Genomic DNA, 57671 nt, shown 5'->3' with positions numbered 1-57671 from the left:
GTCTCGGTTCTATCGCTATTTGGGGATGGGTAATCTCCATTATTGGTGCGATGTCGCTGGCTTATGTTTATGCGCGTCTGGCCACCAAAAACCCACAGCAGGGCGGCCCTATTGCTTACGCCGGTGAAATCTCCCCGGCATTCGGTTTCCAGACCGGCGTGCTTTATTACCATGCGAACTGGATCGGTAATTTGGCCATCGGCATTACCGCAGTTTCTTATCTCTCTACCTTTTTCCCAGAGCTGAACAATCCGGTGCCGGCAGGTATCGCCTGTATCGCCATCTTGTGGGTGTTCACCTTTATTAACCTGCTCGGCGGGACCTGGGTCAGCCGTTTGACCACCCTCGGCCTGGTGTTGGTGCTGATCCCGGTGATTGTGACCGCGACTGCCGGCTGGCATTGGTTCGACGCTGCAACTTATCACGCTAACTGGAACACTTCCGGTACCACCGACAGCCATGCGGTAATCAAAAGTATTCTGCTGTGTCTGTGGGCGTTCATCGGCGTAGAGTCTGCCGCCGTGAGCACTGGCATGGTGAAAAACCCGAAACGCACCGTACCGCTGGCAACCATGCTGGGTACCGCGCTGGCCGGGATTATCTACATTGCGGCCACTCAGGTGATGAGCGGTATGTTCCCGGCTAGCCAAATGGCTGCCAGCGGTGCACCGTTTGCCGTCAGTGCCTCTGCCATTATGGGTAACTGGGCCGCGCCTCTGGTCTCTGCCTTCACCGCCTTTGCCTGCCTGACTTCACTCGGTTCTTGGATGATGCTGGTTGGCCAGGCTGGGGTCCGTGCCGCCAACGACGGTAACTTCCCGAAAGTGTACGGCGAACTGGATAAGAACGGCATTCCTAGAAAAGGCCTGCTGTTGGCCAGCTGCAAAATGACCGCGCTGATGGTGCTGATTACTGCCATGAGCTCCGGTGGTGGTAAAGCTTCCGATCTATTCGGGATGTTGACCGGTATTGCGGTGCTGCTGACCATGTTGCCTTACTTCTACTCTTGCGTAGACCTGATCCGCTTTGAAGGCGTCAATATCCGTAACCTGCTGAGCCTGGTGGCATCGGTTCTGGGTTGTGGCTTCTGCTTCATCGCACTGATGGGGGCCGAATCGTTCGAACTGGCCGGCACCTTCATCATCAGCCTGATCATCCTGATGTTCTACGCCCGCAAAATGAATACCCGTCAGACAGCTAAAGCCAATGCTGTAGCCATCGACAACAGCTCGACGGCCAAAGCGCACTAAGCACGCACTGACCCACTTCTTAATTCAGCCCCTTGCAACAACTGTTGTCATCCGTGATGGCAAGGGGCTCGCATTACCTGGAGAAATGATTATGAACGTTATTGCTATCATGAACCACATGGGTGTCTACTTCAAAGAAGAGCCCATCCGCGAACTGCACAACGCGTTGGAAAAACTGAACTTCCGCATTGTCTACCCTAACGATCGCGAAGACCTGCTCAAACTGATCGAGAATAATGCCCGTCTGTGCGGGGTGATCTTTGACTGGGATAAATACAACCTTGAGCTGTGCCAAGAAATCAGCGAATTGAATGAGTACATGCCGCTGTATGCCTTTGCCAACACCTATTCAACGCTGGACGTCAGCCTGAACGATCTGCGTATGCAGGTGCGTTTCTTTGAATATGCGCTCGGTGCGGCCAACGACATTGCCGACAAGATCAAACAAAACACCGATGAGTACGTTGACACCATCCTGCCACCGCTGACCAAAGCGCTGTTCAAATACGTGCGTGAAGGTAAATACACCTTCTGTACTCCGGGTCATATGGGCGGTACCGCCTTCCAGAAAAGCCCGGTCGGCAGCCTGTTCTATGATTTCTTTGGCCCGAACGCGATGAAATCCGACGTTTCCATTTCGGTTTCCGAATTGGGTTCACTGCTGGATCACTCCGGCCCGCACAAAGAAGCTGAAGAGTATATTGCTCGCGTCTTCAACGCTGAACGCAGCTATATGGTGACGAACGGGACTTCTACCGCCAACAAAATTGTCGGTATGTACTCTGCACCTGCCGGCAGCACCGTGCTGATTGACCGTAACTGCCATAAATCGCTGACCCATCTGATGATGATGAGCGACATTACGCCGATCTATTTCCGCCCGACCCGTAATGCTTACGGCATCCTCGGTGGTATTCCACAGAGCGAGTTTGCTCGCGCCACTATCGCTAAACGCGTGAAAGAGACGCCTAACGCGACCTGGCCGGTACATGCGGTAATCACCAACTCGACCTACGACGGTCTGCTGTATAACACCGATTTTATCAAGAGCACGCTGGATGTGAAATCCATCCACTTTGACTCTGCCTGGGTGCCTTACACCAATTTCCACCCGATTTATAAAGGCAAATGCGGTATGAGCGGTGGCCGCGTGGAAGGGAAGGTGATTTATGAAACCCAATCCACCCATAAACTGCTGGCGGCATTCTCTCAGGCTTCGATGATCCACGTGAAAGGCGACATCAACGAAGAAACCTTCAATGAAGCCTACATGATGCACACCACCACTTCACCGCACTACGGCATCGTGGCTTCTACCGAAACCGCAGCGGCAATGATGAAAGGCAATGCCGGTAAGCGTCTGATTAACGGTTCGATTGAACGTGCTATTAAGTTCCGTAAAGAAATCAAACGTCTGAACGTCGAGTCTGAAGGCTGGTTCTTTGACGTTTGGCAGCCAGAGCACATTGATGAAGCGGAATGTTGGCCGCTGCGTTCCGACAGCGCCTGGCATGGTTTCAAAGGTATTGATAACGAGCATATGTACCTTGACCCAATCAAGGTCACCATGCTGACTCCTGGGATGAGCAAAGACGGCGAAATGGAGTCGTTTGGTATCCCGGCCAGTCTGGTTGCTAAATACCTTGATGAGCACGGCATCATTGTTGAAAAAACCGGCCCGTATAACCTGTTGTTCCTGTTCAGCATCGGCATCGACAAAACCAAAGCTCTCAGCCTGCTGCGCGGTCTGACTGACTTTAAACGCTCGTTCGATCTGAACCTGCGGGTGAAAAACATGCTGCCTTCGCTGTACAAAGAGGCACCAGAGTTTTATGAAAACATGCGCATCCAGGAACTGGCCCAGAACATTCACAATCTGGTGAAACACCATAACCTGCCAGACCTGATGTACCGTGCTTTTGAAGTGCTGCCGGCGATGGTGATGAACCCGTTCAAAGCCTTCCAGAAAGAGCTGCACGGCGAAGTGGAAGAGGTTTATTTGGAAGACATGGTGGGCAAAGTGAATGCCAACATGATCCTGCCATATCCTCCGGGTGTTCCTTTGGTGATGCCGGGTGAAATGCTCACCGAGGAAAGCCGTCCGGTGCTGGAATTCCTGCAAATGCTGTGCGAAATCGGCGCGCATTATCCAGGCTTCGAAACGGATATCCATGGTGCTTATCGCCAGGCGGATGGACGTTACACCGTGAAGGTGTTGAAAAACGATAAATAAGTGAAATCACAGGGGGAGGCGCTTGCGCCTCCCCTTTTGTCGTTCACCGACTGATGGGAGAAAACCATGAAAACACCCTCACAGCCGCGCGCAATCTACTATGTCGTAGCAATACAAATTTGGGAATATTTCAGCTTTTACGGCATGCGTGCGTTACTTATTCTCTATCTTACCCACCAACTTGGTTATTCCGATAGCCGCGCCATTAGCCTCTATAGCGCCTACGCTTCCCTGGTCTACGTCACACCGATCCTCGGCGGCCTGCTTGCCGATCGCCTGCTGGGTAATCGCGTCGCGGTCATTGCCGGAGCGGTACTGATGACGTTGGGCCATATCGTGCTCGGTCTGAGCGCCGTCTCGACGCATTCACTCTACCTGGCACTGTCGATCATCATCTGTGGCTACGGCCTGTTTAAATCCAATATCAGTTGCCTGCTGGGCGAGTTGTATCAACCGCAGGACACGCGCCGTGAAGGTGGCTTTTCACTGCTGTATGCCGCCGGTAATGTCGGCTCGATCCTGGCACCCATTGCCTGTGGGCTGGCGGCCGAACGCTACGGCTGGCACGTCGGCTTTGCGCTGGCGGGGATCGGCATGCTGGCCGGGTTGACGATCTTCTTGTTCGGCAGCCGTCATTTCAGCCATACGCGCGGCGTAGATCGGGCGCAGATGTGCGTTACCACGCTGCGGGTACCGAACTGGGTATGGCTAAGTGCCCTGCTGTTATTGGCACCGCTGTTCTTCACTGCGCTGTTCATTTACGATCTGGCCGGCCAATTGCTGATGCTGGTGTGTGCTGCTGCGGTAGTGATGGTGATACGTATTATGGCCCGGGCCACAACGGTGCAGCGCCGTGGGTTGTGGCAGATAGTGATGTTGATGCTGTTGGGCACCTTGTTTTGGGCCTTTGCCCAGCAGGGGGGCAGTTCGATCAGTCTGTTTATCGATCGCTTTGTCGACCGCCAATGGTTTTCCTGGACGGTGCCGACTGCATTGTTCCAGTCGGTTAACGCTTTTGCCGTGATGTTTGGCGGTGTGATGCTGGCCTGGTTGGTACGGGGTAACGGCAATGGCAGTCGCACCCTGCGTATTTGGGGAAAGTTTGCCTTTGGTTTGCTGCTGATTGGCGTCGGTTTTACCCTGATGGCGCTTAACGCCCGTTACGGCCAAGGGTCAATGAGCCTGATGATCGCCGGGCTGTCGGTGATGGGGCTTGCCGAACTGTTTATCGATCCGGTCGCCATGGCACAAATCACCCGGCTGAATATCCCCGGCGCTACCGGGGTGCTGACCGGTATTTATATGCTGACCACCGGCTCGATAGCCAATTACCTGGCCGGCATTATCGCTGGTCAAACCGCTGAAGACCCGGCTACGGGAGCGACGGCGCAGGCCTATGTCCACCTGTTTGCACAAATTGGTTGGTGGGCATTGGGATGCACGGCGGCAGTGGTCGCAGTGTTGGCCATGTGGTGGTTGCTGGCCGGTCGTCATATCCGTGCGGTTAATGCTTGATTGATGGTAGGACGGGGGTTAACGTGCAGCTATCTGGACGTCATTAAGCCTAATCAATGAATAGCAATCAATTATCTGCACAGCTTGCCCGCCAATTGGGCGCACACCGGCACTTGCTGGTGGCATTCAGTGGCGGGCTGGATTCCAGCGTGCTGTTGCACCTGCTGGTGGGGTTACGCCAGCAATTGCCAGACTTGCAGCTTCGTGCAGTACACGTGCATCACGGTCTGAGTGCTTTTGCCGACCAGTGGGTGGCGTACTGCCAGCAACAATGCGCCGCCTGGCAGCTACCCTTGGTGGTTCAGCACGTGCAGGTTGATAGCCAGCACGGGGGGATAGAAGCCGCAGCCCGGGCGGCACGCTATTCTGCTTTCGCCTCTACGCTGGCGGCCGATGAAGTCTTGCTTACCGCACAACACCTTGACGACCAATGTGAAACCTTCCTGCTGGCACTAAAACGTGGCAGCGGGCCGGCGGGCCTGTCGGCAATGGCTGTACAGACGGCGCTGGGGGAGAATAGCTTGCTGCGCCCACTGCTGGGTCACTCTCGCCAGCAGTTGGAAGCCTACGCGCAGCAGCATCAGCTCAGCTGGATTGACGACGACAGTAATCAGGACTCGCGCTTCGACCGCAATTTTCTGCGCCTGCAGATATTGCCGTTACTCAACCAGCGCTGGCCGCACTTTGCCGCTGCGACGGCGCGTAGCGCCAGCCTGTGTGCCGAGCAGGAGCAATTACTGGATGAGCTGCTGGCAGAGCAACTGCACTTGTTGCTCGACGAAGACCGTACGCTGGCGATTGATGGGTTACTGACGTGTTCGCCAGCCCGGCGTTTTGCTTTGTTGCGCCGTTGGATCGCGTTATTTGGCGTTACCATGCCCTCACGCGAGCAGTTGCAACGGCTATGGGACGAAGTGGCGCTTAGTCGCGCTGATGCCGAACCGCAATTACAACTGGGGCAATATCAGATCCGCCGTTTCCGCCGACGCCTGTCTCTGCTGCCACTGATGGCGGATCTGCATGATATCTGGCTAAGCTGGTCATTGAACGGCCCGCTGACACTGCCGGATGGATTGGGTGAATTGGTCAGTGGAGAGGGCGATATTTGCCTGTGCGCGCCGCAACCCCAGCAAAAAGTCAGCATTCGTTTTACCGCTCATGGCAAACACCGCATTCTTGGGCGCACGCATTCGCGACCGATCAAAAAACTGTGGCAGGAGTTGGGTATTCCTCCGTGGCAGCGTGAGCGTATCCCGTTGATCTATTATGATGACCAGCTTATCGCTGCGTTGGGGGTTTTTGTCAGCGAGGCCGGACAAGTGCCCGAAGGGCAGCAACCCTGGCGGCTGCATTGGCGTAAAAAATAATAATAGACTGAGGAACCATGATGAAATTTGTGAGCGCAATGGTAGTGATGTTGGGGTTGTGCAGTTTGCCGGCGATGGCGGCGGGCGATGCGGCTGCTGGCAAGGATAAATCCGCCAGTTGTATGGCCTGTCACGGGGCGGAAGGGAAGGTTTCAATGCCCATGTACCCAAATCTGGCAGGGCAAAATGCCATGTATCTGGAGCATGCGTTGCAGGCGTACAAGAAAGGCGAGCGTAACGGGGGGCAGGCGGAAGTGATGAAAGCCTACGTTTCCGCGCTGTCTGATGAGGATATTGCCGATCTGGCGGCCTACTATGCCAGTCTTAAACCCTAGGCCAGCCTCAAACCCTAGGCCAGCCTGAAGCTACAAATGACGAGGGCAGCCGTTGGGCTGCCCTGTTGGGATGGCGTTACCGCTAAATCAATCAGACAGGCTGACGACCACGGTACCGATTTCCGGATGACTGAAACTGAGGATGTGATCCAGACGCAAGCTGAGAGCGTCGCCGGCCCGATCGATAATCAGGTACTCAACGCCCTTGGTAAACTTCAGCTCGGTGGCTTTGCCTTCGAATTTTTCTCCGTCGCGTAACTCCAGCTTCAGAATGTAGTTATGCTGACAGGCGAGTTCCAGGCTTTCATAGTCATCGCAATTGATGGATTGGTACTCATCATTCATCAACATAGTCGCTCACCAATAAGTTAGCGGCGGCAAAGGCCGCCTGTTCCCTAACGGAGGACGGTAGCGTGCTATTCGCAGCAACTTCGTCCAATGCCTTTAATACACATGCTAACGCATCAGGCACGTAGCCGAGATCACCACTGCCGATCTCGGCGTAAAAACGGCGTACTAACTCACAGTATTGTTGCACAGTTTCCTCCCTTAAGAACCTCTGCGTCATCGAAGCCCTATAGCGATGAGGCGCAGGCACTCGGAGCTTGACTCTATCCTAGACGACTATAGCACAGCTATTGTGGAGTTATTAGCACCTCAGCGCGGCTTTCGCACCGGGCTTTGCCCGGCCGTGCTGGCCGCGGTTGGGCCAAATCTAGTACACTGTCGCCTGATAATAATGAGGTCACCCATGGCGCTGAAAGCTACTATTTATAAAGCCACGGTCAATATCGCTGATATGGACCGTCACTTCTACCACGACGCCACGCTCACTCTGGCCCAACATCCTTCTGAAACTGAACAGCGCATGATGCTGCGTCTGCTGGCCTGGATCTGCCATGCCGATGAGCGTCTGGTGTTTACCAAAGGCCTGAGCGCCGATGATGAGCCGGAAATCTGGCGACGTAACGATCATAACGGGCTGGAAATGTGGATCGAAATGGGCCTGCCGGATGAGAAACGCATCAAGAAAGCCTGCAACCAGTCACCGCGCGTGGTGCTGTACGCTTACGGCGAACGCGCGGGCCACGTGTGGTGGCAATCGATGCAGAGCAAAGTGGCAAACCACAAAAACCTAAGCATCCGTTTTCTGGATGATGAACAATTAGGCAAGCTGGCGGCGCTGGTCAGCCGCAATATGACGCTGCAGGCCACGCTGCAAGAGGGAACTATCTGGCTTTCTGACGCTCAGAATAGTCTGGAAATCCAGTTTGCCGAATGGCAACAGGCACAGGTGTGACCGGTGCTTGAACTGTCAAGAAACGTAGCCATACCGGATAACGAAGTGGAATTGACGGCGATCCGCGCGCAGGGCGCGGGTGGCCAGCACGTGAACAAAACCTCAACGGCTATCCATTTGCGCTTTGACATCCGGGCATCCAGCCTGCCAGAGTATTATAAGGAAAGGCTGCTGGCCCTGAATAATCATTTAATTACCGCCGATGGTGTAGTGATTATCAAAGCGCAGGAATATCGCAGCCAGGAATTAAACCGCGAGGCGGCGCTGGCCAGACTGGTTACGTTGATCCAGCAGGCGATGGTGGTGGAAAAAACACGCAAGGCGACCAAGCCCACTAAAGGGGCAAAATTACGTCGTCTGGAAGGCAAGGTACGCAAAGGCGCGACTAAAGCGCTGCGCGGCAAGATCCGTAGTTAAGGACACATGAACACAGTAGGAGAATAACTGTGAAAAAAATTACACTGGCCCTGTTTTTAGCGGCAGGGGCACTTTCGTTACTGGGATGTAATAACCACTACCAGCCGAAAGAACAACCTCTTCAGGCGATGCAGCAAAGTTATCAGGGCGTGCTGCCTTGTGCTGACTGCGGTGGTCTGGATACCAATCTGTTCCTGGATAAAGACGGCACTTTCGTGCTGCAGGAAACCTATCGCGGCACCAAAGACGGCGATCAAACCTTTGCTGACTACGGCAAATGGGCGCGTACCGCCGATAAGCTGGTGCTGACCGACAGCCGTGGTGATAAGCGCTATTTCCGTCCGGTAGGTAAAAGTTTGGAAATGCTTGATCAAACCGGCATGCCGATTGAGTCGCAGCTAAATTACCGCCTTGATCCGGTAGAAAAAGCCTTGCCCAAAACGCCGATGTCGCTGAAAGGCAGCTACACCTACATGGCGGATGCGGCGGTGTTTAAAGACTGCGCCACCGGTAAGACTTTCCCGGTCGACAATACTATTGCGCTGGAGCAGGGTTATGCCAAGGCGTACAAAACGCCGGGTGAACCGGTGTTCCTGACCCTGAATGGCCACTTTAGCGTTCAGCCGTCAATGGAAGAGGGGCTTACCGAGAAGGCACTGGTGCCGGACGGAAAAATCGCCTTCGACCGCAGTAAAAATTGCGATAGCAAATAATCACCATAAAAAAACCCGCCTAGGCGGGTTTTTAGTTTCTGCAATAGCGGATTAGCGCTTGATCTGTCCCAGCAGGAAATCAATGACTTCGCCGGTTTTAATCATTCGCTTCTCGCCGACACGGCGGTTCTTGTACTCAATCTCTTCGCTGTCGAGGTTACGATCGCCGATCACGATAGAATGCGGTACGCCAATCAGTTCCATATCCGCGAACATCACGCCTGGGCGCTCTTTACGGTCATCGAGGATCACGTCGATACCGTGGGAACGCAGCGTGTTGTACAACTCTTCTGCCAGCGCTTGCACGCGGAAGGATTTGTGCATGTTCATTGGCAGAATCGCCACCTGGAACGGCGCAATAGCGTCCGGCCAGATGATGCCACGTTCGTCATGGTTCTGCTCGATGGCGGCAGCGACTACGCGGGTGACCCCGATACCGTAGCAGCCCATGGTCAGCACCTGATTACGGCCGTCTTCGCCCTGTACGGTAGCTTTCATCGCTTCGGAGTATTTGGTGCCGAGCTGGAAGATATGACCCACTTCGATACCGCGCTTGATCAGCAGCGTGCCTTTACCATCCGGGCTGGCGTCGCCTTCTACGACGTTACGGATATCGGCAATCTGTGGCAGCGGCAGATCGCGCTCCCAGTTAATGCCGAAGTAGTGTTTACCGTCGATGTTGGCACCAGCACCAAAATCACTCATCGCCGCTACGCTGCGATCGGCAACCACGGGAACCTGCAAATTGACCGGGCCGAGTGAGCCAGGGCCTGCACCCACGATGGCGCGGATCTCTTCTTCGGTGGCAAAGACTATCGGAGCAGCAACCTGCGGCAGCTTCTCGGCCTTGATTTCATTCAGTTCGTGATCGCCACGCACCAGCAGAGCAACCAGCTTGTGGCCGCTGTCTTCTTTGGCCCGTACCAGCAATGTCTTGACGGTTTTTGTCACCGGCAGTTGGAATTGCTCTACCAGCTCGGCGATGGTTTTGGCATTCGGCGTATCCACAATGCGCAGTTCTTCACTGGCTGCAGCGCGAGGTTCGGCCGGGGCAACCGCTTCTGCCAGTTCGATATTGGCGGCAAAGTCGGAGCCGGTGGAAAACACGATATCGTCTTCACCGCTGTCGGCCAGCACCTGGAACTCGTGTGATGCGCTACCGCCGATCGAACCGGTATCGGCATGCACCGGACGGAAGTCCAGACCCATACGGCTGAAGATTTTGCTGTAGGCTTCGTACATTGCTTCGTAGGTTGCCTGCAGAGATTCCTGTGAGGTATGGAACGAGTAGGCGTCCTTCATCAGGAATTCACGCGAGCGCATAACGCCGAAACGTGGGCGCACTTCATCACGGAACTTGGTCTGAATCTGGAAGAAGTTCAGCGGCAGCTGCTTGTAAGAGCTGATCTCGTTACGGATCAGGTCGGTGATCACTTCTTCGTGGGTTGGACCCAGCACGAAGGGACGATCGCCGCGATCAACAAAACGCAGCAACTCAGGGCCGTACTGTTCCCAACGGCCGCTTTCCTGCCACAAATCGGCAGGCTGTACCACCGGCATGCAAACTTCGATCGCGTTAGCATTGTTCATTTCTTCGCGAACGATATTTTCAACCTTTTTCAGAACTCGCAGGCCGGTTGGCAGCCAGGTATAAAGACCGGAGGCCAGCTTGCGAATCATCCCGGCGCGCAGCATCAGTTGGTGGCTGATCACTTCGGCATCGGCAGGTGTCTCCTTCAGAGTGGAGAGCAGATATTGGCTAGTACGCATGGTGTTTTGGTTCCGTTAGAACTGCAAATTGCAACCGGCTGCCAGTAGTAGGGCAGCCAAAATTTTCGAAAGTAATTTAGTTTACCAGTGCGAGCGGGTTGTCAAAAGAGAGACGGTGGAATTTTAACGCAGGTCGAGAGACAGCACCTCGGTTTGTTGATCCACCACTCGCCAACGCACGTTGAAATCCAGTAGCCAGACGGCATAATCCCGTTCCGCTGATTGCCCCTTGCGGTAGGCGGGACGCGGATCCTGAGCCAGCACCTGGCTGATAAACCGCCGCAGGTGCGGATAACGCTGTTGATGTTGCTGCAGCTGTTGTTCCGCCTCTGGGGCAAAGCATACCGGCATATCCCCGGCGGGCGCTGCCTGAGCAAACCCGGCTCGGGCCTGCGGCTGGCTTTCGGCAAACGGCAGATAGGGTTTGATATCCACCACCGGCGTGCCGTCAACCAGATCGAGACTGCCCAACTCCAGCACTACTTCGCTGCCCTGCACACGTACGCCTTTTAATTCGATCAGCGACATGCCGAGCGGATTGGGGCGGAAGGTCGAGCGGGTAGCAAATACTCCCATCCGGGCATTACCGCCGAGGCGGGGTGGCCGGACGGTAGGCCGCCAGCCGCCCTCCATGGTTTGATGGAAAATAAACATCACCCACAGATGGCTGAATTCGCTGAGGCCGCGTACCGCTTCCGCCTGATTATAGGGCGGCAGCAGCACTAACTCACCGCCACCGTCTTCGACTAATCCCGGTTGGCGGGGAACGGCGAACTTTTCTTTATACGGTGAACGGATGGTACCGATCTGATTGAAAACAAATTCGGTCATTTGGACGAAACGTTAAGCGCTGAACCCTGGCAAATAGCCTGTTGGTAACAGCCGGCAACACCGCTGACAATCTGGCAGTCATGCAACAGCACGGCATTAGCCTTCATATAAGAGGCGCGGATTTGCATACGCTTACGGGCGGTCGCCAGATTCGGCGGTGAATCCTGTACCGTTGTCTGGCAGGATTCGCCAGAGACTTCACCCAGATCGCGGAATGGTTTACCCACTAATTCTTCTGCACTTTTGTACAGTTTAACCGGGGCCGGACGTGCTGCTGGCGTGGTTTTCGTTGGAGTGGTTGTTACCGGTTTGCTGGTGCTGTTTGTTGACGGGGGCGCAAAACGCTGCGACGAACACCCTGCCAGCGCAAGCGCTAACAAACAGAGAGGTAAAGCACGCATTGAGATTCCTCTGCCTTGATGGAATAGGTAAGTGGCGCTATTGAAGCAATCTATGGTGGAAATAACAAGACGGGCCGTAGCCCGTCCTGCAATTATAGGAATAAATTCGGTAATTAATGATTACCAGCCTTTAACTGCACCACCGTTAAAGATCTTGTTGGCTGCTTCGTTCACTTCGTCAGACTGGTAAGCCTGAACGAATTTCTTCACGTTTTCCGCGTCTTTGTTGTCTTCGCGGGCAACCAGCAGGTTAACGTACGGTGAGTCTTTATCTTCAACAAACAGACCGTCTTTCGCTGGCGTCAGGCCAATCTGGCTGGCGTAAGTGGTGTTGATTACTGCCAGGGCGATTTGTTGATCGTCCAGTGAGCGTGGCAGTTGTGGGGCTTCCAGCTCGACCAGCTTCAGGTTTTTCGGGTTTTCAGTCACGTCCAGCACGGTTGGCAGCAGGCCAACACCGTCTTTCAGCTTGATCAGGTTAACCTTCTGCAGCAGCAGCAGGGAACGGCCCAGGTTGGTTGGGTCGTTAGGCAGGGCAACCTGAGAACCGTCTTTCAGCTCGTCCAGCGATTTGATTTTCTTGGAGTAACCGGCAATCGGGTAAACGAAGCTGTTACCGACCGACACCAGCTTGTAACCGCGATCCTTGATCTGCTGATCCAGGTAGGGTTTGTGCTGGAAGGCGTTCAGATCGATATCCCCTTTGCTCAGCGCTTCGTTTGGCAGCACGTAGTCATTGAAGGTCACCAGTTCGACGTCCAGGCCGTATTTCTCTTTCGCCACTTTTTGCGCGATTTCAGCGACCTGCTGTTCAGCACCGACAATCACGCCGATTTTGATATGGTTCGGATCTTTTTCTTCCTGACCGCAGCCTGCCAGAGCCAGAGTACCGATCAGTGCGCCGATTGCCGCGATGGATTTAAATTTTAACGACATATCCCTTCCTCATTAGACTCGCATTTGAAATACGCTGTGTAAGCGCAGTTGCTGTAAAAGTTATTTATGGGTGACGGCCTTGACGATCCGGTCACCGAAGAACTGAATCAAATAGACCAGCACCACCAGTAATACTAATACGGTATTCATTACTGTGGCGTTATAACCGATATAACCGTACTGATAGCCAATCTGTCCCAGACCGCCTGCGCCTACTGCGCCCCCCATGGCGGAATAACCCACCAAAGTGATCAAGGTAATGGTAGCGGCGTTAACCAGGCCCGGCAGGGCTTCCGGCAGCAGCACCTTCTTGATGATTTGCATTGGCGTCGCTCCCATCGCACGGGCAGCTTCTACCAGACCGGATGGGATCTCCAGCAAGGCGTTCTCGACCATACGGGCAATAAAGGGTGCCGCGCCCACGGTCAGCGGAACGATAGCTGCCTGCAGACCGATCGAGGTACCGACGATCAAACGAGTAAATGGAATCATCCACACCAGCAGAATAATGAACGGAATGGAACGGAAAACGTTCACCAGGCCGGACAGCGTTCTATATAGCGTGTTGTTGGCGGCGATTTGCCCGGGACGGGTCACATACAACAGCACGCCAACCGGCAGGCCAAGCACGAAACCGAAGAAGCCGGAGACAAAGGTCATCATGACGGTTTCCCACACGCCACGTGCCATTAACCACATCATTGCCTCAGACATAACCCAGAACCTCTACTTTTACCTGATTTTCCTGCAGGAATTTAATCGTTGCCAGCGCGTCTTCATCACTGCCGTGCAGCTCTGCCAGCATCACGCCGAATTTAACACCGCCGGCATAATCCATCTGCGCACTGATAATGTTGTTGTTAACGTTGAAGCGACGGGCGGCTTCTGACAACAGCGGTGCATCAACGGATTGGCCGGTGAACTCCAGACGCAGCAGAGGCTGACGGCCGCCACTGCGTTCCGGTGCCAGGCGCTTGGCGTAGTCATCCGGGATATCCAAATGCAGCGTGGCCTGAATAAACTGTTGGGCCAGCGGGGTTTTCGGATGCGAGAACACCTCGCTGACGCTGTCTTTCTCAATTAATTGACCCTGACTGATAACCGCAACCTGATCACAGATTCGTTTAACCACGTCCATTTCATGGGTGATCAACAGGATGGTCAGGCCGAGACGACGGTTAATGTCTTTCAGCAGTTCCAGAATTGAACGGGTGGTGGCCGGGTCCAGCGCGCTGGTGGCTTCATCACACAACAAAACTTTGGGTTGGCTTGCCAGAGCACGGGCAATTGCCACGCGCTGCTTCTGGCCGCCCGACAGGTTGGCCGGGTAGGCGTCATGTTTATCTGACAGCCCGACCAACTCCAGCAATTCGGTTACGCGTTTTTTGATTTCAGCGCGTGGAGTGCTGTCCAGCTCCAGCGGCAATGAAACGTTGCCAAACACCGTGCGGGAGGATAACAGGTTAAAGTGCTGGAAAATCATGCCGATCTGACGGCGAGCGCGCGTCAGTTCGCCTTCAGACAGCGAAGTCAGATCCTGTCCATCAACCAGCACCTGGCCGGAGGTTGGGCGCTCAAGCATATTGGCGCAGCGGATCAGCGTACTCTTACCGGCACCTGATGCACCGATAACGCCATAAATTTGCCCGGCAGGGACGTGAAGAGTCACGTCAGAGAGCGCGGTAATGGTGCGCGAACCCTGCTGGAACACTTTGGTGATGTTAGAAAGTTTAATCATATTCTTCTTATTTTAGCGTGGTTGCCCGTGGCTAGATAAAAGTAAACCTTGGCGTGGACCAAGGTATGGATCAGATGTTAAGGCGTCTAGACGTCTAAGTCAACGATCAACGCGGTTCTCTGCCGTTCTCAGCACTGGGTAAAACATGCGATACTGTCCGCGTTTTCAGGCCCTCAGGAGCAAACCGGTGACACAAAGCGTTCCAGCAATTTTCCTCGATCGTGATGGCACGATTAATGTTGACCATGGCTACGTCCATGAAATCGATAATTTCCACTTTATTGATGGCGTGATTGACGCCTGTCGTGAACTTAAAAAGATGGGCTTTGCTCTGGTCTTGGTGACCAACCAGTCCGGCATCGCACGCGGCAAGTTCAGCGAAGACCAATTTATGTACCTGACCGAGTGGATGGACTGGTCGCTGGCCGATCGTGATGTTGACCTGGATGGCATCTATTTCTGTCCGCATCACCCAGAAGCAGTAATAGAAGAGTTCCGTCAGGTATGTGACTGCCGTAAACCTCAACCGGGCATGTTATTGCAGGCGCAGCAGGAATTGAACATTGATATGGCTGCTTCTTATATGGTTGGCGACAAACCGGAAGATATGCAGGCAGCAATCGCAGCAGGCGTCGGGACCAAAGTGCTGGTGCGTACCGGCAAACCGGTCACTGAACAAGGTGAGAAACTGGCGGATTGGGTGTTAAACAGCCTGGCAGACCTGCCGGAAGCCATCAAAAAGCGGGTTTAGTAGACGTTATGCATGAATAGTGAGCTGTCAGATAAAAAGTGAATATAAACCCTTGTCATTCTGAACCAGCTCCCTATAATGCGCCTCCATCGACACGGAACATGTGAACAACTTCACAAAGTCTCCGGGGTTCGAAGAGAAAAAATCCTGAAATTTAGGGGTTGACTCTGAAAGAGGAAAGCGTAATATACGCCACCTCGAGATAGCAAGCTACGGCGGCTAACTCACTGCTCTTTAACAATTTATCAGACAATCTGTGTGGGCACTCCACAAGACGATATCCAGAACCTTCGGGTTCGAAAAAATATCAAGTCTTGAAGAGTGACCAAGCAATACGTTGTTTCGTTGGCTTGTCCAACAGAACGACTATTACGAAAGTTATTTTCGAGCATCGCTTCACGAGTTGAAGCAAATCAAGCTTTTAATTGAAGAGTTTGATCATGGCTCAGATTGAACGCTGGCGGCAGGCCTAACACATGCAAGTCGAGCGGTAGCACAGGAGAGCTTGCTCTCTGGGTGACGAGCGGCGGACGGGTGAGTAATGTCTGGGAAACTGCCTGATGGAGGGGGATAACTACTGGAAACGGTAGCTAATACCGCATAACGTCTTCGGACCAAAGTGGGGGACCTTCGGGCCTCACGCCATCAGATGTGCCCAGATGGGATTAGCTAGTAGGTGGGGTAATGGCTCACCTAGGCGACGATCCCTAGCTGGTCTGAGAGGATGACCAGCCACACTGGAACTGAGACACGGTCCAGACTCCTACGGGAGGCAGCAGTGGGGAATATTGCACAATGGGCGCAAGCCTGATGCAGCCATGCCGCGTGTGTGAAGAAGGCCTTCGGGTTGTAAAGCACTTTCAGCGAGGAGGAAGGGTAGTGTGTTAATAGCACATTGCATTGACGTTACTCGCAGAAGAAGCACCGGCTAACTCCGTGCCAGCAGCCGCGGTAATACGGAGGGTGCAAGCGTTAATCGGAATTACTGGGCGTAAAGCGCACGCAGGCGGTTTGTTAAGTCAGATGTGAAATCCCCGCGCTTAACGTGGGAACTGCATTTGAAACTGGCAAGCTAGAGTCTTGTAGAGGGGGGTAGAATTCCAGGTGTAGCGGTGAAATGCGTAGAGATCTGGAGGAATACCGGTGGCGAAGGCGGCCCCCTGGACAAAGACTGACGCTCAGGTGCGAAAGCGTGGGGAGCAAACAGGATTAGATACCCTGGTAGTCCACGCTGTAAACGATGTCGACTTGGAGGTTGTGCCCTTGAGGCGTGGCTTCCGGAGCTAACGCGTTAAGTCGACCGCCTGGGGAGTACGGCCGCAAGGTTAAAACTCAAATGAATTGACGGGGGCCCGCACAAGCGGTGGAGCATGTGGTTTAATTCGATGCAACGCGAAGAACCTTACCTACTCTTGACATCCACAGAATTCGGCAGAGATGCCTTAGTGCCTTCGGGAACTGTGAGACAGGTGCTGCATGGCTGTCGTCAGCTCGTGTTGTGAAATGTTGGGTTAAGTCCCGCAACGAGCGCAACCCTTATCCTTTGTTGCCAGCACGTCATGGTGGGAACTCAAAGGAGACTGCCGGTGATAAACCGGAGGAAGGTGGGGATGACGTCAAGTCATCATGGCCCTTACGAGTAGGGCTACACACGTGCTACAATGGCGTATACAAAGAGAAGCGAACTCGCGAGAGCCAGCGGACCTCATAAAGTACGTCGTAGTCCGGATCGGAGTCTGCAACTCGACTCCGTGAAGTCGGAATCGCTAGTAATCGTAGATCAGAATGCTACGGTGAATACGTTCCCGGGCCTTGTACACACCGCCCGTCACACCATGGGAGTGGGTTGCAAAAGAAGTAGGTAGCTTAACCTTCGGGAGGGCGCTTACCACTTTGTGATTCATGACTGGGGTGAAGTCGTAACAAGGTAACCGTAGGGGAACCTGCGGTTGGATCACCTCCTTACCTAATGATATTGATTGCGTGTAGTGCTCACACAGATTGTCTGATGAAATGAAAGAGAGCATAAGGTTTAATCTTCCCGGTTAAGCCTTAAAGCACCTTGTCGGGTCTGTAGCTCAGGTGGTTAGAGCGCACCCCTGATAAGGGTGAGGTCGGTGGTTCAAGTCCACTCAGACCCACCAATTCCCTCCTATCCTGCGTTGTCGCCCTGGTTGTTTACGTGAGTAAACGTCGCAGGACTTCGCTTTGACTAGAAGCGAATTGGCGAAGGTAGTAGACAGGGTGTAGAAAAATGCTTTTCTGATATGGGGCTATAGCTCAGCTGGGAGAGCGCCTGCCTTGCACGCAGGAGGTCAGCGGTTCGATCCCGCTTAGCTCCACCATATCAAAAAAATCTTAAAACTGATTCGCAAGAATCACGTTTAAGATTTTGCTCTTTAACAATCTGGAACAAGCTGAAAATTGAAACATGACAGCTGAAACTTACTCCTCCGTAGAAGTACTGGAGTAAGGACTAACCTGTCATAGAGTCTCTCAAATGTAGCAGCACGAAGGTGGAAACACTTTTGGGTTGTGAGGTTAAGTGACTAAGCGTACACGGTGGATGCCTAGGCAGTCAGAGGCGATGAAGGGCGTGTTAATCTGCGATAAGCGTCGGTAAGGTGATATAAACCGTTACAACCGGCGATACCCGAATGGGGAAACCCAGTGCAATTCGTTGCACTATCATACGATGAATACATAGTCGTATGAGGCGAACCGGGGGAACTGAAACATCTAAGTACCCCGAGGAAAAGAAATCAACCGAGATTCCCCCAGTAGCGGCGAGCGAACGGGGAGGAGCCCAGAACCTGAATCAGTTCTTGTGTTAGTGGAAGCGTCTGGAAAGTCGCACAGTAAAGGGTGATAGTCCCGTACACTAAAATGCATTAATTGTGAGTTCGATGAGTAGGGCGGGACACGTGACATCCTGTCTGAATATGGGGGGACCATCCTCCAAGGCTAAATACTCCTGACTGACCGATAGTGAACCAGTACCGTGAGGGAAAGGCGAAAAGAACCCCGGCGAGGGGAGTGAAATAGAACCTGAAACCGTGTACGTACAAGCAGTGGGAGCCTACTAGTTGGGTGACTGCGTACCTTTTGTATAATGGGTCAGCGACTTATATTTTGTAGCAAGGTTAACCGTATAGGGGAGCCGTAGGGAAACCGAGTCTTAACTGGGCGAATAGTTGCAAGGTATAGACCCGAAACCCGGTGATCTAGCCATGGGCAGGTTGAAGGTTGGGTAACACTAACTGGAGGACCGAACCGACTAATGTTGAAAAATTAGCGGATGACTTGTGGCTGGGGGTGAAAGGCCAATCAAACCGGGAGATAGCTGGTTCTCCCCGAAAGCTATTTAGGTAGCGCCTCGTGAACTCATCTTCGGGGGTAGAGCACTGTTTCGGCTAGGGGGCCATCCCGGCTTACCAAACCGATGCAAACTCCGAATACCGAAGAATGTTATCACGGGAGACACACGGCGGGTGCTAACGTCCGTCGTGAAGAGGGAAACAACCCAGACCGCCAGCTAAGGTCCCAAAGTCATGGTTAAGTGGGAAACGATGTGGGAAGGCATAGACAGCCAGGATGTTGGCTTAGAAGCAGCCATCATTTAAAGAAAGCGTAATAGCTCACTGGTCGAGTCGGCCTGCGCGGAAGATGTAACGGGGCTAAACCATGCACCGAAGCTGCGGCAGCGACGCTTAGGCGTTGTTGGGTAGGGGAGCGTTCTGTAAGCCGTTGAAGGTGGCCTGTGAGGGTTGCTGGAGGTATCAGAAGTGCGAATGCTGACATAAGTAACGATAAAGCGGGTGAAAAACCCGCTCGCCGGAAGACCAAGGGTTCCTGTCCAACGTTAATCGGGGCAGGGTGAGTCGACCCCTAAGGCGAGGCCGAAAGGCGTAGTCGATGGGAAACAGGTTAATATTCCTGTACTCGGTGTTACTGCGAAGGGGGGACGGAGAAGGCTAGGCTAGCCGGGCGACGGTTGTCCCGGTTTAAGCGTGTAGGGGGAGTGACTTGGTAAATCCGGTTACTTATTCAACCCTGAGGCGTGATGACGATGCACTACGGTGCAGAAGTAGTTGATGCCAAGCTTCCAGGAAAAGCCTCTAAGCATCAGGTAACATCAAATCGTACCCCAAACCGACACAGGTGGTCAGGTAGAGAATACCAAGGCGCTTGAGAGAACTCGGGTGAAGGAACTAGGCAAAATGGTGCCGTAACTTCGGGAGAAGGCACGCTGGCGCGTAGGTGAAGAGACTTGCTCTCGGAGCTGAAGCCAGTCGCAGATACCAGCTGGCTGCAACTGTTTAATAAAAACACAGCACTGTGCAAACACGAAAGTGGACGTATACGGTGTGACGCCTGCCCGGTGCTGGAAGGTTAATTGATGGGGTCAGCCGCAAGGCGAAGCTCTTGATCGAAGCCCCAGTAAACGGCGGCCGTAACTATAACGGTCCTAAGGTAGCGAAATTCCTTGTCGGGTAAGTTCCGACCTGCACGAATGGCGTAATGATGGCCAGGCTGTCTCCACCCGAGACTCAGTGAAATTGAACTCGCTGTGAAGATGCAGTGTACCCGCGGCAAGACGGAAAGACCCCGTGAACCTTTACTATAGCTTGACACTGAACATTGAGCCTTGATGTGTAGGATAGGTGGGAGGCTTTGAAGCGTGGACGCCAGTCTGCGTGGAGCCAACCTTGAAATACCACCCTTTAATGTTTGATGTTCTAACTCGGCCCCGTAATCCGGGGTGAGGACAGTGTCTGGTGGGTAGTTTGACTGGGGCGGTCTCCTCCCAAAGAGTAACGGAGGAGCACGAAGGTTAGCTAATCACGGTCGGACATCGTGAGGTTAGTGCAAAGGCATAAGCTAGCTTGACTGCGAGAGTGACGGCTCGAGCAGGTACGAAAGTAGGTCTTAGTGATCCGGTGGTTCTGAATGGAAGGGCCATCGCTCAACGGATAAAAGGTACTCCGGGGATAACAGGCTGATACCGCCCAAGAGTTCATATCGACGGCGGTGTTTGGCACCTCGATGTCGGCTCATCACATCCTGGGGCTGAAGTAGGTCCCAAGGGTATGGCTGTTCGCCATTTAAAGTGGTACGCGAGCTGGGTTTAGAACGTCGTGAGACAGTTCGGTCCCTATCTGCCGTGGGCGTTGGAAGATTGAGAGGGGTTGCTCCTAGTACGAGAGGACCGGAGTGAACGCACCACTGGTGTTCGGGTTGTCATGCCAATGGCATTGCCCGGTAGCTAAGTGCGGAAAAGATAAGCGCTGAAAGCATCTAAGCGCGAAACTTGCCTCGAGATGAGTCTTCCCTGGGGACTTGATCCCCCTGAAGGAACGTTTAAGACTAAGACGTTGATAGGCTGGGTGTGTAAGTGCAGCGATGCATTGAGCTAACCAGTACTAATGATCCGTGAGACTTAACCTTACAACACCAAAAGTGTTTTGATTTGAGAGTAGATTTTCAGCGAATGTTCCGAGATTGGTTCTGATGGCTACGCGAGTGGCGGTTGGAATGAAACAGAATTTGCCTGGCGGCAATAGCGCGGTGGTCCCACCTGACCCCATGCCGAACTCAGAAGTGAAACGCCGTAGCGCCGATGGTAGTGTGGGGTCTCCCCATGCGAGAGTAGGACACTGCCAGGCATTAATTAAAGTCGAAAGCCTCATGCGAAAGCATGGGGCTTTTTGCTGTGTGCGAAAGAAAGAATTGCCGCCATTCTCCTCAATTTTCACCCCAGTCTTCAATGTGCATCACATAAATCACGCTATATTCTTCGCCCGCTATTTGTTTTAATCGTTAACTAAATACTAACAATTAAATCACATTTAAACGGCAGGACGCCGACTTCACTGTTTATCTGGCTCGGAGAATATAAAATGACAGAAACAACCTCGACCATTGAGGATGGGGATACCGCCGGTCTGGCCGTTCAGGACAAAAAGAAACGTATTTTCGCGATTGTTGGGGCTTCATCCGGGAACCTGGTGGAGTGGTTTGATTTTTATGTCTACTCGTTCTGTTCTATTTACTTTGCCGCTTCATTTTTCCCTGCCGGCAACAGTACTACCCAACTGCTGCAAACCGCCGGTGTGTTTGCCGCAGGTTTCTTTATGCGTCCGATCGGCGGCTGGTTATTCGGTTATATTGCCGATAAGCATGGCCGTAAAAACTCGATGTTGATTTCAGTCTGTATGATGTGCGCTGGATCCCTGGTGATCGCCTGCTTACCGACCTATGAGTCGATCGGCAGTTGGGCGCCGGTGCTGCTGCTGGTTGCCCGCCTGTTCCAGGGGCTGTCGGTTGGCGGCGAATACGGCACCAGTGCCACCTACATGAGTGAGGTAGCCATAAAAGGGCGGCGTGGCTTCTATGCATCGTTCCAATATGCCACGCTGATTGGCGGCCAGCTGTTGGCGCTGCTGGTTCTGGTGGCACTGCAGCAAATCCTTTCGACTGAAGAACTCAAAGCCTGGGGCTGGCGTGTTCCCTTTGCAATAGGGGCGGTATTGGCCGTAGTGGCGTTATATCTGCGCCGCTCACTGAATGAAACTTCCGATGCTAAAACCCGTAACCATAAGGATGCCGGTTCGCTGAAAGGGCTGTGGAAGAATCGCAAGGCCTTCCTGATGGTGCTGGGCTTTACCGCCGGGGGCTCGCTGAGTTTTTATACTTTTACCACCTATATGCAAAAGTATCTGGTCAATACCTCGGGGATGGATGCCAAGCTGGCCAGCGGTATTATGACCGCTGCCCTGTTTATCTATATGCTGCTACAGCCGCTGGTTGGGGCATTATCGGATAAGATTGGTCGTCGTAGTTCAATGCTGATCTTTGCTTCGTTCGCCACCTTACTGACGGTACCAATCCTGCTGACGCTGAAAAACGTCACCAACCCCTATGCGGCGTTTGGCCTGATCGTGCTGGCGTTGTTCATCGTCAGTTTCTATACCTCAATCAGTGGGTTGCTGAAAGCCGAAATGTTCCCGCCGGAAGTGCGGGCGTTAGGTGTTGGTCTGTCTTATGCGGTGGCTAACGCGATGTTTGGCGGATCTGCAGAATATGTTGCGCTGTCGCTGAAGTCGTACGGCATCGAGAACGCCTTCTTCTGGTATGTTTCCGGCATGTGTCTGTTGGCACTGATCGTTTCGCTCCGCTTGCATCGCAGGGGGAAAGAGATCCAACTGTGAATCAGCGGGTAGCCTGGTACAGGCTATAACCGGTAGCCGCTCCCGCCACATCCCAGGCAAAATCCTTCCAGCTCCAGCCGGTGCCGCCCTCGCGACTGTCATACAGTTCTTTGGCGGCACCGAGCCCGATCGAGAACATCAGGCCGAAGCTACGGCTGCTGGTCTCACTCCAGTTTTGATGGTCACCATAAGCGGCACCGGCGGCGGCAAAGACGGCGGAAGAGACAAAATGCTGAGCCTTGTCCTTCCCGGTCCAACGGTCATTGGCCAGATGTGTGCAACCGCTGGTGAACAGTAAAAAGGGCAACACAGCCAGGCAGCGGAGTAGACGCATAATGAAAACATCCTGTTGTCATGACACATAAAAAACCCCGGCATGGGCCGGGGTCTGCGATAGCTGAATTATAGCGCGGTTACAGTATACGGCTAATCAATCGGTCGATGCGGATACGGCGCAGACGACGGATCAACTTACGCACTTTGATCGGATATTCCTGGATGCTTTGCAAGTCCAGGTAGTGCCCTACCACGGTGGTATGGGTACGGATGCACTCGAGCTCTTTGTGTCGCTGCTCACGCAGTTCCTGCTTGGGATCGTGGATCAGAATGGCATTCTCCAGATCCAACCGCCAGGCGCGCGGGTTAAGGTTATTGCCGGTAATCAACTGCCATTCGTCATCCACCCACATGCCTTTCAGGTGGTAGCTGTTATCGCCGTCTTTCCACAGCCGAACAATCAGCTGGCCGGTATCGACATAACGCTGCAGGCGGCTGAGAAAGCGTCGCAGGTTAATTTCGTACAGGTAAGGCAGCGCGCCGATAATTTTGAACGGCTGATCTTCCGGAATATAGAAGTCATTAGCGGTTTTATCACCGACAATGATTTCCACCTGTTTGCCCTGACGCAGCAGATAGATGATATTGCGCACCAACAACGCAGGCAGGTTGAAGTAGGGAGTACACAGCGTCAGTTTCTGATCGGCGCTGGACATCAGGTGGTGAATGGTTTTATTCAGCACGCTTTGTTTACCCAGGCCAACCAGCGGCGTTACCGCCAGCTCATCGTTGCTCGCCTTGTTACTAAACTGATAGCCGGCGCGGCGCAGGCCGAAGCGAAACAGGCGAGTTTCGTTTTTGATCTCTGGGCTTTTGGGGCGATCGTCACGATCCAAACGTTGTACGGCGCCGGCGGTGAGCAGGTGCTGTTTGATGTAATCGATCAGGGTATTGGCCAACGGGTTGTTGGTGATCAACTGGTAGCGATCGTAGCGGTATTTCTCATGCTGATGCAGGTAAACGTCGTTGATACTGGCACCGCTGTAAATCACGGTATCGTCGACAACAAAACCTTTCAGATGCAACACGCCCAAGGCTTCACGGGTATTGACCGGCACGCCGTAGATTGGCACGGGCAACCCCGGATGCTGGTCTGCCATGGCGCAGTACCAGTCGGCATTGGTATTGGCGGCCGCGGCACCGATGCGCCCACGCTGGGCGCGATGCCAGTCGACCAGAATGCAAATCTCCAGCTCGGGACACCGCTGCTTCGCCTGATAAAGTGCGTTGAGAATATCGCGCCCGGCGTCGTCGTGCTCCAGATACAGAGCGACCAGATAAATGCGTTGGGTGGCGTTAGCGATTAATTCCAGCAGGGTGGCGCGGTAATCAGACGGCGTGTACAAAGTGCGTACATCAGCTACCGTCTGGGGGAGTTTGGGCAGTTGTGCAAGGTGTTGTTGATGTTTGCTACGTTTAAATTTTGACAACATCACAGTGCGCTTCTTCTCTCATGATTAGATGGCCTGAACGCCAAATACGGAAAAACAATAAATCGAATAATCGGGCGATAATACCACTAGTTGCCTCGATTGTGCGTATGTTTTGGCGTTAAGTGGTGGATTCGTAGCGCATTGCGACACAGGTCACTGCGCTTCTTCCGCCTGTAGCGGCAGGGTCAAATTGACGATACCGTCCTCCAGTTGCACATCGATACCGAAGCCCAGCCGTTGTGCCAGTCCTATCATGCCGCGGTTGTTTGGCATGGTGATCCCGGTCAGACGGGTCAGCCCGTGGGCACGGGCATAGGCAATCATTTTTTCCAGCAGTTGACGGCCCAGTCCCAGCCCTTTCAGGTCGGAGCGCACCAGCACGGCGAATTCCGCGTCGGTATTGTCCGGATCAGACAGAGCGCGCGTTACACCGATGATCTGTTCATCGCGCACGGCGACAAAAGCCATCTCCCGATCGTAGTCGATCTGCGTCATGTTAGCCAAATCGTCATGGGTAAACTCGTTGATCTCACTGAAGTAGCGATAGTAGAGATCTTCCTTGGTCACGCGATCGATAAAGTGTTTCAGCGCAGGTTCATCCTCCGGCAGGATTGGCCGGAACAGGCATTGTGAGCCGTCTTTCAAGCCAATGGTCTCTTCCAGCTCATGAGGATAGGGGCGGATGGCCAGCCGTGCCTGCGGGTCACCCTCAAAGGGAGCAAGCTGCATGGAAACGTCCAGCAGGGTGAATTCGCTGCCGGAGGCCAGTACCGGGTGGATATCCAGTCGGGTGATTTCCGGGCAGTCGAGGATCAGGTTGGATACCTGAACCAGCAGGCGGCTCAGTCCGGGAATATCCAGAGGTCTCAGGGCACTGCGCCCGCGGATCTTGCCGCCTTTCACTGCCTGCAATACCAGATAGCGCGCCAGCGCCATATTCAGCGGTGGTAACGCCACTGCGACCTGATTTTCCTGCCGCCATTCGATGCCGCCTTCACCCAGCATGATCAGTGGGCCAAAAATGGCATCCTGTTCCACCGCTATACGCAATTCCTGAGCGCCGGCGCGGTTGGCCATGCTCTGTACCAGCAGGCCATGAATACGCGCCTGTGGATAGGTGCGTTTTACGCGGTCGAGAATAGCCTCTGCGGCACGCTGCACCTCGGTGGCGGTGCGCAAATAGAGCATAACGCCCTGGACTTCAGACTTATGGGGAATATCCGGCGAACGCAGCTTTAAGGCAACCGGGTAGCCAATTTGTTCGGCTATATGCACCGCTTCGGCGCTGTCTTCGGCAATCCAGGTCGGTAGTGTCGTCAGGTCATAGGCCTGCAGAATGGACTGCACCTCGTGGGTATCGAGCTGAGTAGCGCCTTCGGCCAGCGCCTGCTGAATCAGCCTATGGGCATCGGCGGTGTTGGCGGTCAGGCCGACCGGGAGTGCCGGCGTCTCTTTGAGCTGTTTCTGATTACGGCGATATTCCACCATATGCATAAACGCGGTCACCGCGCCTTCCGGGGTACGGTAGGTTGGAATCCCGGCCTCGGTAAACAGTCGCCGGGCTTCCTGCGAAGAGTATTCGCCGCACCAGTTGGTGAGCAGCGTAATACGTTTGCCACGTGGGTGTTGGCGTACAGCCTCGATAATCCGTTCGGCGGTGAGAGTGCCCGGGGCCGCTGCGCTTGGCGCGTGGATCAGCAGCAGGGCGTCGTAATCATGGCTGTCGAGCAGCGTTTTGACCGCCGCCAGATAACGTTGTGGCGTCGCATCATCGCGCAGATCGATTGGATTACCCGCATGGATAAACTCGGGCAAAGCCTCACCAAGCTGAGCCAGAATTTCGTCCCCTAACTGTGCCAGCTTGCCGTTGCGGCCCAGCAGTTCGTCCAGGGCCATCGCGGCCGGTGCGGCGCCGTTGCTGACGATCATCAACCGCTCTCCGCGCAGCGGGTGCATATGGCTCAGGGTTTCTACTGCCGAGAACAACTCGTGGGTATCCTGCACGCGCAACAAACCGGCGCGCTGGATGGCGGCATCGTAGGCGGCATCCAACCCCTGTTGGCTGTTGAGCAACAGTTGGGCCTGCTGGCTGCGCCCGCTTTTAACCACCAGAATCGGCTTGTTGCGTGAAGCGCTGCGCGAGGCGGATAAAAAGCGCCGCGCGTCGCTGATATTTTCCAGGTACAGCAGGATGGCGCTGGTTTTACTGTCGCGCGCCAGAAAATCCAGCAGGTCGTCGACGTCAATATCCAGGCTGTCACCCAACGCGATAAAATAGGAAAAGCCGACTTCACGCTGTTGCGCCCAGTCGAGAATGGTATTGGCCACGGCGGCGGACTGGGAAATAAACGCCAGCTTGCCCTTGAGGATGGGCACCGGTGAGAAACTGGCGTTGATGCCTTGCCACGGTGCCAGCAGGCCCAGACTGTTTGGCCCCAGCAGGCGCATCGAATAACGCTGTGCGCAGGCTTTCAGCTCGGCAAACTGTTCCGGCGGGGAGGAGAGCACAATGGCGGTTTTGCAGCCGCGTTGGCCCAGATCTTCAATCAGTGCCAGGTTGCGCTGTGCGTGGGTGCAAAGTATCGCCAAATCGGGGCTGATTGGCAGGCTGGCGACGTCCGGGTAGGCCATGACACCGCACACGGCCTTGTAGCGTGGCGTCACCGGCATCACCGGCCCGTTGAAGCCACCGGCCAGCAGGTTGCTCATCATCAGGTTACCGGCGCGGCCGGGCTGTTGTGAAGCGCCGAGAACGGCAATCGATTTAGGACGTAAAAGCGCTTCTAACCCTCGCTGGCTCATGCACGACTCCTTTAGGCAACGTTACGCCTGATTCTAGGCGTTTTGCGACGGCTTTGCTGTGACCGGTGCCTCCGGTCGGGTAGGTTTCCCTGCCAGATACTGTTGACGGAAATAGTGAAAATGCTGGGCCAGCCCGTCGGCGGCGGCCACATCACCGGCCTGCTGCAACAGCGCTGTCGCCACTTCGGCCGTGCAGTGCTGCTCGGTGCGGCTGGCTTCGCGCAGTTGGTAGTTGGAAGCGGCGGTCACGTTGAGTGAGAACACCGGGAACTGATTGAGGTACGGGCTTTTACGGAACATTTTGCTCGCCTCGGTCCAGGTGCCGTCGAGCATAATAAACAGCGGTGGTTTGCCACCGGCGGGCAGTTCGCTGAACACTGGCCGCTCGGGGGCGGCATAGGACGCGGGAAACACCACGTAAGGCTGGCGTTCGGGATCGTTAATTGCCGCCAGCAGGGCTGGGTCTACTTCGGTGCGCGACCAAAGAAATGCCTGAGTCTCCGGCAGAATATCGGCGATCAGTCGGCCGGTATTGCTCGGCTTCAGCGGCTCTGCACCAAACATGATCAGGCAAAAACGGCTGGCGGCCGGCTGCGGCTGAATAGTGTCACACAGGCAGTTCTTATGGGGCAGCAGGCAGCCCTGACAACGCGGTACGCGGTTGCCACGCGCCAGAAAGGGGCGGGTAGAGCGTTCCAGGCGAATTTTGCGCAGGCGAAGTACGGCGTTGTCGGTCATAAAGATCTCGGGGAAAACCGCCATTGTAACGCAGAAAAAAGCCCGACGGGAGCATTCGGGCTGGATTGGATCCTGACGGTGTCATCCACAATGGGCAACACCGCCTATACTTTCTGCGTTAAACTAGTTCATTGAGCCAGTTATCGAACGGCGTTTTCGGCATGGCGCCGTTGAGCATATCGACCATTTTCCCTTCGCGGAACAGCATAATGGTCGGGATGCTGCGAATGCGGAAGCGGGCGCTCAGTTCCGGTTCGGCCTCGGTATTCACCTTCACGAAGCGGACTTTGCCGGCGCGCTCTTCGGCGACGTCTTCGAAGATCGGGGCAAAACTGACGCAAGGCCCGCACCACGGCGCCCAAAAATCGACCACTACCGGCAGGCCATCTTGCAACAGCGAGTCCAGAGTGGCAGCGGTGGCGTTGATTACCTCGCCGTCAAAGAGCGCATGGCCACAACGGCCGCATTTCGCACCGTCAGCCACTCGTTCTTCAGGGACGCGGTTGGTAGCATTACAAGCTGGACAAACTGTATTCATGATGGCCTCGGATACTGAGAAAGCACGACACACCGCACTCGGGTTGCGGATATGTTTCTTTAATGCTGCTTATTATCGTTAAAAGTGGGGCAATGAACAAAGAGGTTTGTTCGATGAATACGATAGTTGTTAGCTTTTAGCGCAAGTAGGTGGCTTAGCACCCTAACATCAGGTAATCTTCGCGCCCTGCGCGTTGGTGGAGAAGAAAATGAACGATTCATTTAGTGGCAAGAACGGTAAAGTTAAAGTGATGTACGTCCGCAGTGACGACGACAGCAGCAGCGACGACCGTAACAAGAATAAGCGTCCGGCCGGCAAAGGCCGTCCGGCAGACGGTGCGCGCACTTCGGGCCGTACCGGTCAGGACAAGCCGCGCGGTAATAATGATCGCCGTGGCTCTGGCACTGATTCCCGCCGCAGTGAAAGCGATCGTCCTCGCCGTCCAGCGCACACTGAAGACCGTGGCGGTTATGATTCGCCGTGGAAAACCGTGTCACGTGGCCCGGAAGAAGAGCCGGCGTTTGATCACGGTGGCATCAGCGGTAAAAGCTTTATCGATCCAGAGCAGTTGCGTCGTCAGCGTGCGGAAGAAACGCGCGTTTACGGTGAAAACGCCTGTCAGGCCCTGTTCGCCAGCCGCCCGGATGCTATCGTCCGCGCCTGGTTCGTACAGTCGGTCACGCCACGTTTTCGTGAAGCACTGCGCTGGATGGCGGCGAACCGCAAAGCCTACCACGTGGTGGATGAAGAAGAGCTGGCCAAAGCGTCCGGCACCGAACACCACGGCGGCGTCTGCTTCCTGATTAAGAAGCGCCAGGGTCTGGATGCGCAAACCTATCTGAAAGAAGCTCCGGCGAAAGACTGCGTGCTGGCGCTGGAAGAAGTGGGTAACCCGCACAACCTGGGTGCTATTGTCCGTTCTTGCGCTCACTTTGGCGTTAACGGCGTATTGCTGCAGGATCCGGCGGTGCTGGAGTCTGGCGCAGCGGTGCGTACGGCTGAAGGCGGCGCGGAACACATCAAGGCAATTAACGCCGATGATTTCCTGTCGGTGCTGGATACCTTCCGCAAGGCGGGTTACGCCATCGTCACTACCTCGAGCCACAAAGGGACCCCACTGGCGCAGGCTAAACTGCCGGCCAAAATGGTGCTGGTACTGGGTCAGGAGCGTGACGGCCTGAGCGACAGTGCCTGGCAGCAGGGTGACATGAACGTGTCTATCGGCGGTACCGGCAAGGTGGAAAGTCTGAACGTATCGGTCGCGACCGGCATTTTGCTGGCTGACTGGTGGCGTCAAAACCAAGCTTGATATACCCGTCGCCTTTCAAGCCGCAGCGTTGTTACCTGCACTAACTCACCCCAGTCACTTACTAGAGTAAGCGCCTGGGGATGAGTGAGTTGGTCGCCTAGCTACAACTTGAAATTCATAGGGTATACATAATATGTCATAAAAAACGGGCGCCTCAGGGCGCCCGTTTTGTTTTCTGCTGTTTAGTGAGCGCCGCCGCCCCCACCGCCGGAGCTGAATGGCGGTTTCGCCACCCAGACCAGCGCCAGTAGGATCAGGAACACCCCAGCCGACAGCCAGAATATCTCGTTAGCCGAGATAATCAGCCCCTGCGCGGTGATCTCGTTGGCGATATAGGCCGATGCCTGCTGCTTGCTCATGCCAATCTGTTCCAGTTGCCGGTACATGTCCTGCGACTGCGGGCTGTAAGGATTCACAAACTCCGCCAGCTGCGAGTGATGCTGCGACTCGCGTTGCGTCCACAGGGTGGTGGTGATCGACGTCCCGATCGACCCCGCCAGCGTACGGGTAAAGTTCGACAGGCTCGATGCCGCTGCCATACGTTCCGGCGGCAGGCCGGACAGCGTAATGGTGGTCAATGGCATAAAGAAGCAGGCGATGGCGAAGCCCTGGACAAACTGCGGCCAGGCCGAGGCACCAAAGTCCATTCCCGGTTCAAACGTATAGGCGCGCCAGTAGAAGCACACGGCATACATAATGAAGCTGAAGGTTACCAGTCGACGCATGTCGAGCCGGTTACCGAACTTACCGATGATCGGCGACAGCAAGACCGGTATCAATCCGATCGGTGCCGAAGCCAGCCCCGCCCAGGTGGCGGTATAGCCATACACCTCCTGCAGCAACTGCGGCAATAGCACAATGGCGCCGAAGTACAGCATATAGGCCAGGCTGATACACAGGCAGCCGACGGTAAAGTTGCGCGACTTGAACAGCGACAGATCCACCACCGGGTGGTCGTCCGTTAGCTCCCAGATTATCAGGAACACCAGCGCCACCACCGCCACTACCGTCAGCACTATTATCTCGGTCGAGTTGAACCAGTCCAGCTCCTTGCCCTGATCGAGCATCACCTGCAGCGAACCAATCCCGACGATCAACAACACCAGACCGATGGTGTCGATCGGTTTGATCTCGGTTTTGGTTTCCCTGCCTTTCAACGTCGACATCGCCACCAGGATCACCACGGCGCCAATCGGGATGTTGATGAAGAAGATCCAGCCCCAGTGATAGTTGTCACTGATATAACCGCCGAGGATAGGCCCGAATATGGGCGCGACGATCACCGTCATTGACCATAACGCCAGGGCCATCGCTCGCTTGGCGGGCGGATAGTTGTTCAGCAACAGACTCTGCGACAGCGGGATCAACGGCCCCGCGACCACACCCTGGATCACGCGGAAGAAGATCAGCATGCCCAGACTGTTGGAAATACCGCACAGCCAGGAAGCGAGCACGAACAGCGCGGTGGACCACAGGAACAGTCGCACTTCACCGACGCGCTTTGCCAGCCAACCGGTAATTGGGATCGAGATGGCGTTCGCCACGCCAAACGAGGTGATCACCCAGGTACCCTGCGAGTTGGAAGACCCGAGGTTACCCGCAATGGTCGGGATCGCCACGTTGGCAATGGTGGAGTCCAGTACCTGCATAAAGGTCGCCATGGCGAGCGCGACCGTCATCCAGGCGAGCTGGGCACCTTCAAGCGGTTTCTGTGCCAAGGTAGCCTCCCACGCGCTTAGCCGGCATTCGCATGGATCACGTCGGCGATCATCTGGTTAACCGGTGCCAGGTTCAACGCCAGTGCGTTGGTCTGATACAGCGGCTTGTCACGCACCACGTCAGACAGCACGCGGCCATCCAGGTTGGTGGTGTCAACTTTCACCAGCGTCGACAAACCAATACGCAGCGGATGATCGGCGATTTGTTTGGCGTCCAGCTCAATACGAACCGGCAGACGCTGAACCACCTTGATCCAGTTACCGGTGGCGTTCTGTGCAGGCAACAGTGAGAAAGCGCTGCCGGTGCCCATATCGATACCGACCACTTTGCCGCTGTACACCACGTCGTCACCGTAAATGTCACTGACCACGGTGGCCGACTGACCGATACGCATATTGGCGATCTGGGTTTCTTTGAAGTTGGCGTCCACCCAAATGTGTTCGGCAGGGACCACCGCCATCAGCGGGGAACCGGCGGCGATTTGCGCGCCAACCTGTACGCTGCGGCGAGACACATAGCCGGTGATCGGGCTGATGATTTTGGTACGTTGCAGCGCCAGCCAGGCGTCACGCATTTGCGCAGCGGACTGTTGAATCGCCGGCTGTTGCTCCAGCGGGGTGTTCAATACCATCGCCTGGTTGGCGTTGTATTGTTGAACCGCCACTTCCAACGCCGCCTTGGCGCTGTCGACCGCATCACGCGCATGTTGCAGTTCTTCACGGCCGATGGCGTCAAGGCTGCCCAGTACCACGCGGCGTTTCAAGTCGTTCTCCGCTTTGCTCAGGTCGGACTTGCGCAAGGCAATGTTGGCCTGATACTGCTTGCTGTTGATGATCAGCTGGTGGGTCTGACGCACGCTGTTGGCCAGGCCGGTTTTGGCGCGTTCGAGCGCCTGTTCGGCATCGGTTGGATCCAGCGTGAGCAGCACATCCCCCTGCTTCACGTAGTCGGTATTGTCGAAGTTGACGCTGTTAACGCTACCGTTCACCTGGGCCATGATCTGCACCTGGTTGCCGGCCACATAGGCGTCGTCCGTTTCCTGATGATGACGCAACACCAGGAACCAATACACTAAATATGCCACCCCAATAACAACGAAAATAACCGTCAGCAACAGCAGCCAAAATTTACGCTGTTTCTTTTTGCCGGCCGGTTGTGGCGGGGTCTGAGTCTCCGCACTTGCGCTCATGGTGTTCTCCAAGCTCTCAATTTTATTATGCTTTTGAATCCGCAGCGACCGGGGCCTGATAGCCACCGCCCAGCGCACGGATCAGTCCTATCTTCGCCTGCAGCAAGTTGCTGTTGGCATTCAGTTCCGCCTGTTGCTGCTGCAAGAGCTGCGTCTGGCTGGTTAACAACTGGTCGCGCCCGATAATCCCTGCCTGGTATCGAGCGTTAGCGACGCGGTACACCTGTTGCATCGATTGGGACGCAGATGCCGCCTGCAGCTGCTGTTGCGCAGTGCTTTGTTGGACGGTGATGGCATCGGCGGTTTCCTGCACGGCATTCAGGATAGTTTGGTTATAGGACTCCACCGCCTGGTCATACAGCGCGGACTCCTCACCCAGCTTGCTGCGCAGCGCACCGGCGTGGAAGATCGGCAATGAAATCGCCGGCATCACGTTCCAGGCCTGGCTGGCCGCTTCAAACAGATTCGGGCTGGTGCCACTGGTGTTAGTGGTGGTCAGGCCGGCAAAGGCTGAAATGGTCAGGCTGGGGTAAAATTCTTTACGGGCGGCGCTGACGCGTTGGTTATAGGATTCAACCAACTGACGTTGCGCGGTGATATCCGGGCGTTTACCCAGCAGATCGGCAGTCAGCTCACCTTTTGGCGCCATCAGAGTGCTGGCGGGCAGAGCCACCGGGCGCAGGTGTTGCATAGCGCTCGGGCCCTGGCCGGCCAACGCGGCCAACTGGTGTCTAAGTTGTTCAATCTGCGATTGCAGTTGCAGGATCTGCTGCTTGGCGCCGTCGGCTTGCGCCTGGCTTTGCTGTGGAACATCAACGCCGGTGATGCCGGCTTTATATTGCTGTTGACGCAAATCCGTCAGGCGTTGGTTGTTGTCCACTTCTTGTTGCAGCAGTTTTTCCAGCGCGAAATTGCTCTGCAACTGGTAATAGGCCGAGGCTACCGAACTGGTCAGCGTCAGCGCAGCCTGTTCCTGCTCGGCGCGGGCCGCATCGACCTGTGCCTTGGCGGCGTTAACCTGATTGCGGTATTTACCCCACCAGTCAAATTCATAGGCCAGGTTCAGCCCCAGCGAGTTGGAGCTCTCGTAGATAGGCTTATGTGGATAGCCCAGACCCATGTTGACGTTCTGCGGGACTTTCTGGCGGTTGCTGCTGGCGTTCAGATCCAGATTCGGGCCGTTGGCCGCGCTGGCTTCGCCCACCACGCTCTGTGCTTCACGCACGCGACCGGCCGCTTGTCGCAGCGTCGGTGAGCTTTGCAGCGTCTGGGTCATCAGGCTGTCGAGCTGAGGATCGTTAAGCGAACGCCACCACTGTGGGCTAACGTTCAGCGAGCTGACCTTCGGCTGTGACAGTTGCAGGCTCTGCGAGTCCATCAGGGTGGATTGCGGGGCAATATTGTCGGTAGAGGCGCACCCAGCCAGCAGCAATACGGCGAACAGCGGGGTGAATCTCCAGTTAAACGGGGATCGCATAGTCGGTTACCTGAACAGAAATTATTGGGATAACTGTCCTGAAACTTCCATCTGGTCCAGACGCGTTAACAGTTTGCGCGTCAGCTGTTCCAGCTGTTGCTGTTCATCATCGTTCAGCGTGGACCACAGGAAATGCAGACATTTGTGCTGCGGTGGCAGCAATTGGTTGAGAAACTCTTCTCCCTGCGGCGTCATGTGCAGATGCAGGCAACGACGGTCATGGTCGCTTTCCCGGCGTTCAATCCAGCCGCGTTTTTCCAGTTCATCGGCAATCCGCGTGGCATTGGTCCGTGACGAGCCCAGGGCAGAGCTTAGCTCAGAAGGCTGAATGCTGTGACTTTCCTGCGCATCCAGAGTAATCAGCGCCATAAACAGGGTTTCGTTAATCCCTTGTGCCTTAAGCATTTTATTGCGATTTTCCAGCAATTTGCTTTGCATGTGCATGCACAGCCGGGTCAGCAGGATTTCCTGATACGGAAAGTCTTTCTGACGTTTTGCACGGAAATTAAGCATTTGTTCAATGGGAGTAAACGAGCTTTCCATAATTTGGGGCCTCATTAATTTCGTTCGAGATAGTAACGATAGTGATTAATAATGTAAATCTTCAGCCATGCGAATAATTTAGCAATTCGTGTCATTTGTAAGTTATTTGTCAACGACCCCTTCGCGAGCGACAGCCCAGAATGGGGGCAATGGACAAAATCAAAGGCTGGCTGAACTGAGAATCATAAATATTTTTAACGTGATACCAAAGGCGACTGCGCCGCTCAACGTCGACAGAATGATGCTTTTACTGCGGTAAAAGCACAGTCCCAGCGCGGCAAAACCGACCAGCGTCGGCCACAGCTTGTCCGGTTCGCGCATCACCACCGGCGTGCTGGAAACCACCAGCAGCGCACAAATGGAGGCGATACCAATGCTGTCGAGCAACAGTGCGGTTTTGCCACGTTTGATCCCCGGTTGGGCACGCGCCGGTGCCAGGCGTAAGGGTAAGTAGCGAAACAGGTAATTTGCGCAACCGACCACCAGGCCAATCACCACCACATCAGTGTTCATCAATCGCCTCCGATACGCTGGGTTGGAACAGGGCGGCAATACAGCCGGCGCTGATGCCGGCCAAGATGGCGACGGGAATAGAAAACAGCACCACACCGAGCAGTGCGCCAGCCAGTGCGGCGGCGATGGTCAGACTTTGCGGACGCCTGAAGGCCGCCAACAGGAAGCTGAGGAACAGCGCCGGCAACATAAAGGATAACGAGGCTTCAATCACCGGGTATTGCTCCAGCGGCCCGTTACCGAACAGTGCACCGATGGCGGTGCCCGCTACCCAGGAAAGCCAGGAGCACAGTGAAATACCGATCATCCAGTTCTCGCTCCAGCTGCGGTTATTACGCATCAGCTTGGCGGTAGCGGCGGCGAACACCTCATCGGTCAGGCCGAAGGCCCAGAGTGCGGTTTTGCCGCCCGACATGCGTGAAACGATGCGGTGGCGCAGGGCGGGGCCATACAGCAGATGCCGTATGTCCATTGCCATCACGGTCAGCGCGGAAACCCACAGCGACATTCCGGCACTCAGCAGGGCTGTGATCACAAACTGGCTGGCACCGGCATAGATAATGCAGGAAAAGAAGATGCTTTCCAGCGGGGAGAACCCCAGCTTAACGGCGCTCAGGCCAAAGGCAAAAGCCACCGGCACATAGCCGATGACGATCGGTAAACTGTCGACGACGCCGTGGGTGAAGGTAGAGCTGACGGCAGGGGGATTAAGGCTTTCTGCAGCTTGGCTTTGCATTTTTATTAGTGTCGCAGGATAGAGATTAATAGTTCATCTGCAGAACATTACCAGAGAGTGAGTAATGTTTATACCCTGCGGCGCTAATAAATTTCGACTATGACTATTCGCTTGCTAATCAGATCGTCGCCGGTCCTTGCGGATCATGATGCTTGCCGCGCCACCAGGTCAGCAGGTTGAGCAGACACAAAATACCCCCGGCGGTGGCAACGCCAGTCCAGCCGGCATGTTGATAAGCCGAGGCTGACAGCAGTGAGCCGAGCGCACCACCGATGAAATAGCTGGTCATGTAGCCGGCGGTCAGACGGTTGCGTGCTTCCGGCATAATCCGGTAAATCACGCTTTGGTTAGTGACGTGTACGGCCTGTACGGCCAGGTCGAGGATCAGGATACCGGCGATCAACGCCCACAAGGATTGTTTAGCGAAAGCGATGGGTATCCAGGAAAGCAGCAGCAGTACCAGGCCCACGGTGGTGGTTAAACCGCCCTTACCCTGATCCGCCAAATGCCCGGCTCGTGAAGCCGCCAATGCACCGGCAGCGCCTACCAGGCCAAACAGGCCAATCACCCCTTCGGAATAACCAAATGGCGGTGCTGCCAACAGAAAAGCCATCGAGGTCCACAGCACGCTGAAGTTGGCGAATGACAGTGCCCCGAGTATCGCGCGGGTACGTAGCAGGGGGGTACCGCAAAACAGGGTGAAGATAGATTTCAGCAACTGCGGGTAATTCAGCCCCGAATGCTGCTTGTAACGCGGCAGTGCGCGCCACAGGATCAGCGCCATCAGGATCATCAGCACGCTGGCTACCCAGTAAATGGTGCGCCAGCCGCCGATCGACGCCAGCGCTCCGGCTACGGTGCGCGCCAGCAGAATGCCGAGCAGCAGGCCGCTCATAATAATGCCGACGGTTTTGCCGCGCTTCTCCGGATGGGCCAGGGTGGCCGCCAGTGGCACCAGAATTTGCGCCACTACCGAGAACAGCCCGGTGAGCGCGGTGCCGAGGATCATCATCGGCAAGGTGGTGGAGCTGGCGGTGATCAGCATGCCGCCCGCGGCCAGCAGCGTCATAAAGACGATCAGCCCACGGCGTTCAAACATATCGCCGAGCGGTACCAGCAACAGCAGGCCAACGGCATAACCCAACTGGGCGGCGGTAACGATAAAACCGGCCTGATTCACCGACAGATCAAAGTTTTGTGCAATGGTTTCCAGCAGCGGTTGCGCGTAGTAGTTACTGGCGACAGCCAGACCGGTGGCGATGGCGATCAGCACGATCAGCGCCGGGCTGAGACCCGACTGTGAATGTTGTTGGCTCATAAGATATTAATCACAGGGAAAAGTTAGCCGAAGTATCGGGCACGACAGCCGGTGAAACCAATGTATAATTTTCATTTGATCAATCTCATTTTGCGATAGATGCCATGAACCTGAAACAGATCCGCTTTGCGCTGGCGGTAGCCGAAGAGCAGAGCTTTACCCGGGCGGCACAGCGTTGCCATACGGTGCAGTCGGCCCTCAGCCACCAGATCGCCAAACTGGAAGAGGAACTGGGCTGTACATTGTTCGAGCGCACCTCGCGTCGGGTCAGACTGACCACCGCCGGGCAGGCGTTTATACAACCGGCGCAACGGCTGCTGGCGGCGAAACAGGCGCTGGTGGAGGAGGTGGTTGCCGCCAGCGGCACGGTATCCGGTACCCTGACTATCGGCACCATTTCAACCATAAACGCGATTGATCTGACCGAAAAACTGGGTAACTTTCATCGCCATTATCCGGCGGTGAATATCCGGCTGTACGTGGGCATGAGCGAAGCATTGCTGGAGGACGTACGCCAACAAAAGACGGACGTGGCGTTTGTCGGTATCTGGCCGGGGGATATCGATATGCTGCCGGTGTCGCATCGGCAGCTCACCGATGAGCCGCTGGTGGCACTGGTGGCGACGCAGCATCCGCTGGCCAGTCGTCAGCGGGTCAATCTGCAAACCCTGTCAGAAGTGCCGCTGGTGGACTTTTACAGCGGGACTGGTGCCCGGCGGCAGACCGACCGTGCGTTTCAGGCGGCGGGCATCAAGCGGCATGTCAGTTTTGAAATTGACCATATCGAATGGCTGGAGAATCTGGTGCGGCGTGGGCTGGCGGCTGGCATTGTGCCCATCTCAACGGCGCAGCGTTTGAGTTCGCTGGTGTCGATCCCGATTGAGGATGGTCCACGGCGACAGGTGTACTGCGTATGGCCGCAGCCGCTGTCCAGAACCGCCGAGCGTTTTTTGCAGTTTAGTGGGATTGATATTGCTGGATGAATCTAGTCGGGGCGCAGTGGCCTGCGCCCCGGTGTGATTACTTCTTCGCGGCTTCTGCGGCGGTTTTCACCCAGCCGTCGAAGGTGGCCTGATGTGCCTTGATCCAGCCGTTAACGTGATTCTGGATATCGGCTTCGGACGCCTGACCTTCATGCATACGCAGGTTCTGCGCATTCACATCGCTAATCGGCAGCTTCATGATGGCAAACAGCTCGGCAGCCGCCGGGTTGGCTTCAGCCCATTTTTTGTTGGCAACGATGCGCATGACACTTACTGGGAACCCATAGTTAGCGCCGTTAGGCAACTTGGTATCGATATCTTTCTGACTGCCCGGCAGGGAGGAGAAGGGGACCTGTAACCAGACAACGTCGCGCCCCGTGACCAGCACGTCGCTGAGCCAGTATGGTGTCCAGGTGTAGTACAGAATCGGTTTGCCTTCTTTGTAACGGGTAATGGTATCGGCAATCATCGCCGCGTAGTTACCCTGGTTGTGCTCGACGGTTTTATCCAGGCCGTAGGCCTTGATGTGATTATTAATCACCGCTTCACAACCCCAGCCTGGCGTACAGCCGGTCAGATCGGCCTTGCCGTCTCCATTGGTGTCAAACAGCTTGGCGATCTTCGGATCTTTCAACTGCTCAATGTTGGTGATGTGGTATTTATCGGCGGTTTTTTTGTCGATCAGGTAACCCTGCGCAGCGTTATCTACGTAAATGCCTTTGCGGTAAAATTTAGCGTCGCCGCCGGCGGCCTTGTATTGATCATTGTGCAGCGGCTGCCAGTTCACCGCCATGAAGGTGGCATCGCCGGCAGCGATCGAGGTGTAAGCGACGTTATAGTCGACTTCACGGGTCTCCTTGACGTCATAGCCCAGCTTTTCCAGCGCTTTGCTGACCAGCAGCGTCTGGAAGGTCTCTTCAGAGATGGTGCTCTGCACCGGTTGAACGGAGATGCCTTTGCCTGGCAAGTCTGCGGCGAAGACCGCCTGTGAGCTAATCAATGTGGTAAGGGCAACCGCCCAGATTCCTGTAGTGCGCATAGTGAAATACCTTTTTTATGTTATGAAGCCGGGATTTCCGGCACGTCGGGATTATTTCGCTGCCGCAGCAGCGGTGCTGACCCAGCCATCAAAGGTGGCCTGATGGGCTTTAATCCAGCCGTCTACGTGGCGTTGTATATCGTCGGCGCTGTTCTCGCCCTTGTGCATACGCAGGTTCTGCGCGTTAACGTCCGCCAACGGCAGTTTCATGATGGCGAACAGCTTGGCCGCCGCCGGGTTGGCCTGCGCCCACGGCTTGTTGGCGACGATGTGTTCGTTATTGACGAAGAAGCCGTAATTTTTGCCGTTCGGCAACGCGGTATCCTTGTCTTTCAACGAACCCGGGCTGGCGGAGAACGGCACGGTCAGCCAGACCACATCGCGGCCGGGCACCAATTCGTCGCTGACCCAATACGGCGTCCAGGTGAAGTACAGCACCGGTTTGCCCTGTTTATAGCGGGTCAGGGTGTCGGCGATGATGGCGGAGTAGTTACCCTGGTTTTGAGTAACCCTGTTGCTCAGGCCATAGGCTTTGATATGGGTGTTGATCGCGCTGCCGCACACCCAGCCGGGCTCACAGCCGGCCAGATCCGCCTTGCCGTCACCGTCGGCATCAAACAGCCTGGCCAGCTTGGGATCTTTCAACTGGGAAATATCGCTGATGTGGTATTGATCGGCCGTTTTCTTGTCGATCAGATAACCCTGTGCCGCATTAGTGATATAGGCACCCTGGCGATAAAACTTTTTGTCGCCGCCGGCGCTTTGGTACATGTCGGTTTGCAGCGGATCCCAGTTCACCGCCATGTAGGTGGCATCACCGGAAGCGATAGAGGTATAGGCAATATTGTATTCCACCTCGGCGGTGGGCTGGACGTTATAGCCCAGCTTGACCAGCGCACGGTTGACCAGCTCGGTCTGGAAGCTTTCTTCGGCGAGGGTGCTTTGCAAGGGTTTAACCGTGACGCCTTTGCCGGGAAGTTCGACGGCGAACGCCTGTGTGCCAAGCAATGAAGTCAGGGCTAAAGCCCAAATTCCTGTCGAGCGCATAGTGGTTCCTTCGATTTTATTCGTGCTGTCGGTGCCCCCGGCCAGCGCCGGGGGCAGGGCGATTAAGGCTTTTTGATGAAGGGCCGGGTGACCAGGCCGATGGGACCGTGTGCGTACCAACGTCCCATGCCTTTGCTGCGGCGATCTCGTCCCAGCGACTGGGTAAGGCGGTCGAGAATAATCGCCAGGATCACGATACCGACCCCGCCGACGGCGGCCAGCCCCATATCGAGACGACCGATACCGCGCAGCACCATCTGGCCCAGACCGCCGACGGCGATCATCGAGGCGATCACCACCATCGACAGTGCCAGCATCAGCGTTTGGTTTACCCCGGCCATAATGGTCGGCATCGCCAGTGGCAACTGCACTTTAAACAGCAGTTGGCGCGGGCTGGCACCAAAGGATTCAGCGGCTTCGATCAGATCTTCCGGCACCTGTTTGATGCCCAGGATAGTCAGTCGCACGATCGGCGGCAGGGCGAAGATAATGGTGACCACGACTCCGGGCACGTTACCGATACCGAACAGCATGACAATCGGCACCAGATAGACGAAGGCCGGCGTGGTCTGCATGGCGTCAAGCAACGGCCGTATGATTTTGCCTGCGTGCTTGCTGCGCGCCAGCCAGATGCCGAGCGGCAATCCTATGACGATACAGAAGAACAGGGCGGTCAATACCAGCGCCAGCGTCACCATGGCCTGCGACCAGGCACCAATAGCGCCGATGGCTATCAGCGAGACCAGCGTAGCGGCACCCATGCTGAGGCTGGAGAGCTGCCAGGCAATCAGCGAGAACAGCAGAATGGCGATCGGAGCCGGCATACCGAGCAGCAATTGTTGAAAACCGCTGAGGATGAAATCGACCGGCACGCGGATCCCCTGGAACAGCGGGCGAAAGTGCAGCACCAGCCAATCAATGCCGTGGGTGACCCAGGAGTCAAAGGGTATCCAGGTCTTGTGGAACGGATCCAACAGGTTGAAGTGCTCCGGCTGGACCGGGGCGCTATTCAGCCAGTCTGAGCCTTGAGCGGCCTGACTGGCGGCGTCATGGGTCGCCGGTGGTGGCGTGCTGGACCAGGCATCGCCGGCGGGAGCTGCCGAGTTTGCAGCGTCAGCGGCCGGTGCGGCACTGGGGTCGACAGGCGCAGTGGCCCAGGGATCTTGTGTTGTATCACTCATTCGTTGGGCCCTCTTTATCCAGGGCCTGCAACAGCATGGCCTTGGAAATGATTCCGATATAGTTGTTTTCTTCGCAGACCACAGGTACCGCGCAAGGCGCCAGAGCGACCAATGAAATCAGTTCGCTTAGCGGCATGTCGGCCGGTACCGGGGCGGGCGCTTCCAGCAGGGCATCATCCAGCGTCAGATTGGCCGCCAGTGCCTGCTTGAGCGAATCTACCGACACCACGCCGATAAATTTCTTTCCGCGTTCAACAACATAACCATAATCACGGTCTTCATCGCGCAGCAGCTGTAACGCCGACCGCGGACCAAAACCGGGGGTTTTACGAATAAGCGCCACCGGACGACGCTTGGCGATATCCTTGGCGCTGAAAACATGGCTGACATCTACGCCACGGAAGAAGGTACGTACATAATCGTTGGCCGGATTATTTAATATTTCCTCCGGCGTGCCGACCTGAATCACCTCACCGCCTTGCATAATGGCAATACGATCGCCAATGCGCATAGCTTCGTCCAAATCGTGAGAAATAAAGACGATGGTGCGCTGATGCTGGGCCTGTAATTTGACCAGCTCATCCTGCATTTCGGTACGGATTAAGGGATCGAGCGCGGAGAAGGCTTCATCCATCAATAATATATCCGGATTATTTGCCATGGCGCGGGCTAATCCTACGCGCTGACGCATGCCACCGGAAAGTTCATCAGGATAAGCATGGGCATAATTCTCCAGTCCGACCTGACGCAGGGCTTCCAGCGCTTTATCCAGGCGTTCCTGGGGAGGAATGCCGGCTAATTCCATGCCAAATGCAGTGTTATTCAATACATTCATATGTGGCATTAAAGCGAATGATTGAAACACCATGCTGATCTTATTACGACGTACGGTACGCAGTGCGCTGTCGGATATTTTCGATATATCCTCGCCATCAATCAGCACCTGTCCGCGAGTGGGTTCTATCAGACGATTGAGAAGGCGTACCAGGGTGGATTTTCCGGAACCGGAAAGCCCCATGATGACAAATATCTCGCCTTCTTCAATGGCCAGAGAGGCGTCTTTTACGCCTAATGATAACCCGGTTTTTTCAAGCAGTTGGTCTTTTGTCAGACCTTTCTCAATCAGTTTGAATGCGCGATCCGGGTGTTCGCCAAATATCTTATACAGGTTCTTTACTTCGAGTTTAATTGCCATGCAATTTGCTGTTTCCTCTGATGAATTATCAAACGATAAAAAATGTCCCAATAGAAAATAATAGTCCCCTATACCCTAACACAGTGGATATCTGAGACAACCCTCAATGTCCGCTGAATGGGATATTAGCGATTTACATCAACATTTCTATTGGTTATGGTAGTGCGGTGAATATTCAATTATTTGCGTTTGATATTCCCCGTAAACGCTTGGTTTTAAGTAAAAATAATCCCATTGTATTAACGCTATTATTTACTCGCAGAGACTTCTTGCCAGGCAATAAAAAACCCGACCAGAGGTCGGGTAAAAGTCATCAGTATTTCATCAGTTTTTAACGACAGGTGCCGATATCGAGGGGATATCGTCGCAGGCATATTATCCGCTTAATATGACAGCCAGATGTCAGCCTACGCCTTGCGATACAGGCGGCGTGGATGGCCAATATTGCCGTACATCATCTCTACGCGTACGAACTGGGTGGCGACACAGTATTCCAGATAACGTCGGGCGGTGGTTTTACTGATACCGACCTGTTCGACCACGTCTTCCACCGCGTGCGCAACCTCTGGCCGTTTGATAAACAACGCCTGAACCAGCTCCAGCGTATTGGTTTCAATGCCCTTGGCGCTGGGCTCGCTGGAGAACTGTTTGGATTGCAGGTTATACAGCGCGTCGACGTTGCTTTGGTCGATCACCTTGAAGGTGCGCTGGGTTTGAACAAACTGCATAAAGCGTTCCAGCGAGTTGCGCAGCCGTTTGTAGGACACCGGTTTAATGATGTAATCGAAAGCGCCGTTGCGGATCGCCTGGCTGCAGGTGTTCATATCGCTGGCGGCGGTAATGAAGATCACCGAACAGCCGGGATTTTTCACTGCGGCTTCCTCCATTAGCTCAATACCCTGGCCGTCCGGCAAAAAGTTATCCAGCAGGATCAACCGTGGCTGGTGGATTTTGACCTTGGCTCTGGCCTCGGCCAGCGTGGCGGCATAGGCCACCACCCGCAGAGCAAAGTTCTGCTCAATGAACTCGGCGTGCAGCGTCGCCAACTGTGGCTCATCTTCCACGATCAAAACGTCCAGTGCTTCTGGTTGCATTATTCGGGTGCTCAAGATTGTTTAGGGATAAACAAAGAAAAAATGGTGCCGTGCGGCTCGTTGTCCGACACTTCTATGCTGCCATGCGCCTGCGCTACGTGGCTGGCGACCAAATGCAGGCCGATGCCGTGGTCACCTTTGTCATCTTTGGTGGTGACGCCTTGTTCGAACAGCGTATCACGCACCTCGGGGGCAATGCCGGTACCGCGATCGGCCACTTCAATCACCAACTCATTGCCGTTATCGCTAATATAGAGTTCTACCGCTTCATGCGGCGCATCGCAATGCAGCGTAGCGTCAACCGCATTATCCAGCAAATTGCCAATGATCGACATCAGTTCGGTTTCGTTCAGCGCCGCCGGGATTTGCCCCAGTTGACAGGCGGGATCGAAGCGCAGCTCAACGCCTTTTTCCTTCGCACTGGAGTACTTGCCCAATAACAGGCCACAGAGTGCCGCCGAACTGAAACGCTGAGAAATAAAGTCGAGGATCTCCTGCGCGCCTTCCGACTGAGCCTCAACATAACGGATCGCCTCGTCGTAGCGCTGCATATGTAACAGCCCGGCGAGGGTGGCGGTCCAGTTGAGCTGTTCATGGCGCATGATACGCAGGTTGTCAGCGTAGCGTTTGACCTGGCTGAGTTGGCTGCTCAGGGTATTGATGTCGTTCTTGTCGCGGAAGCTGATCACCCAGCCTTGCAACTCTTCTTCCTGCATAATCCGCACCCGGCTGGCGATGACCCGCACGTGGTTGAAACGGCAAACCTCATCATGGGTGTCGTGTCCCAACTGGGAAGCGCCGAAAAAGTCCGGCTGTGACTGGATCAACTCGCCAATTTCACGTCCCATCAAGGCCCCGGCGGGTTGACGCAGATCCAGTAATTCACGTGCTGCGTGGTTGATGGTGATGATGCGCAACTGGGGATCGACGGCAATCACACCCTCATAAATCGCTTCCAGCAGGGCCTTTTGTTGGCGCACCAGCAGCGCAATTTCCTTCGGCTCCAGCCAGAACATCTGGCGTTTTAAATTCTTCGATAACAGCCAGGAAAAGACAAACAGGGCGATTAATAACATCACAATCGACACCACAATTTGCGTCAGGGTTCTGGCATTCAGGTTATCGATATGTGATTTCAGATAGCCGACCGAGACAATACCGATAACCTTATTATTGTCATCCATAATCGGTGCTTTGCTACGCAATGAAATTCCGATACCGCCTTTGCGGATGGAAATAATACTTTTTCCTTCCAGCACCTCTTGGTTATCGCCGCCGACCATCGGGGTACCGACACGATCAGTATATTCAGAGTGGTAAAGATGCCGGGTTTGTTTATCGCCGATCACGATATAGCTGGCATCACTGCTGGCACGTATTTTTTTCATCAGCTCGGCGATTTTTACCGGATCGTTTTTTTCCACTGCGGTGACCAGGGACGGGATCAGGGCAATCTCCCGTGCCTGCACTTGCGCCCGCGCGCCGAGGTCGCGATGCAGCTGGGCATCCAGCTGATAGTAGGTGTAAGCACCAATAAAGGTTAACAGCACACAAGAGAAGGCGACCAGGCACAGGAATAGCTTGATTTGAAATGAGAGTTTTATGCGCATGGCCTGGGGGGCGTCCTGAGAGATCCTGAGCGCTTACCCTATCATGAGTCGTGGTTAATGTAATATTGCGCCCGATCAACTTGTGATCGTCACCACGGGTTTATCCTTAATGGGTCGCGGTATTAAACGACTGCAATAAAACTGATAAGCTTTAAAGTTAAAATAACATTAACACCATTAAAACCTCGCTCTATTTTACATAACCCCAATTAACACCATAGAAACCATAACCACCATTAAAAACCCTTTTTAATTTTGAACAAAATCACAGCAGGTAATCCGTGCGTTTCTCTATGATGGCCGAACAAACTAATAAGAGGCCAGATTATGAGCACAACAGATGATTCTTACCTCGTCGCCAAAGACAAAACGGCTGAAATACCGTTGCGTGAAAAATGGTGGCACATACTGGACAATTACAAAGTAGGGATTATTCCGTTACCGTTCTTCGTTCTGGCCGGCGTACTTATTTTACTGGATTGCCTGGAAGGGAAATTACCCAGCGATATCGTGGTGATGGTCGCTACATTGGCCTTCTTCGGTTTTGCCTGCGGCGAGTTTGGCAAACGCCTGCCGCTGATCGGCAAAATGGGGGCAGCAGCCATTTGCGCCACCTTTATTCCTTCCGCGCTGGTGCATTACGGTCTGCTGCCGGACGTGGTAGTGGAGTCGACCACCAAGTTCTACAAGTCGACCAATATTCTGTATCTCTATATCTGCTGCATTATCGTCGGCAGCATTATGAGCATGAACCGTCAGGTGTTGATCCAGGGCTTCCTGCGCATCTTCGCGCCGATGCTGTGCGGCGAGATTGCCGGCATGCTGGTGGGCATGGCGGTCGGCATGGCACTGGGGCTGGAGCCGTTCCAAATATTCTTCTTCCTGATCTTGCCGATCATGGCCGGGGGCGTCGGTGAGGGCGCGATCCCGCTGTCGATGGGCTACGCGGCAATCCTGCATATGGAGCAGGGAGTGGCGTTAGGGCGTATTTTGCCGATCGTGATGCTCGGCAGTCTGACCGCCATTGTGCTCGCCGGCTTGCTCAACCAACTCGGTAAACGCTACCCGCACCTGACCGGTGAAGGCAGCCTGATGCCGAGCAAGCAGGGCGACAGCGAAATGAGCGCGGTGGATAAAATCAGCGGCAAGGTGGATGTCAGCACTATTGCCAGTGGCGCGCTGTTGGCCATCCTGCTGTACATGGTGGGAATGCTGCTGCACCGCTTGATTGGCCTGCCGGCACCGGTTGGCATGCTGTTCGCGGCGGTGGCGGTGAAGCTGGCGCACGGTGTGTCTCCACGCATTCAGGAAGGTTCGCAGGTGGTGTATAAGTTCTTCCGCACGGCGGTGACCTACCCAATCCTGTTTGCCGTTGGCGTAGCGATCACGCCATGGCAGGAACTGGTTAACGCATTCACTATTCAAAACCTGGTAGTGATCGTCAGCACCGTTTGCACGCTGGTGGCGACCGGCTTTTTTGTCGGCAAGAAAATTGGCATGCACCCGATTGATGTGGCGATTGTCTCCTGCTGCCAGAGCGGACAAGGCGGTACCGGTGATGTTGCTATCCTGACCGCCGGTAACCGTATGTCATTGATGCCGTTTGCCCAAATCGCTACCCGCATCGGCGGCGCGATTAACGTCTCACTCTCTTTGTTAGTGCTGGCCAAATTCTTCGTATAACAAAAAAACCTTAGTTTTCTTTGCCTTTCCCCGCCCCCGCGGGGATTTTTTTTATTCATTTTCTTCTCCTGCAGGCGTCATTTCCACTTTGGGTTAATACTTAGCGCTTAAATGACAATCGGGAGTCACTATGTTCTGGAAACCTTACCTGCTGGGGGCGGCGCTGGCCGTCATGTCACTGCAAACCCTGGCCGCCGCGCCACAGGTGAAAACTCCCGCGCCGGGTTTTTATCGCCTTATGCTTGGCAGCTATGAAATCACCGTATTGTCCGATGGGGTGCTCCGTTTGCCGGTGGATAAACTGCTGCTGAACAGCACGCCAAAACAGATCGAAACCGCGCTGGCCGAGCATCATCAGAGCCTGCCGGTAGTGACCTCGTTCAATTCGTACCTGATCAATACCGGCAGTAAGTTGATCCTGATCGATACCGGGGCCGGTTCGCTGCTGGGCAAGGATCTGGGTAAATTGACCGCTAATCTGAAGGCGGCCGGCTATCAGCCGCAACAGGTGGATGAAATCTATCTGACGCACATGCACCCGGATCATCTCGGCGGCCTGATGCAAAACGGCCAGGCGGTGTTCCCAAATGCGCTGGTGCGTGCCGGTCGGCAGGAGGCCGATTTTTGGCTGAGCGAGAGCCGCTTGAAACAGGCGAAGGCGGAAGATAAAGCGTCATTTGAGAATGCGATAGCGGCGATCAAACCTTATCAGGCCGTCGGGCACTTCAAACCTTTCAACAGTGACGGCGAGTTGTCGCCGGGCATCAGTGCTTTTGCGGCCCACGGTCATACGCCGGGCCACAGCATTTATCAGGTGGAAAGTCAGGGTAAGAAACTGCTGTTAATTGGCGATCTGATCCACGTGGCAGCGGTACAGTTTGCCGATCCGAATGTCGCGATCAGCTTCGACAGTGATGCCAAAGCAGCGGTGACCCAGCGACTGAGGGTCTTCGGTGATAGCGCCCGACAAAAGGAGCTGGTGGGCGGGGCGCATCTGTCATTCCCCGGGTTGGGCTATCTGAATAAGCAGGGCGAAGGATACGACTGGGTACCTTTGGACTACGGTGCACTGTAAGCCGCTGGCCGCCCTGACGGGCGGCTTGTTACCCGTTGCGTGCGGTAAAAACCTTGCTGAACCAGTCGATAAATACCCGCACCCGGGGTGAAAGTTGTCGGCTGCGCGGATACAGCAGCGAGACCGGCATCGGTGTGGAAGGGTATTGCGGCAACAGCGGCAGCAGGCTGCCATTGGCCAAATCGTCGCGCAGGTGATAGCGCGGCACCTGAATAATCCCCAGTCCCATGCGCGCCGCGGCCACCAGGCTTTCCGCCGCGCTGACCGACACCGTGCAGGGCAGCATCACCTGCTGCGGCTGACCTGCGACGTTAAATTCCAAAGGCATAATGGTGCCGCTGGCCGAGGAGCGAAAACCCACCATGCGGTGCCCTGCAAGCTCACCGATGTTAAGCGGTGTCCCGAAGCGTTGCAGGTAGTCGGGGGCTGCGCAGGTCACTTCCTCCAGCTCGCCTAACCGACGCGCTACCATATCGCTGTCTTTCAGCTTGCCGACCCGCACCACGCAGTCGATACCTTCGCGCACTGGATCTACCAGCCGATCGCCTTCGCTCATGAACAATTCGATATCCGGATAGTGCGCCAGAAAATCAGGCAGCCCCGGCAGCAGAAAGTGACGCGCCAGGGTGCCGTGCACATCGATACGCAGTAGCCCACGCGGCCTGGCACCGGCAAATGCCATCTCGGCATCTTCGATATCCGCCAGAATAGTCAGGCAGCGCTGATAATAGGCCTCGCCATCCAGTGTCGGGCTGACGTGGCGGGTGGTACGCTGCAGCAGCCGTACCTGCAACCGGGCCTCCAGCTGTTTGATGGCATCGGTCACCGTCGAGCGCGGCAGGCCCAGATCCTGTGCGGCCTGGGTAAAGCTACGCTGTTCTACCACGCGGGTGAACAGACGCATGGCGTCAATTCTGTCCATGGTGATTGTTCGCTTAATTCGGATAGTGATAACGAAGATTAGGGGATTATTCGCCATTGCGAAAGGTGCATGATGATCCCACGCCAGCAAGCCTGCCGGCGCATCGTCGACGAGGAGAGATCAGATGAACACCACTGGCCAACAAGTTGCCATCGTCACCGGCGCATCACGCGGCATCGGTGCCGCCATCGCCGAACGCCTGGCTGCCGACGGTTTTACTGTGATCGTCAACTATTCAGGTAACCAGGCATTGGCCGATCTACTGGTGCGCAAAATTGAGCAGAATGGTGGCCGGGCGCTGAGCGCCAAAGCGGACGTCAGCGATACCGCTGCGGTGGCCCAACTGTTTGACCGTGCCGAACAGGCTTTCGGCGGCGTGGATATTTTGGTGAACAACGCCGGGGTGATTGCATTGGCCCCGGTGGCAGAAATGAGCGATGCCGATGTCGATCGGTTGATCGACATCAACCTGAAGGGCACCTTCAATACCCTACGTGAAGCGGCGAAACGCCTGCGTGACAATGGCCGTATCATCAACTTTTCTTCCAGTGTGGTCGGGCTGTTGCAGCCGAGCTACGGCATGTACGCCGCCAGCAAGGCCGCCGTCGAGGCGCTGACCAGCGTGCTGGCGAAAGAGCTGCGCGGGCGTAATATCACCGTGAATGCCATCGCACCCGGGCCCACCGCGACCGGGTTGTTCCTGGACGGTAAAACGCCTGAGCTAATCGAGCGACTGGCGAAAATGGCACCGTTGGAGCGTTTGGGCCAGCCGCAGGATATCGCCGCAGCAGTGTCATTCCTGGCCGGTGCCGACGGCGCCTGGATTAATGGCCAAACCCTGCGTGCCAACGGTGGCATCATCTGATGCTGGCGGGCGGTTTTTTCGCGGCAGGATCGGGTATCCTGTGGCGAGAAATCCACCTCGAGGAAGCATTTAATGGTAGGGCGCAGCAGAAGAAGGAAAACGGGCAGTCAGATTGACGATAGCGTCCGTTCACCCTGCAATAATGTTTGCCAGATCGACGCCGAAAAATCGTGGTGCCGTGGCTGTTGGCGCACGCTGGATGAAATCGCCGCCTGGTCGAGCGCCGATGACCAGGAAAAGCGGGCCATCTGGCAACGCATCCGGCAGCGTTCCGGGAAAATCTAAACAGTAGGGGCGCTGCATGCTGCGCCCGTTCACAGGTTATCGTTGTAGGGTGAAGTTATGCACCCCGCGACTGTCCTCAGAAATCCCAGTCGTCATCCTCGGTATTAACCGCTTTGCCGATTACGTAAGACGAGCCGGAGCCGGAGAAGAAGTCGTGGTTTTCGTCGGCGTTCGGCGACAGTGCCGACAGAATCGCCGGGTTGACCTCCGCCATCGACGGTGGGAACAGCGCTTCGTAACCCAGATTCATCAGCGCCTTGTTGGCGTTATAGTGCAGGAAGGTTTTCACGTCCTCGCTCCAGCCCACCCCGTCGTACAGCTCTTCGGTGTACCGCACCTCGTTGTCATACAGATCCTGCAGCAGATCGAAGGCGAAGTTTTTCACCTGTTGCCGACGGGCAGCGTCGACCTTCTCTAACCCTTTCTGGAACTTATAGCCAATGTAATAGCCGTGTACCGCCTCGTCGCGGATGATCAGACGGATCAGATCGGCGGTGTTGGTCAGTTTGGCGCGGCTCGACCAGTACATCGGCAGGTAAAAGCCCGAATAGAACAGGAACGACTCGAGGAACACGCTGGCGACTTTCTTCATCAGCGGATCGTCACTGCGGTAGTGGGCCAGAATGATATGGGCCTTTTTCTGCAATGCGCGGTTTTCCTCACTCCAACGGTAGGCGTCGTCGACGTCCGGCGTCTGGCACAGCGTGGAGAATATCGAGCTGTAGGAGCGGGCGTGCACCGCCTCCATAAAGCATATGTTGGAGTACACCGCCTCTTCGTGCGGCGTAATGGCGTCGGCGATCAGCGCCGGGGCACCGACGGTATTCTGAATGGTGTCCAGCAGCGTCAGGCCGGTGAACACCCGGATGGTCAACTGCTGTTCTTTCGGTGTCAGCGTGGCCCACGACGGAATATCGTTCGACAGCGGTACCTTTTCCGGCAGCCAGAAGTTAGAGGTCAGGCGGTTCCACACCTCCAGATCTTTATCGTCTTCGATGGTATTCCAGTTGATTGCGCGCACCAGCTGCGCCGGTTTAATGCTATTCATAAGTTGCCTCACAGCGCGCAGGACACGCAGCCCTGCACCTCGGTGCCTTCCAGCGCCATCTGGCGCAGACGGATGTAATAGATGGTTTTGATGCCTTTACGCCAGGCGTAAATCTGCGCGCGGTTGATGTCGCGCGTGCTGGCGGTATCGCGGAAGAACAACGTCAGCGACAGCCCCTGATCGACGTGCTGGCTGGCAGCGGCGTAGGTATCAATGATCTTTTCCGGCCCGATGTCATAGGCATCCTGGTAGTACTCCAGGTTGTCGTTGGTCATATAGGGCGCCGGATAATACACGCGACCAATCTTGCCCTCTTTGCGGATCTCGATGCGTGACACAATCGGATGGATGCTGGAGGTCGAGTTATTGATGTAGGAGATGGAGCCGGTCGGCGGCACCGCCTGCAGGTTCTGGTTGTACAACCCGTGCATCATCACCGACTGGCGCAGCGCCAGCCATTCCTCGCGGCCCGGAATGGCGATATTGGCGTCGGCGAACAGCGCGCGCACTCGCTCGGTCTGTGGCAGCCATTCCCTTTCGGTGTATTTGCTGAAGTACAAGCCGGACGCGTAGGTGGAATCCTCGAAGCCGGCGAATGCGCTGCCGCGCTCGATAGCCAGCTGGTTAGAGGCGCGAATGGCGTGGTAAGCGACGGTATAGAAATAGAAATTGGTGAAGTCGATGCCTTCCTCAGAGCCATAGAAGATGCGTTCGCGCGCCAGGTAGCCATGCAGGTTCATCTGGCCCAGGCCGATAGCGTGCGAGCTGCGGTTGCCTTCGGCGATTGAGGGTACCGAGCGGATGTCGCTCATGTCCGCCACCGCAGTCAGCGCGCGGATCGCGGTGTCGACCGCTTTGCCGAAGTCCGGTGCATCCATGGTTTTGGCGATGTTTAGCGAGCCGAGGTTGCAGGAAATATCCTTGCCGACCTGGTCATAGCTCAGGTCATCGTGATAAGTGCTGGCGCGGTTAACCTGTAAAATCTCCGAACACAGGTTGCTCATATTGATACGTCCGGCGATCGGGTTCTCGCGGTTGACGGTATCTTCAAACATCATGTACGGGTAGCCGGATTCAAACTGGATCTCCGCCAGCACCTGGAAGAACTCGCGGGCATTGATGCGCGACTTGCGGATGCGTTTGTCATCCACCATTTCGCGGTACTTCTCGCTGACGCTGATTTCCGAAAACGGTACGCCATACACCTGCTCGACGTCATACGGCGAGAACAGATACATCTCTTCGTTATTTTTCGCCAGCTCGAAGGTGATATCCGGGATCACCACCCCCAGCGACAGGGTTTTGATGCGGATCTTCTCGTCGGCGTTTTCGCGCTTGGTGTCGAGGAAACGCAGAATATCCGGGTGGTGAGCATTGAGGTACACCGCACCGGCGCCCTGACGCGCACCCAGTTGGTTGGCGTAAGAGAAGGCATCTTCGAGCATTTTCATGATCGGAATGACGCCGGAGGATTGGTTCTCAATACGTTTGATCGGCGCGCCGACCTCACGGATGTTGGTCAGCAAAAACGCCACGCCACCGCCACGTTTCGACAGTTGCAGCGCGGAGTTCACCGCCCGGCCGATCGACTCCATATTGTCTTCAATGCGCAACAGGAAGCAGGACACCAGTTCGCCGCGCTGCTGTTTGCCGCAGTTGAGGAAGGTGGGCGTCGCCGGCTGGAAGCGGCCGGAAATCATTTCTTCTACCAGAGCTTGCGCCAGTGCGGTATCGCCAGCGGCCAGCGTCATGGCGACCATGCACACCCGATCCTCGTAGCGTTCCAGATAGCGTTTGCCGTCAAAGGTTTTCAGCGTGTAGCTGGTGTAGTACTTAAAGGCGCCGAGAAACGTCTCGAAGCGGAATTTTTTCGCGTAGGCCTGCTGGAACAACTGCTTGATAAAGGCGAAGTCGTACTGCGCCAGCACGCTCTGCTCGTAATAACCTTCTTCCACCAGATAGCGCAGCTTCTCTTCCAGGTTGTGGAAGAACACGGTGTTCTGATTGACGTGCTGCAGGAAGTATTGTCGTGCCGCCAGTCGATCCTTATCAAACTGGATACGGCCTTCGGCATCATAAAGATTGAGCATCGCGTTGAGCGAATGGTAATCCAGCGCGCTGGTAGCGGGCCTGGTCAGTTCTGTCGTTGCCAAAATGCGGTTACTCCCTGTCGAACGTTTGCAACGTCTTGTGTGGTGCCGAGCAGCTCAAAACGGTAAAGAAAAGGCACCTGACATTTTTTGGCGATGATATCGCCGGCAATGCCGTACGCTGCGCCGAAATTGGTATTCCCGGCGGCGATAACGCCGCGCAGGAAAGCGCGATTCTGCGGATCGTTGAGAAAGCGGATCACCTGGATCGGCACGGCTCCCACGGCGCTGCCGCCGCCATAGCTGGGCACGATCAAAATATAGGGGCTTTCCATCAGCAGTTTGCTGCGGGCTCCGGCGATCGGTATGCGCATCGCTGGTAAGCCCAGCTTTTCAACGAACCTGTGGGTGTTCTCCGAACTGCTGGAGAAGTAGACCAGCGGGTTCATGGCCAACCTCAGGACGCGACGGCGTTAGCCAGCGCGCCAATTTTGTCTGGCCGGAAGCCGGACCAGTGATCGTCTCCGGCGATAATCACCGGAACCTGTTGATAGCCGAGGGATTTAACATGGCTCAGCGCCTGTTGATCCTGGGTGAGGTCAATCACCTGATAACCAATCCCTTGTTTATCGAAGGCGCGATAGGTGGCGTTGCACTGGACACAGTCCGGTTTACTGTAAATAATAATGCTCATGATTCGCATTCACCTTATGGGCTAAAGGAAAGGCGGACAGGTCAGATAACGGAGCATTGAACGGCGTTTCTGACGGCGTTACCAACGGCTACATGTTCCCTGCGGTTGATGGATTAAATACTATATGTAGATATTTAATTTATCAACCACGCTATATATGGTGTTTTGATTGAATTTGAACGCAGGCCGCAGCGGCGCTGGAAAAGTGCTGGGGAATTTTTTTTTGCGGGGAAGTTAGTGACGAAAAAACCCTCTCGCAGCGAGAGGGGAGGTGCAGTTTGATCATTGACGCATGCTGATGGCCAGGCGATTAAAGGCATTCATGATGCTAATGGCGAAGGTCAAATCGGCAATTTCCGCATCGCTAAAGTGCGCCCGTAGCGCTTCAAACGCGCTGTCCGGTGCGCCGGTAGCGGCGATCAGGGTGACTGACTCTGCCCATTCCAGTGCCACATGCTCGCGCTCACTGAACGCATGGCTGACGCGCCAGCCTGCAAGCTGATCCAGCTTGGCGCTGCTGACGCCACTTTCGCGCAGGGCTTTGCCGTGCATATCCAGGCAGTAGGCGCAGCCGTTGATCTGCGAAACACGCATAAACATCAGTTCAATTGTCGCTTTATCCAGCGCGCCTTTCTCCAGCGCCATCAAGGCGTTCACCATATTTTTGTACGGAGCCGGTGAAAGTTCGGAATAGTTCAAACGTTGCTTAATCATGGTCAACCTCGGTTAGCGAATAGCAGAATCATGGTGCTACTTTAGCGGCGATATGGACTATGCTATAGGGCCATAAAGTGATTATTTAACCGGGCCATGATGCGTCAGTTTCTTACCTCCTTGCGGCTGGACAGCCGGCTTGCCGACCCCTTGTACCGGCAGATTTATTTGCGGATCAAAGACGCCATAGCGCAGGGAACCCTGCCGGCGGGCAGCCGCTTGCCTTCGGTTCGTGGATTGGCGAGCGATCTGGGCGTGGCACGCGCCACGGTAGAAAGTGCCTACGCGCAGCTGATTGCCGAAGGTTTTCTGCAAAGCCGGGGGCAGGCGGGGACCTATGTTTCGCCGCAGTTGCAGAACCTGCCGGTGCGTGCGGCGCTGGCAGTGGAACCTTTGCCGACGGTAACGGCAAATCCGCTGCATCCGAACGGGGCGACGCCGCCGTTTCAACTGGGGCTACCCGCGCTGGATGCGTTTCCGCGTGCGCAATGGCAGCGAATTGTCGGTCGCCAGTTACGCACTGCCCCGTTGGCCTCTATGGCACATCCGTCAACTCAGGGCTTGCCCGAGCTGCGTGCGGCAATCGCCAATTATTTGCAGCTTTCGCGCGGCATCAGTTGCCGCCCGGAACAGGTGTTTATCTGCGCTGGTTATCAGGCACTGCTGGATCTGGTGATCGGCACTTTGCTTCAGCCGGGGGAAGCGGTATGGCTGGAGGATCCGGGCTATCCGGTCACGCTGCCGCTGTTTCGCGCCGCCGGTATGCGGCCAGTGGCGGTGCCGGTCGATGAGCAGGGCATGAACATTGCCGCCGGTTTGGCCAGCGCCCCCCAGGCACGGATGGCGGTGCTGACGCCGACCCATCAGAGTCCGCTGGGGGTCACACTCAGTCTGGCAAGGCGTATGGCGCTGCTGGAGTGGGCGCAGCAGCAGCAGGCGTGGATCCTTGAAGACGACTATGACAGCGAGGTGCGTTATCACGGTCGGCCGCTGCCGCCGTTGAAAAGTCTCGATCGTCAGGGGCGGGTACTGTACGCCGGTACCTTCAGCAAAACGCTGTTCCCAGCCTTGCGCATGGCTTATCTGGTGGTGCCTGCCGGGCAGGTAGAGGCCTTTGGCCACAGCAGTCGGCTGCGTGGCTGCGGTTGTCCACCGTTGCTGCAGGCCAGCGTGGCGGATTTTATTCATCAGGGGCATTTTTATCGCCACTTGAAGCGGATGCGGCCCATTTACCGCCAACGGCGCGCATGGCTGGCACAGGCACTGGAACAGCAGTTGGGAGAGCATTTGACGGTCGCGTCACAGGCCGGTGGCATTCAGTTATTGGCCCGGCTGAAGGGGGAGGGGCAGGATCGGCTTTTGGCGGAACTGGCCTGGCAGTGCGGCTTGTCGATACAGGCGCTATCCGACTGGTGCATTGCGGATCCGGCGGGGTCGGGCCTGTTAATGGGCTTTGCCAACTTTATCCAGCAGGCGGAGACGGAGCGAGCGGTAGCCCGGTTGGCCGGATTAATCAAAGGCACAAATTAAACGGCCCGCGGTTTCCCGCGGGCCAGACGCACATCTGTTTTATCTTTATGACTGCAAGGGGTGTTAACGCCGGGCCAGCAGCACGCCGAGGACGATGCCAACTGCGGCCCCGATCCCTACGCCCTGCCAAGGTTTGTCGCGCACGTAGCTGTCGGCTTGTTCGACGGCATCGCGAGCGTGCTGTGTCAGACTGCTGGAACCATTAAAGCGTGCCCGGGCATCGCGTAATACGCCTTTTGCCTTGCTGTGCAGCTCTTTCAGTTCCTCTTTGGTCTTGTCACCGGATTCGCGTAGCACCTCATCCAGCGTATCCGCCAGCAGGGTGACGTCTTGATCGATGTCGCGTTCTACTTTTTCTGATCTCTTAAACATTCGATTCTCCGTTTCGACACATGTCTTTTAAGTGTAGACCATTTTTTAAAACGTGTTGGCGATCACGGAAAAAACGCCATGTTCGTCGGTCATACGGCCGCTGTACATTTGGTTACTCGGCGAAACCAATCACTCACGGAAGCGGCTCAGCGATTCCTCTAGTATCTGCTTCAACGGCCCAACGGGGCTTACTGAAAAAACACTCTGAGGAATTAAAGATGAAAAAAGTATTAGCCCTGATCGTTGCTGCTACCATGGGTCTGTCTTCTGTTGCTTTCGCTGCTGATGCTGTAGCTCCGGCGGCGGCTGCTCCGGCTGCAACCACTAGCGCTGCACCAGCCGCTGCTGCTGCTGAGAAGGCACCTGCTAAAGCCACTCATCATAAGAAGAGGCACCACAAGGCAACCAAGAAAGCGCCAGCACAGAAAGCTCAGGCCGCTAAAAAGCACCACAAAGCGACCAAGAAAGCCCCAGCCCAGAAAGCTCAGGCTGCTAAAACTCACCACAAAGTGAGCAAAAAAGCCCCAGCCCAGAAAGCTCAGGCTGCTAAAACTCACCACAAAGTGAGCAAAAAAGCGCCAGTGCAGAAAGCTCAGGCCGCTAAAAAACACCACAAAACTACCAAAAAAGCAGCAGCTCCAGCCGCTAAATAAGTGAAGTCTGCGGGAACCTCCGCATCCAGACGCTATGTAAACACCCGGTTTTGCCGGGTGTTTTCTTTTGAGGGCCAGCCCATGATGATCAATCGCTATCTGTTCGAAGTGATTTTCAGCGCCGTTACCCTGTGTGGGCTGATCGTCGCCTGGGAGCTGTTTCTGGCCGACG

The 57671-nt window shown here is 55.3% G+C and carries 51 protein-coding genes, 2 tRNA genes and 3 rRNA genes (1 of these 56 only partly in view); 23 read left to right on the top strand and 33 right to left on the bottom strand.

Features of this window, described 5'->3' with window-relative positions; all coding sequences use genetic code 11:
- From cadB to NHG65_RS20580, 5 genes are all read left to right on the top strand, one after another.
- Positions 1-1250 carry the 3' portion of a cadaverine/lysine antiporter gene (gene cadB, locus NHG65_RS20600; protein ID WP_099065020.1) on the top strand. 100 nt of this gene lie to the left of the window's left edge, so the window shows 1250 of its 1350 coding nt (coding positions 101-1350); its start codon lies off the left edge, out of view; its stop codon occupies positions 1248-1250.
- A 91-nt stretch (positions 1251-1341) separates the two neighbouring features.
- Positions 1342-3483, top strand: a complete 2142-nt coding sequence (gene cadA / locus NHG65_RS20595; RefSeq protein ID WP_099065021.1) for a lysine decarboxylase CadA — start codon at positions 1342-1344, stop codon at positions 3481-3483.
- Positions 3484-3549: 66 nt separating this feature from the next.
- Positions 3550-4998, top strand: a complete 1449-nt coding sequence (dtpD, locus tag NHG65_RS20590; RefSeq protein WP_413503219.1) for a dipeptide permease DtpD — start codon at positions 3550-3552, stop codon at positions 4996-4998.
- 56 nt (positions 4999-5054) lie between these two features.
- Positions 5055-6365, top strand: a complete 1311-nt coding sequence (gene tilS / locus NHG65_RS20585) for a tRNA lysidine(34) synthetase TilS (RefSeq protein ID WP_499182611.1) — start codon at positions 5055-5057, stop codon at positions 6363-6365.
- Positions 6366-6382: 17 nt separating this feature from the next.
- Positions 6383-6700 carry a c-type cytochrome gene (locus tag NHG65_RS20580; RefSeq protein WP_181575030.1) on the top strand — a complete coding sequence of 106 codons (318 nt, stop codon included), beginning with the start codon at positions 6383-6385 and terminating at the stop codon, positions 6698-6700.
- 87 nt (positions 6701-6787) lie between these two features.
- Here the strand turns inward: NHG65_RS20580 and rof are convergent, their stop codons facing one another.
- Positions 6788-7045, bottom strand: a complete 258-nt coding sequence (rof, locus tag NHG65_RS20575) for a Rho-binding antiterminator (RefSeq protein WP_368040125.1) — start codon at positions 7043-7045, stop codon at positions 6788-6790.
- The gene (locus NHG65_RS20570; RefSeq protein ID WP_012146467.1) at positions 7038-7238 is read right to left on the bottom strand and encodes a YaeP family protein; all 201 of its coding nucleotides are present in this window, start codon (positions 7236-7238) and stop codon (positions 7038-7040) included. Before NHG65_RS20570 ends, rof begins: the two co-directional genes overlap by 8 nt.
- A 213-nt stretch (positions 7239-7451) precedes the next feature.
- Here NHG65_RS20570 and NHG65_RS20565 point away from each other — a divergent pair, with 213 nt between their 5' ends.
- Genes NHG65_RS20565 through nlpE form a run of 3 tightly spaced genes read left to right on the top strand, consistent with a single transcriptional unit; the run spans position 7452 to position 9130 of the window.
- A complete protein-coding gene (locus tag NHG65_RS20565) occupies positions 7452-8000 on the top strand; it encodes a YaeQ family protein (RefSeq protein ID WP_099065025.1) in 549 nt (182 codons plus the stop codon).
- 3 nt (positions 8001-8003) lie between these two features.
- A complete protein-coding gene (gene arfB / locus NHG65_RS20560; RefSeq protein ID WP_099065026.1) occupies positions 8004-8417 on the top strand; it encodes an alternative ribosome rescue aminoacyl-tRNA hydrolase ArfB in 414 nt (137 codons plus the stop codon).
- Positions 8418-8446: 29 nt separating this feature from the next.
- Entirely contained in the window at positions 8447-9130 is a 684-nt protein-coding gene (gene nlpE, locus NHG65_RS20555) for an envelope stress response activation lipoprotein NlpE (RefSeq protein ID WP_207979351.1), read from the top strand.
- Between the two features lie 51 nt (positions 9131-9181).
- Here the strand turns inward: nlpE and proS are convergent, their stop codons facing one another.
- The 6 genes from proS to metN form a co-directional block, all read right to left on the bottom strand.
- Positions 9182-10900, bottom strand: coding sequence for a proline--tRNA ligase (gene proS / locus NHG65_RS20550; protein ID WP_499182610.1), 1719 nt, complete (start codon positions 10898-10900; stop codon positions 9182-9184).
- Positions 10901-11023: 123 nt separating this feature from the next.
- Positions 11024-11731, bottom strand: a complete 708-nt coding sequence (gene tsaA, locus NHG65_RS20545) for a tRNA (N6-threonylcarbamoyladenosine(37)-N6)-methyltransferase TrmO (protein ID WP_261428258.1) — start codon at positions 11729-11731, stop codon at positions 11024-11026.
- The gene (rcsF, locus tag NHG65_RS20540) at positions 11728-12132 is read right to left on the bottom strand and encodes an envelope stress sensor lipoprotein RcsF (protein WP_085118874.1); all 405 of its coding nucleotides are present in this window, start codon (positions 12130-12132) and stop codon (positions 11728-11730) included. The genes tsaA and rcsF overlap by 4 nt, the downstream gene beginning before the upstream one ends.
- Positions 12133-12252: 120 nt before the next feature.
- Positions 12253-13068 carry a MetQ/NlpA family lipoprotein gene (locus tag NHG65_RS20535; RefSeq protein ID WP_283603794.1) on the bottom strand — a complete coding sequence of 272 codons (816 nt, stop codon included), beginning with the start codon at positions 13066-13068 and terminating at the stop codon, positions 12253-12255.
- Positions 13069-13128: 60 nt separating this feature from the next.
- Entirely contained in the window at positions 13129-13782 is a 654-nt protein-coding gene (locus NHG65_RS20530) for a methionine ABC transporter permease MetI (RefSeq protein WP_012146460.1), read from the bottom strand.
- A complete protein-coding gene (gene metN / locus NHG65_RS20525) occupies positions 13775-14806 on the bottom strand; it encodes a methionine ABC transporter ATP-binding protein MetN (RefSeq protein WP_112347204.1) in 1032 nt (343 codons plus the stop codon). Before metN ends, NHG65_RS20530 begins: the two co-directional genes overlap by 8 nt.
- Positions 14807-14993: 187 nt before the next feature.
- Between metN and gmhB the strand changes: the two genes are divergently transcribed.
- The 7 genes from gmhB to NHG65_RS20490 all read left to right on the top strand — a co-directional run bounded on the left by gmhB (position 14994) and on the right by NHG65_RS20490 (position 22768).
- On the top strand, positions 14994-15557 hold the full coding sequence (gene gmhB, locus NHG65_RS20520) for a D-glycero-beta-D-manno-heptose 1,7-bisphosphate 7-phosphatase (RefSeq protein ID WP_085118871.1): 564 nt from the start codon (positions 14994-14996) through the stop codon (positions 15555-15557).
- Positions 15558-15979: 422 nt separating this feature from the next.
- Positions 15980-17522: ribosomal RNA gene (locus tag NHG65_RS20515) — 16S ribosomal RNA — on the top strand.
- Between the two features lie 102 nt (positions 17523-17624).
- Positions 17625-17701, top strand: a tRNA-Ile gene (locus NHG65_RS20510).
- A 125-nt stretch (positions 17702-17826) separates the two neighbouring features.
- Positions 17827-17902: transfer RNA gene (locus tag NHG65_RS20505), tRNA-Ala, on the top strand.
- A gap of 194 nt (positions 17903-18096) precedes the next feature.
- Positions 18097-21005: ribosomal RNA gene (locus NHG65_RS20500) — 23S ribosomal RNA — on the top strand.
- 102 nt (positions 21006-21107) lie between these two features.
- Positions 21108-21223 (top strand): 5S ribosomal RNA (gene rrf, locus NHG65_RS20495).
- The 16S, 23S and 5S rRNA genes sit together here with 2 tRNA genes alongside, the layout of an rRNA operon.
- A gap of 234 nt (positions 21224-21457) precedes the next feature.
- A complete protein-coding gene (locus NHG65_RS20490; protein WP_499182609.1) occupies positions 21458-22768 on the top strand; it encodes an MFS family transporter in 1311 nt (436 codons plus the stop codon).
- Between the two features lies 1 nt (position 22769).
- On the opposite strand, the gene NHG65_RS20485 is transcribed toward NHG65_RS20490, so the two are convergent.
- From NHG65_RS20485 to trxC, 5 genes are all read right to left on the bottom strand, one after another.
- Positions 22770-23102: a YfiM family lipoprotein gene (locus NHG65_RS20485; RefSeq protein WP_099062760.1), complete on the bottom strand. Its 333-nt coding sequence runs from the start codon at positions 23100-23102 to the stop codon at positions 22770-22772.
- 79 nt (positions 23103-23181) lie between these two features.
- Complete coding sequence (gene pssA / locus NHG65_RS20480; protein WP_176980159.1) at positions 23182-24537, bottom strand: CDP-diacylglycerol--serine O-phosphatidyltransferase; 1356 nt, start codon at positions 24535-24537, stop codon at positions 23182-23184.
- Between the two features lie 153 nt (positions 24538-24690).
- Complete coding sequence (locus tag NHG65_RS20475; RefSeq protein WP_207979488.1) at positions 24691-27339, bottom strand: bifunctional acetate--CoA ligase family protein/GNAT family N-acetyltransferase; 2649 nt, start codon at positions 27337-27339, stop codon at positions 24691-24693.
- A 33-nt stretch (positions 27340-27372) separates the two neighbouring features.
- Positions 27373-28077 (bottom strand): tRNA-uridine aminocarboxypropyltransferase, encoded by a 705-nt coding sequence (locus NHG65_RS20470; RefSeq protein WP_499182608.1) that lies wholly within the window; start codon positions 28075-28077, stop codon positions 27373-27375.
- A gap of 118 nt (positions 28078-28195) precedes the next feature.
- Positions 28196-28615: a thioredoxin TrxC gene (gene trxC, locus NHG65_RS20465; RefSeq protein ID WP_012146452.1), complete on the bottom strand. Its 420-nt coding sequence runs from the start codon at positions 28613-28615 to the stop codon at positions 28196-28198.
- A 208-nt stretch (positions 28616-28823) separates the two neighbouring features.
- On the opposite strand from trxC, the gene NHG65_RS20460 reads away from it, so the two are divergent.
- Positions 28824-29924, top strand: coding sequence for a tRNA/rRNA methyltransferase (locus tag NHG65_RS20460; RefSeq protein WP_085118450.1), 1101 nt, complete (start codon positions 28824-28826; stop codon positions 29922-29924).
- Positions 29925-30106: 182 nt separating this feature from the next.
- Here NHG65_RS20460 and emrB read toward each other — a convergent pair whose 3' ends face one another.
- From emrB to NHG65_RS20425, 7 genes are all read right to left on the bottom strand, one after another.
- Complete coding sequence (emrB, locus tag NHG65_RS20455; protein ID WP_085118448.1) at positions 30107-31642, bottom strand: multidrug efflux MFS transporter permease subunit EmrB; 1536 nt, start codon at positions 31640-31642, stop codon at positions 30107-30109.
- A 17-nt stretch (positions 31643-31659) separates the two neighbouring features.
- Positions 31660-32832: a multidrug efflux MFS transporter periplasmic adaptor subunit EmrA gene (gene emrA / locus NHG65_RS20450; protein WP_207979490.1), complete on the bottom strand. Its 1173-nt coding sequence runs from the start codon at positions 32830-32832 to the stop codon at positions 31660-31662.
- Between the two features lie 25 nt (positions 32833-32857).
- Positions 32858-34309 (bottom strand): efflux transporter outer membrane subunit, encoded by a 1452-nt coding sequence (locus NHG65_RS20445; protein ID WP_099062754.1) that lies wholly within the window; start codon positions 34307-34309, stop codon positions 32858-32860.
- A 21-nt stretch (positions 34310-34330) separates the two neighbouring features.
- On the bottom strand, positions 34331-34852 hold the full coding sequence (mprA, locus tag NHG65_RS20440) for a transcriptional repressor MprA (protein WP_085118444.1): 522 nt from the start codon (positions 34850-34852) through the stop codon (positions 34331-34333).
- A gap of 159 nt (positions 34853-35011) precedes the next feature.
- A complete protein-coding gene (gene ygaH, locus NHG65_RS20435) occupies positions 35012-35365 on the bottom strand; it encodes an L-valine transporter subunit YgaH (RefSeq protein WP_112348532.1) in 354 nt (117 codons plus the stop codon).
- On the bottom strand, positions 35355-36101 hold the full coding sequence (locus NHG65_RS20430) for an AzlC family ABC transporter permease (RefSeq protein ID WP_129937462.1): 747 nt from the start codon (positions 36099-36101) through the stop codon (positions 35355-35357). Before NHG65_RS20430 ends, ygaH begins: the two co-directional genes overlap by 11 nt.
- A gap of 118 nt (positions 36102-36219) precedes the next feature.
- Positions 36220-37419 carry an MFS transporter gene (locus NHG65_RS20425; protein WP_099062751.1) on the bottom strand — a complete coding sequence of 400 codons (1200 nt, stop codon included), beginning with the start codon at positions 37417-37419 and terminating at the stop codon, positions 36220-36222.
- Between the two features lie 104 nt (positions 37420-37523).
- Between NHG65_RS20425 and NHG65_RS20420 the strand changes: the two genes are divergently transcribed.
- A complete protein-coding gene (locus NHG65_RS20420; RefSeq protein WP_099062750.1) occupies positions 37524-38402 on the top strand; it encodes a LysR family transcriptional regulator in 879 nt (292 codons plus the stop codon).
- A gap of 37 nt (positions 38403-38439) precedes the next feature.
- On the opposite strand, the gene proX (NHG65_RS20415) is transcribed toward NHG65_RS20420, so the two are convergent.
- From proX (NHG65_RS20415) to NHG65_RS20390, 6 genes are all read right to left on the bottom strand, one after another.
- Positions 38440-39441: a glycine betaine/L-proline ABC transporter substrate-binding protein ProX gene (gene proX, locus NHG65_RS20415; protein ID WP_499182607.1), complete on the bottom strand. Its 1002-nt coding sequence runs from the start codon at positions 39439-39441 to the stop codon at positions 38440-38442.
- Between the two features lie 51 nt (positions 39442-39492).
- Positions 39493-40488 (bottom strand): glycine betaine/L-proline ABC transporter substrate-binding protein ProX, encoded by a 996-nt coding sequence (gene proX, locus NHG65_RS20410; protein WP_207979493.1) that lies wholly within the window; start codon positions 40486-40488, stop codon positions 39493-39495.
- Positions 40489-40550: 62 nt separating this feature from the next.
- On the bottom strand, positions 40551-41669 hold the full coding sequence (gene proW / locus NHG65_RS20405) for a glycine betaine/L-proline ABC transporter permease ProW (protein ID WP_099062747.1): 1119 nt from the start codon (positions 41667-41669) through the stop codon (positions 40551-40553).
- Positions 41662-42864 (bottom strand): glycine betaine/L-proline ABC transporter ATP-binding protein ProV, encoded by a 1203-nt coding sequence (gene proV / locus NHG65_RS20400; protein ID WP_085118432.1) that lies wholly within the window; start codon positions 42862-42864, stop codon positions 41662-41664. Before proV ends, proW begins: the two co-directional genes overlap by 8 nt.
- Before the next feature lie 407 nt (positions 42865-43271).
- Entirely contained in the window at positions 43272-43958 is a 687-nt protein-coding gene (locus NHG65_RS20395; RefSeq protein WP_099062745.1) for a response regulator, read from the bottom strand.
- A gap of 11 nt (positions 43959-43969) precedes the next feature.
- Complete coding sequence (locus NHG65_RS20390) at positions 43970-45568, bottom strand: ATP-binding protein (RefSeq protein ID WP_099062744.1); 1599 nt, start codon at positions 45566-45568, stop codon at positions 43970-43972.
- Between the two features lie 327 nt (positions 45569-45895).
- Here NHG65_RS20390 and NHG65_RS20385 point away from each other — a divergent pair, with 327 nt between their 5' ends.
- Complete coding sequence (locus NHG65_RS20385; protein WP_207979495.1) at positions 45896-47251, top strand: 2-hydroxycarboxylate transporter family protein; 1356 nt, start codon at positions 45896-45898, stop codon at positions 47249-47251.
- Between the two features lie 130 nt (positions 47252-47381).
- Entirely contained in the window at positions 47382-48326 is a 945-nt protein-coding gene (locus NHG65_RS20380; RefSeq protein WP_499182606.1) for an MBL fold metallo-hydrolase, read from the top strand.
- Positions 48327-48354: 28 nt separating this feature from the next.
- Here NHG65_RS20380 and NHG65_RS20375 read toward each other — a convergent pair whose 3' ends face one another.
- Entirely contained in the window at positions 48355-49248 is an 894-nt protein-coding gene (locus tag NHG65_RS20375) for a LysR family transcriptional regulator (protein WP_099062741.1), read from the bottom strand.
- A 124-nt stretch (positions 49249-49372) separates the two neighbouring features.
- Between NHG65_RS20375 and NHG65_RS20370 the strand changes: the two genes are divergently transcribed.
- Both NHG65_RS20370 and NHG65_RS20365 read left to right on the top strand, forming a co-directional pair.
- A complete protein-coding gene (locus tag NHG65_RS20370; RefSeq protein ID WP_499182605.1) occupies positions 49373-50113 on the top strand; it encodes an SDR family oxidoreductase in 741 nt (246 codons plus the stop codon).
- Positions 50114-50185: 72 nt separating this feature from the next.
- Positions 50186-50398, top strand: a complete 213-nt coding sequence (locus tag NHG65_RS20365) for a DUF1289 domain-containing protein (RefSeq protein WP_207979501.1) — start codon at positions 50186-50188, stop codon at positions 50396-50398.
- 76 nt (positions 50399-50474) lie between these two features.
- Here the strand turns inward: NHG65_RS20365 and nrdF are convergent, their stop codons facing one another.
- The 5 genes from nrdF to NHG65_RS20340 form a co-directional block, all read right to left on the bottom strand.
- A complete protein-coding gene (nrdF, locus tag NHG65_RS20360; protein WP_099062738.1) occupies positions 50475-51446 on the bottom strand; it encodes a class 1b ribonucleoside-diphosphate reductase subunit beta in 972 nt (323 codons plus the stop codon).
- 8 nt (positions 51447-51454) lie between these two features.
- Positions 51455-53599 carry a class 1b ribonucleoside-diphosphate reductase subunit alpha gene (gene nrdE, locus NHG65_RS20355; protein ID WP_165366396.1) on the bottom strand — a complete coding sequence of 715 codons (2145 nt, stop codon included), beginning with the start codon at positions 53597-53599 and terminating at the stop codon, positions 51455-51457.
- Entirely contained in the window at positions 53581-53985 is a 405-nt protein-coding gene (gene nrdI, locus NHG65_RS20350; protein WP_099062737.1) for a class Ib ribonucleoside-diphosphate reductase assembly flavoprotein NrdI, read from the bottom strand. Before nrdI ends, nrdE begins: the two co-directional genes overlap by 19 nt.
- Positions 53986-53993: 8 nt before the next feature.
- The gene (gene nrdH / locus NHG65_RS20345; RefSeq protein WP_413478524.1) at positions 53994-54230 is read right to left on the bottom strand and encodes a glutaredoxin-like protein NrdH; all 237 of its coding nucleotides are present in this window, start codon (positions 54228-54230) and stop codon (positions 53994-53996) included.
- A gap of 282 nt (positions 54231-54512) precedes the next feature.
- Entirely contained in the window at positions 54513-54944 is a 432-nt protein-coding gene (locus tag NHG65_RS20340; protein ID WP_219016833.1) for a carboxymuconolactone decarboxylase family protein, read from the bottom strand.
- A 96-nt stretch (positions 54945-55040) separates the two neighbouring features.
- On the opposite strand from NHG65_RS20340, the gene pdxR reads away from it, so the two are divergent.
- Positions 55041-56474 carry a MocR-like pyridoxine biosynthesis transcription factor PdxR gene (gene pdxR, locus NHG65_RS20335; RefSeq protein ID WP_499182604.1) on the top strand — a complete coding sequence of 478 codons (1434 nt, stop codon included), beginning with the start codon at positions 55041-55043 and terminating at the stop codon, positions 56472-56474.
- Between the two features lie 63 nt (positions 56475-56537).
- Here the strand turns inward: pdxR and NHG65_RS20330 are convergent, their stop codons facing one another.
- Positions 56538-56846: an ElaB/YgaM/YqjD family protein gene (locus NHG65_RS20330; RefSeq protein WP_099062733.1), complete on the bottom strand. Its 309-nt coding sequence runs from the start codon at positions 56844-56846 to the stop codon at positions 56538-56540.
- Between the two features lie 218 nt (positions 56847-57064).
- Between NHG65_RS20330 and asr the strand changes: the two genes are divergently transcribed.
- A complete protein-coding gene (asr, locus tag NHG65_RS20325) occupies positions 57065-57499 on the top strand; it encodes an acid resistance repetitive basic protein Asr (protein ID WP_499182603.1) in 435 nt (144 codons plus the stop codon).
- Positions 57500-57671: the final 172 nt, after the last annotated feature.

The sequence above is a fragment of the Serratia myotis genome (assembly GCF_027474885.1).
In the GTDB taxonomy this organism is placed as follows: domain Bacteria; phylum Pseudomonadota; class Gammaproteobacteria; order Enterobacterales; family Enterobacteriaceae; genus Serratia; species Serratia proteamaculans.
Note: the sequence above shows the minus strand (reverse complement) of the source record. Positions and strands in the feature narration are given on the sequence as shown.

Coding starts and splice junctions, on each gene's coding strand:
- pssA (WP_176980159.1), bottom strand. CDS start 24,537: ATGTTGTCAAAATTTAAACGTAGCAAACATCAACAACACCTTGCACAA.
- NHG65_RS20475 (WP_207979488.1), bottom strand. CDS start 27,339: ATGAGCCAGCGAGGGTTAGAAGCGCTTTTACGTCCTAAATCGATTGCC.
- NHG65_RS20365 (WP_207979501.1), top strand. CDS start 50,186: ATGGTAGGGCGCAGCAGAAGAAGGAAAACGGGCAGTCAGATTGACGAT.
- NHG65_RS20385 (WP_207979495.1), top strand. CDS start 45,896: ATGAGCACAACAGATGATTCTTACCTCGTCGCCAAAGACAAAACGGCT.
- NHG65_RS20485 (WP_099062760.1), bottom strand. CDS start 23,102: ATGCGTCTACTCCGCTGCCTGGCTGTGTTGCCCTTTTTACTGTTCACC.
- proV (WP_085118432.1), bottom strand. CDS start 42,864: ATGGCAATTAAACTCGAAGTAAAGAACCTGTATAAGATATTTGGCGAA.
- pdxR (WP_499182604.1), top strand. CDS start 55,041: ATGATGCGTCAGTTTCTTACCTCCTTGCGGCTGGACAGCCGGCTTGCC.
- ygaH (WP_112348532.1), bottom strand. CDS start 35,365: ATGAACACTGATGTGGTGGTGATTGGCCTGGTGGTCGGTTGCGCAAAT.
- NHG65_RS20340 (WP_219016833.1), bottom strand. CDS start 54,944: ATGATTAAGCAACGTTTGAACTATTCCGAACTTTCACCGGCTCCGTAC.
- NHG65_RS20430 (WP_129937462.1), bottom strand. CDS start 36,101: ATGCAAAGCCAAGCTGCAGAAAGCCTTAATCCCCCTGCCGTCAGCTCT.
- NHG65_RS20565 (WP_099065025.1), top strand. CDS start 7,452: ATGGCGCTGAAAGCTACTATTTATAAAGCCACGGTCAATATCGCTGAT.
- NHG65_RS20330 (WP_099062733.1), bottom strand. CDS start 56,846: ATGTTTAAGAGATCAGAAAAAGTAGAACGCGACATCGATCAAGACGTC.
- metN (WP_112347204.1), bottom strand. CDS start 14,806: ATGATTAAACTTTCTAACATCACCAAAGTGTTCCAGCAGGGTTCGCGC.
- tilS (WP_499182611.1), top strand. CDS start 5,055: ATGAATAGCAATCAATTATCTGCACAGCTTGCCCGCCAATTGGGCGCA.
- NHG65_RS20445 (WP_099062754.1), bottom strand. CDS start 34,309: ATGCGATCCCCGTTTAACTGGAGATTCACCCCGCTGTTCGCCGTATTG.
- dtpD (WP_413503219.1), top strand. CDS start 3,550: ATGAAAACACCCTCACAGCCGCGCGCAATCTACTATGTCGTAGCAATA.
- NHG65_RS20420 (WP_099062750.1), top strand. CDS start 37,524: ATGAACCTGAAACAGATCCGCTTTGCGCTGGCGGTAGCCGAAGAGCAG.
- NHG65_RS20380 (WP_499182606.1), top strand. CDS start 47,382: ATGTTCTGGAAACCTTACCTGCTGGGGGCGGCGCTGGCCGTCATGTCA.
- NHG65_RS20370 (WP_499182605.1), top strand. CDS start 49,373: ATGAACACCACTGGCCAACAAGTTGCCATCGTCACCGGCGCATCACGC.
- nrdF (WP_099062738.1), bottom strand. CDS start 51,446: ATGAATAGCATTAAACCGGCGCAGCTGGTGCGCGCAATCAACTGGAAT.
- nrdI (WP_099062737.1), bottom strand. CDS start 53,985: ATGAACCCGCTGGTCTACTTCTCCAGCAGTTCGGAGAACACCCACAGG.
- nrdH (WP_413478524.1), bottom strand. CDS start 54,230: ATGAGCATTATTATTTACAGTAAACCGGACTGTGTCCAGTGCAACGCC.
- NHG65_RS20530 (WP_012146460.1), bottom strand. CDS start 13,782: ATGTCTGAGGCAATGATGTGGTTAATGGCACGTGGCGTGTGGGAAACC.
- rof (WP_368040125.1), bottom strand. CDS start 7,045: ATGAATGATGAGTACCAATCCATCAATTGCGATGACTATGAAAGCCTG.
- rcsF (WP_085118874.1), bottom strand. CDS start 12,132: ATGCGTGCTTTACCTCTCTGTTTGTTAGCGCTTGCGCTGGCAGGGTGT.
- cadA (WP_099065021.1), top strand. CDS start 1,342: ATGAACGTTATTGCTATCATGAACCACATGGGTGTCTACTTCAAAGAA.
- NHG65_RS20375 (WP_099062741.1), bottom strand. CDS start 49,248: ATGGACAGAATTGACGCCATGCGTCTGTTCACCCGCGTGGTAGAACAG.
- NHG65_RS20490 (WP_499182609.1), top strand. CDS start 21,458: ATGACAGAAACAACCTCGACCATTGAGGATGGGGATACCGCCGGTCTG.
- NHG65_RS20535 (WP_283603794.1), bottom strand. CDS start 13,068: ATGTCGTTAAAATTTAAATCCATCGCGGCAATCGGCGCACTGATCGGT.
- NHG65_RS20390 (WP_099062744.1), bottom strand. CDS start 45,568: ATGCGCATAAAACTCTCATTTCAAATCAAGCTATTCCTGTGCCTGGTC.
- NHG65_RS20460 (WP_085118450.1), top strand. CDS start 28,824: ATGAACGATTCATTTAGTGGCAAGAACGGTAAAGTTAAAGTGATGTAC.
- mprA (WP_085118444.1), bottom strand. CDS start 34,852: ATGGAAAGCTCGTTTACTCCCATTGAACAAATGCTTAATTTCCGTGCA.
- proX (WP_499182607.1), bottom strand. CDS start 39,441: ATGCGCACTACAGGAATCTGGGCGGTTGCCCTTACCACATTGATTAGC.
- NHG65_RS20580 (WP_181575030.1), top strand. CDS start 6,383: ATGATGAAATTTGTGAGCGCAATGGTAGTGATGTTGGGGTTGTGCAGT.
- tsaA (WP_261428258.1), bottom strand. CDS start 11,731: ATGACCGAATTTGTTTTCAATCAGATCGGTACCATCCGTTCACCGTAT.
- NHG65_RS20470 (WP_499182608.1), bottom strand. CDS start 28,077: ATGACCGACAACGCCGTACTTCGCCTGCGCAAAATTCGCCTGGAACGC.
- proS (WP_499182610.1), bottom strand. CDS start 10,900: ATGCGTACTAGCCAATATCTGCTCTCCACTCTGAAGGAGACACCTGCC.
- NHG65_RS20425 (WP_099062751.1), bottom strand. CDS start 37,419: ATGAGCCAACAACATTCACAGTCGGGTCTCAGCCCGGCGCTGATCGTG.
- NHG65_RS20395 (WP_099062745.1), bottom strand. CDS start 43,958: ATGCAACCAGAAGCACTGGACGTTTTGATCGTGGAAGATGAGCCACAG.
- proW (WP_099062747.1), bottom strand. CDS start 41,669: ATGAGTGATACAACACAAGATCCCTGGGCCACTGCGCCTGTCGACCCC.
- trxC (WP_012146452.1), bottom strand. CDS start 28,615: ATGAATACAGTTTGTCCAGCTTGTAATGCTACCAACCGCGTCCCTGAA.
- emrA (WP_207979490.1), bottom strand. CDS start 32,832: ATGAGCGCAAGTGCGGAGACTCAGACCCCGCCACAACCGGCCGGCAAA.
- asr (WP_499182603.1), top strand. CDS start 57,065: ATGAAAAAAGTATTAGCCCTGATCGTTGCTGCTACCATGGGTCTGTCT.
- proX (WP_207979493.1), bottom strand. CDS start 40,488: ATGCGCTCGACAGGAATTTGGGCTTTAGCCCTGACTTCATTGCTTGGC.